The 57,671-nt window shown below is 64.6% G+C and carries 55 protein-coding genes and 1 pseudogene (2 of these 56 cut by a window edge); 12 read left to right on the top strand and 44 right to left on the bottom strand.

Going from position 1 to position 57,671, the window contains the following annotated elements; genetic code table 11:
• The 5 genes from AUCHE_RS09010 to AUCHE_RS08990 all read right to left on the bottom strand — a co-directional run.
• Positions 1–1,632, bottom strand: the 5' portion of a protein-coding gene (locus AUCHE_RS09010; protein WP_006502986.1) for a VanW family protein. The gene continues 135 nt to the left of window position 1, outside the view; the window shows 1,632 of its 1,767 coding nt (coding positions 1–1,632); the start codon lies at positions 1,630–1,632; the stop codon falls past the left edge of the window.
• Positions 1,629–2,192 carry a flavin reductase family protein gene (locus tag AUCHE_RS09005; protein WP_245706789.1) on the bottom strand — a complete coding sequence of 188 codons (564 nt, stop codon included), beginning with the start codon at positions 2,190–2,192 and terminating at the stop codon, positions 1,629–1,631. The genes AUCHE_RS09010 and AUCHE_RS09005 overlap by 4 nt, the downstream gene beginning before the upstream one ends.
• Positions 2,189–3,082 (bottom strand): N-acetyl-1-D-myo-inositol-2-amino-2-deoxy-alpha-D-glucopyranoside deacetylase, encoded by an 894-nt coding sequence (gene mshB / locus AUCHE_RS09000; RefSeq protein WP_006502984.1) that lies wholly within the window; start codon positions 3,080–3,082, stop codon positions 2,189–2,191. Before mshB ends, AUCHE_RS09005 begins: the two co-directional genes overlap by 4 nt.
• Positions 3,083–3,218: 136 nt before the next feature.
• Complete coding sequence (locus AUCHE_RS08995) at positions 3,219–5,687, bottom strand: sodium-translocating pyrophosphatase (protein WP_245706788.1); 2,469 nt, start codon at positions 5,685–5,687, stop codon at positions 3,219–3,221.
• Between the two features lie 230 nt (positions 5,688–5,917).
• On the bottom strand, positions 5,918–7,183 hold the full coding sequence (locus AUCHE_RS08990; RefSeq protein ID WP_006502982.1) for an aminotransferase class I/II-fold pyridoxal phosphate-dependent enzyme: 1,266 nt from the start codon (positions 7,181–7,183) through the stop codon (positions 5,918–5,920).
• Between the two features lie 148 nt (positions 7,184–7,331).
• Between AUCHE_RS08990 and AUCHE_RS08985 the strand changes: the two genes are divergently transcribed.
• The gene (locus AUCHE_RS08985; RefSeq protein WP_006502981.1) at positions 7,332–8,741 is read left to right on the top strand and encodes an amidase family protein; all 1,410 of its coding nucleotides are present in this window, start codon (positions 7,332–7,334) and stop codon (positions 8,739–8,741) included.
• Positions 8,742–8,794: 53 nt separating this feature from the next.
• On the opposite strand, the gene AUCHE_RS08980 is transcribed toward AUCHE_RS08985, so the two are convergent.
• The 5 genes and pseudogenes from AUCHE_RS08980 to AUCHE_RS16215 form a co-directional block, all read right to left on the bottom strand.
• Positions 8,795–10,147, bottom strand: a complete 1,353-nt coding sequence (locus tag AUCHE_RS08980; protein WP_006502980.1) for a pyroglutamyl-peptidase I — start codon at positions 10,145–10,147, stop codon at positions 8,795–8,797.
• Positions 10,148–10,289: 142 nt separating this feature from the next.
• Positions 10,290–10,961 carry a methionine ABC transporter permease gene (locus tag AUCHE_RS08975; RefSeq protein ID WP_006502979.1) on the bottom strand — a complete coding sequence of 224 codons (672 nt, stop codon included), beginning with the start codon at positions 10,959–10,961 and terminating at the stop codon, positions 10,290–10,292.
• Complete coding sequence (locus AUCHE_RS08970; RefSeq protein ID WP_006502978.1) at positions 10,958–11,938, bottom strand: methionine ABC transporter ATP-binding protein; 981 nt, start codon at positions 11,936–11,938, stop codon at positions 10,958–10,960. Before AUCHE_RS08970 ends, AUCHE_RS08975 begins: the two co-directional genes overlap by 4 nt.
• A 3-nt stretch (positions 11,939–11,941) precedes the next feature.
• Positions 11,942–12,790: a MetQ/NlpA family ABC transporter substrate-binding protein gene (locus AUCHE_RS08965; RefSeq protein WP_006502977.1), complete on the bottom strand. Its 849-nt coding sequence runs from the start codon at positions 12,788–12,790 to the stop codon at positions 11,942–11,944.
• Positions 12,791–13,139: 349 nt separating this feature from the next.
• Positions 13,140–14,223 (bottom strand): annotated as a pseudogene (locus AUCHE_RS16215) (IS30 family transposase).
• Between the two features lie 825 nt (positions 14,224–15,048).
• Here AUCHE_RS16215 and AUCHE_RS16610 point away from each other — a divergent pair.
• From AUCHE_RS16610 to AUCHE_RS08925, 8 genes are all read left to right on the top strand, one after another.
• Positions 15,049–15,648: a hypothetical protein gene (locus tag AUCHE_RS16610; RefSeq protein ID WP_143114807.1), complete on the top strand. Its 600-nt coding sequence runs from the start codon at positions 15,049–15,051 to the stop codon at positions 15,646–15,648.
• Positions 15,645–16,799: an efflux RND transporter periplasmic adaptor subunit gene (locus AUCHE_RS08955; protein ID WP_006502974.1), complete on the top strand. Its 1,155-nt coding sequence runs from the start codon at positions 15,645–15,647 to the stop codon at positions 16,797–16,799. The genes AUCHE_RS16610 and AUCHE_RS08955 overlap by 4 nt, the downstream gene beginning before the upstream one ends.
• On the top strand, positions 16,796–17,494 hold the full coding sequence (locus tag AUCHE_RS08950) for an ABC transporter ATP-binding protein (RefSeq protein ID WP_006502973.1): 699 nt from the start codon (positions 16,796–16,798) through the stop codon (positions 17,492–17,494). The genes AUCHE_RS08955 and AUCHE_RS08950 overlap by 4 nt, the downstream gene beginning before the upstream one ends.
• A complete protein-coding gene (locus AUCHE_RS08945) occupies positions 17,491–18,711 on the top strand; it encodes an FtsX-like permease family protein (protein ID WP_006502972.1) in 1,221 nt (406 codons plus the stop codon). The genes AUCHE_RS08950 and AUCHE_RS08945 overlap by 4 nt, the downstream gene beginning before the upstream one ends.
• Positions 18,712–18,975: 264 nt before the next feature.
• Positions 18,976–19,383 (top strand): IS30 family transposase, encoded by a 408-nt coding sequence (locus AUCHE_RS08940; protein WP_456061836.1) that lies wholly within the window; start codon positions 18,976–18,978, stop codon positions 19,381–19,383.
• Between the two features lie 324 nt (positions 19,384–19,707).
• The gene (locus tag AUCHE_RS08935; protein ID WP_006502970.1) at positions 19,708–20,874 is read left to right on the top strand and encodes a PucR family transcriptional regulator; all 1,167 of its coding nucleotides are present in this window, start codon (positions 19,708–19,710) and stop codon (positions 20,872–20,874) included.
• 193 nt (positions 20,875–21,067) lie between these two features.
• Positions 21,068–21,829, top strand: a complete 762-nt coding sequence (locus AUCHE_RS08930) for a 3-hydroxybutyrate dehydrogenase (protein ID WP_006502969.1) — start codon at positions 21,068–21,070, stop codon at positions 21,827–21,829.
• On the top strand, positions 21,810–23,015 hold the full coding sequence (locus AUCHE_RS08925; protein WP_245706787.1) for a thiolase family protein: 1,206 nt from the start codon (positions 21,810–21,812) through the stop codon (positions 23,013–23,015). The genes AUCHE_RS08930 and AUCHE_RS08925 overlap by 20 nt, the downstream gene beginning before the upstream one ends.
• A 66-nt stretch (positions 23,016–23,081) precedes the next feature.
• Here the strand turns inward: AUCHE_RS08925 and AUCHE_RS08920 are convergent, their stop codons facing one another.
• The 5 genes from AUCHE_RS08920 to AUCHE_RS08900 form a co-directional block, all read right to left on the bottom strand.
• Entirely contained in the window at positions 23,082–23,705 is a 624-nt protein-coding gene (locus AUCHE_RS08920; RefSeq protein ID WP_162137237.1) for a TetR/AcrR family transcriptional regulator, read from the bottom strand.
• Positions 23,706–23,834: 129 nt separating this feature from the next.
• Positions 23,835–25,244: a GntP family permease gene (locus tag AUCHE_RS08915; protein WP_006502966.1), complete on the bottom strand. Its 1,410-nt coding sequence runs from the start codon at positions 25,242–25,244 to the stop codon at positions 23,835–23,837.
• 65 nt (positions 25,245–25,309) lie between these two features.
• The gene (locus AUCHE_RS08910) at positions 25,310–26,503 is read right to left on the bottom strand and encodes a thiolase family protein (protein WP_006502965.1); all 1,194 of its coding nucleotides are present in this window, start codon (positions 26,501–26,503) and stop codon (positions 25,310–25,312) included.
• A 95-nt stretch (positions 26,504–26,598) separates the two neighbouring features.
• Positions 26,599–27,258: a 3-oxoacid CoA-transferase subunit B gene (locus tag AUCHE_RS08905; protein WP_006502964.1), complete on the bottom strand. Its 660-nt coding sequence runs from the start codon at positions 27,256–27,258 to the stop codon at positions 26,599–26,601.
• A 2-nt stretch (positions 27,259–27,260) separates the two neighbouring features.
• Entirely contained in the window at positions 27,261–27,914 is a 654-nt protein-coding gene (locus AUCHE_RS08900) for a CoA transferase subunit A (RefSeq protein WP_006502963.1), read from the bottom strand.
• A 152-nt stretch (positions 27,915–28,066) separates the two neighbouring features.
• On the opposite strand from AUCHE_RS08900, the gene AUCHE_RS17895 reads away from it, so the two are divergent.
• Positions 28,067–28,699 carry a GNAT family N-acetyltransferase gene (locus AUCHE_RS17895; RefSeq protein ID WP_407639822.1) on the top strand — a complete coding sequence of 211 codons (633 nt, stop codon included), beginning with the start codon at positions 28,067–28,069 and terminating at the stop codon, positions 28,697–28,699.
• A 107-nt stretch (positions 28,700–28,806) separates the two neighbouring features.
• Here the strand turns inward: AUCHE_RS17895 and AUCHE_RS08890 are convergent, their stop codons facing one another.
• The 13 genes from AUCHE_RS08890 to AUCHE_RS16950 form a co-directional block, all read right to left on the bottom strand.
• Entirely contained in the window at positions 28,807–29,121 is a 315-nt protein-coding gene (locus AUCHE_RS08890) for a hypothetical protein (protein WP_006502961.1), read from the bottom strand.
• Positions 29,122–29,699: 578 nt separating this feature from the next.
• Positions 29,700–29,930: a hypothetical protein gene (locus tag AUCHE_RS08885; RefSeq protein WP_006502959.1), complete on the bottom strand. Its 231-nt coding sequence runs from the start codon at positions 29,928–29,930 to the stop codon at positions 29,700–29,702.
• A 570-nt stretch (positions 29,931–30,500) separates the two neighbouring features.
• Positions 30,501–31,727, bottom strand: coding sequence for an MFS transporter (locus AUCHE_RS08880; RefSeq protein ID WP_006502958.1), 1,227 nt, complete (start codon positions 31,725–31,727; stop codon positions 30,501–30,503).
• A 765-nt stretch (positions 31,728–32,492) separates the two neighbouring features.
• Positions 32,493–32,837: a hypothetical protein gene (locus AUCHE_RS08875; RefSeq protein WP_006502957.1), complete on the bottom strand. Its 345-nt coding sequence runs from the start codon at positions 32,835–32,837 to the stop codon at positions 32,493–32,495.
• Positions 32,838–33,723: 886 nt separating this feature from the next.
• On the bottom strand, positions 33,724–34,710 hold the full coding sequence (locus AUCHE_RS08870) for an IS481 family transposase (RefSeq protein WP_040321859.1): 987 nt from the start codon (positions 34,708–34,710) through the stop codon (positions 33,724–33,726).
• Positions 34,707–35,951 carry an MFS transporter gene (locus tag AUCHE_RS08865; protein WP_006502954.1) on the bottom strand — a complete coding sequence of 415 codons (1,245 nt, stop codon included), beginning with the start codon at positions 35,949–35,951 and terminating at the stop codon, positions 34,707–34,709. Before AUCHE_RS08865 ends, AUCHE_RS08870 begins: the two co-directional genes overlap by 4 nt.
• Positions 35,948–37,600, bottom strand: a complete 1,653-nt coding sequence (locus AUCHE_RS08860) for an ABC-F family ATP-binding cassette domain-containing protein (protein ID WP_040321858.1) — start codon at positions 37,598–37,600, stop codon at positions 35,948–35,950. The genes AUCHE_RS08865 and AUCHE_RS08860 overlap by 4 nt, the downstream gene beginning before the upstream one ends.
• A gap of 182 nt (positions 37,601–37,782) precedes the next feature.
• Positions 37,783–37,929, bottom strand: a complete 147-nt coding sequence (locus AUCHE_RS16955; RefSeq protein WP_162137236.1) for a hypothetical protein — start codon at positions 37,927–37,929, stop codon at positions 37,783–37,785.
• Between the two features lie 29 nt (positions 37,930–37,958).
• Positions 37,959–39,320: an ABC transporter permease gene (locus AUCHE_RS08855; RefSeq protein ID WP_006502951.1), complete on the bottom strand. Its 1,362-nt coding sequence runs from the start codon at positions 39,318–39,320 to the stop codon at positions 37,959–37,961.
• 16 nt (positions 39,321–39,336) lie between these two features.
• Entirely contained in the window at positions 39,337–40,611 is a 1,275-nt protein-coding gene (locus tag AUCHE_RS08850) for an ABC transporter permease (protein ID WP_006502950.1), read from the bottom strand.
• Positions 40,608–41,360 (bottom strand): ABC transporter ATP-binding protein, encoded by a 753-nt coding sequence (locus AUCHE_RS08845; protein ID WP_006502949.1) that lies wholly within the window; start codon positions 41,358–41,360, stop codon positions 40,608–40,610. The genes AUCHE_RS08850 and AUCHE_RS08845 overlap by 4 nt, the downstream gene beginning before the upstream one ends.
• A 70-nt stretch (positions 41,361–41,430) precedes the next feature.
• Positions 41,431–41,556, bottom strand: a complete 126-nt coding sequence (locus AUCHE_RS17740) for a hypothetical protein (RefSeq protein WP_281242621.1) — start codon at positions 41,554–41,556, stop codon at positions 41,431–41,433.
• 1,393 nt (positions 41,557–42,949) lie between these two features.
• On the bottom strand, positions 42,950–43,240 hold the full coding sequence (locus AUCHE_RS16950) for a hypothetical protein (RefSeq protein WP_006502945.1): 291 nt from the start codon (positions 43,238–43,240) through the stop codon (positions 42,950–42,952).
• A 492-nt stretch (positions 43,241–43,732) separates the two neighbouring features.
• Between AUCHE_RS16950 and AUCHE_RS08830 the strand changes: the two genes are divergently transcribed.
• A complete protein-coding gene (locus AUCHE_RS08830; protein ID WP_006502944.1) occupies positions 43,733–43,966 on the top strand; it encodes a hypothetical protein in 234 nt (77 codons plus the stop codon).
• 297 nt (positions 43,967–44,263) lie between these two features.
• On the opposite strand, the gene AUCHE_RS08825 is transcribed toward AUCHE_RS08830, so the two are convergent.
• The 3 genes from AUCHE_RS08825 to AUCHE_RS08815 form a co-directional block, all read right to left on the bottom strand.
• Positions 44,264–44,806 (bottom strand): GNAT family N-acetyltransferase, encoded by a 543-nt coding sequence (locus AUCHE_RS08825; RefSeq protein ID WP_040321857.1) that lies wholly within the window; start codon positions 44,804–44,806, stop codon positions 44,264–44,266.
• Between the two features lie 586 nt (positions 44,807–45,392).
• Positions 45,393–45,800 (bottom strand): DUF7878 domain-containing protein, encoded by a 408-nt coding sequence (locus AUCHE_RS08820; protein WP_006502942.1) that lies wholly within the window; start codon positions 45,798–45,800, stop codon positions 45,393–45,395.
• A 5-nt stretch (positions 45,801–45,805) separates the two neighbouring features.
• A complete protein-coding gene (locus tag AUCHE_RS08815; protein WP_040321855.1) occupies positions 45,806–46,078 on the bottom strand; it encodes a hypothetical protein in 273 nt (90 codons plus the stop codon).
• Between the two features lie 189 nt (positions 46,079–46,267).
• On the opposite strand from AUCHE_RS08815, the gene AUCHE_RS16945 reads away from it, so the two are divergent.
• The gene (locus AUCHE_RS16945) at positions 46,268–46,600 is read left to right on the top strand and encodes a hypothetical protein (protein WP_143114801.1); all 333 of its coding nucleotides are present in this window, start codon (positions 46,268–46,270) and stop codon (positions 46,598–46,600) included.
• 264 nt (positions 46,601–46,864) lie between these two features.
• Here the strand turns inward: AUCHE_RS16945 and AUCHE_RS17510 are convergent, their stop codons facing one another.
• From AUCHE_RS17510 to AUCHE_RS17265, 13 genes are all read right to left on the bottom strand, one after another.
• Positions 46,865–47,434, bottom strand: a complete 570-nt coding sequence (locus AUCHE_RS17510) for a hypothetical protein (RefSeq protein WP_006502939.1) — start codon at positions 47,432–47,434, stop codon at positions 46,865–46,867.
• Between the two features lie 217 nt (positions 47,435–47,651).
• Complete coding sequence (locus tag AUCHE_RS08800) at positions 47,652–47,948, bottom strand: tyrosine-type recombinase/integrase (RefSeq protein ID WP_162137235.1); 297 nt, start codon at positions 47,946–47,948, stop codon at positions 47,652–47,654.
• 76 nt (positions 47,949–48,024) lie between these two features.
• Positions 48,025–48,261: a hypothetical protein gene (locus AUCHE_RS08795; RefSeq protein WP_006502937.1), complete on the bottom strand. Its 237-nt coding sequence runs from the start codon at positions 48,259–48,261 to the stop codon at positions 48,025–48,027.
• A gap of 86 nt (positions 48,262–48,347) precedes the next feature.
• A complete protein-coding gene (locus AUCHE_RS17270; protein WP_040321851.1) occupies positions 48,348–48,866 on the bottom strand; it encodes an RHS repeat-associated core domain-containing protein in 519 nt (172 codons plus the stop codon).
• 126 nt (positions 48,867–48,992) lie between these two features.
• Positions 48,993–49,619 (bottom strand): hypothetical protein, encoded by a 627-nt coding sequence (locus AUCHE_RS08785; RefSeq protein WP_006502935.1) that lies wholly within the window; start codon positions 49,617–49,619, stop codon positions 48,993–48,995.
• On the bottom strand, positions 49,616–50,455 hold the full coding sequence (locus AUCHE_RS17735; protein WP_074788426.1) for an RHS repeat-associated core domain-containing protein: 840 nt from the start codon (positions 50,453–50,455) through the stop codon (positions 49,616–49,618). The genes AUCHE_RS08785 and AUCHE_RS17735 overlap by 4 nt, the downstream gene beginning before the upstream one ends.
• Before the next feature lie 5 nt (positions 50,456–50,460).
• Positions 50,461–50,877 (bottom strand): hypothetical protein, encoded by a 417-nt coding sequence (locus AUCHE_RS08775; RefSeq protein WP_006502933.1) that lies wholly within the window; start codon positions 50,875–50,877, stop codon positions 50,461–50,463.
• Between the two features lie 101 nt (positions 50,878–50,978).
• On the bottom strand, positions 50,979–51,704 hold the full coding sequence (locus AUCHE_RS08770) for a hypothetical protein (RefSeq protein ID WP_040321850.1): 726 nt from the start codon (positions 51,702–51,704) through the stop codon (positions 50,979–50,981).
• A 1,165-nt stretch (positions 51,705–52,869) separates the two neighbouring features.
• On the bottom strand, positions 52,870–53,379 hold the full coding sequence (locus AUCHE_RS08755; RefSeq protein ID WP_006502929.1) for a hypothetical protein: 510 nt from the start codon (positions 53,377–53,379) through the stop codon (positions 52,870–52,872).
• Between the two features lie 273 nt (positions 53,380–53,652).
• Positions 53,653–53,973 carry an RHS repeat-associated core domain-containing protein gene (locus AUCHE_RS16210; protein ID WP_281242620.1) on the bottom strand — a complete coding sequence of 107 codons (321 nt, stop codon included), beginning with the start codon at positions 53,971–53,973 and terminating at the stop codon, positions 53,653–53,655.
• 254 nt (positions 53,974–54,227) lie between these two features.
• A complete protein-coding gene (locus AUCHE_RS16600) occupies positions 54,228–54,383 on the bottom strand; it encodes a hypothetical protein (RefSeq protein WP_155889047.1) in 156 nt (51 codons plus the stop codon).
• A 960-nt stretch (positions 54,384–55,343) separates the two neighbouring features.
• Positions 55,344–55,751, bottom strand: coding sequence for a hypothetical protein (locus AUCHE_RS16940; RefSeq protein WP_217994360.1), 408 nt, complete (start codon positions 55,749–55,751; stop codon positions 55,344–55,346).
• Positions 55,752–55,762: 11 nt separating this feature from the next.
• Positions 55,763–57,671 carry the final stretch of a putative T7SS-secreted protein gene (locus tag AUCHE_RS17265; protein WP_006502926.1) on the bottom strand. Its footprint extends 2,885 nt past the window's final position, so only the last 1,909 of its 4,794 coding nucleotides appear in the window; its start codon lies beyond the right edge, outside the window; the stop codon is at positions 55,763–55,765.

The raw sequence follows: 57,671 nt of genomic DNA, 5'->3' as shown, positions 1-57,671 counted from the left end.
CGCCGACCGGTCACGCACCGCAGCCGGACGCGTCACCTTCGTCGGACGCAGCGCCGTCACCGTCGTCCCCGTGTCCGGCGGACCCCACAGGACAACGTCCACCGAAGTCCCGGTCGTCCGCGCCGTCACCAACACCCCGCCCGCAGCATCCGCCGAGAAGGAGACGTCCGGCCCCTCCGGACCCACCCTGGCGTCCAGGCCCGCCGACAACCCCGGCACATAGGAGGAGAACGCCGTCCTCGGGCCCATCACCAGCCCCGCCCGGAAAGCCGCCTCGTAGACCGCCGACGCCACCTGGCCCACCCCGCCGTCGTCCTGCCTGCCGACCCCAGGCAGAACACCCGACGTCGCCACGAAACCCCGATCTGCCGTCCGCGCCCCCACCGTCGCATTGAACGAGAACGACTTCCCCGGCCCCACCAACACCCCGTCCAACGACTTCACCGCCTGAGCGGCATTGGCCAACTTCCCGCTCTCCGTATCCGCCGAGAAACGCACCGACGCCCGGCCGACCTCCGAGGAAATCCGATAACCGGAGACCTCCGCCGCAGTCAGGGTCGGCGCCACCGGCACCGACTTCACCTCGGCCCGACGCGGAGTACCCGTCAACGCCTTCGTCACCTCCGTCACCGCAGAAGCACCCTCGAGCTGCGAACCCGCCCGCTCCTGCACGACCACCGGGCGCAGGCCCTCCACCCGGACCGTCGCATTCACCGGAGCACGCTCCACGGCAGGCCCCACCGTGCGCAGCACATCCAGGATCTCCCGCTCCCCCACCTTCAAGGACAACACACCCCCCTCCTCGACCATGCTCAACGCCGGAGCGAACTGCGCCGGCTGCACCGTGACCGCGCCCCCCGCCGCCACCACCTCCACCGGACCGGCCACCGCCTTACGGGCGACCGACTCCACCGCCTGGTCGAACACCTGCGCCGACACCCGCGGCGACAACTCCTGCACCACCCCACGCACCGCAGGGGACTCCGGCCACCGCTCCTCCACCGCGCGCGCCGTGGCCGCGACATCGACCGTCCGTCCCGTCACCGGACGGTCCGCGACGACCACCCCGGCGGGGAAGGTCACCGTTCCCTCCTTGACCGGACGTTCCACCTGGGCGACGACCGGTGCCAGAGCCGTGCGCAGGACCGCCTGGTCGACGACGGAACGCACGGGGACATCGAAATCTCCCCGTAGGCGCTGCCACACGGTCGCCGGGTTCAGATGCAGGCCGGTGACCTGGGCGACCGTGGCCGTGCTGTCGACCCGGACGCCCGAAGGACGGGGTGCGAGCATCGCGGTCCGGTCCTCCAGGCGCACGCTCAACGGCCTACGTTCCCACCGGGCGGATGCTGCCTCGATCCGTTGACGTGCGCTCTGCGGATCCAATCCGCCGATCTCGACGCCACCGGCGGACACGTGGTCGGGGACATCACGCCCGGCGTACCAGGCGAGCAGGACGTACGCGGCACCCAGGGCTGCGGCGGCGATGGAGACCCAGGCCACCACCCTCATCCACGGACCGACCGGTTCCTCCTGGCCGTCGCCTCGGGGGCGGAGCCGTCGTTCGGTGAAGAAGGCGACCGGGCCCCGGGCGGTGGCGCGGGAGGGGAACCTCAGTCGACGTCCGCTCATCCGAGGCTCCGGTATTCCCCACGGTAGAAGACGAGCGGTCCGTCCGGGTCGTCCGGAGCCGACAGGCCGACCACTTCACCGACCACGATGGTGTGGTCGCCCGCCGGGTGAGCGGCGGTGGTGCGGCATTCCAGCCGGGCCAGTGCCTGCGTCAGCAAAGGCACCCCGGTGATCTCTCCTGGATGGTGGGCTACCCGGTCGAGCTGTCCCGTCAACGGGCGTCCGGGGGTGGCCAGCCAGTCGGCCACCGCGCGCGAACGTTCGGAAAGGACGCTGACCCCCCACGCCCCGGAGTCGAGGAGTGCGTCGTGGAAACGAGCGTCCTGATGGATGCACACCAAGATCTGCAGAGGTTCCAAGGAGACCGAGGTCACCGAGTTCGCCGTCATCGCGTGTTCGTGGCCCTCGCACCGGGTGGTGATCACGGTGACGCCGGTGGCGAAACGTCCGAAGACGCGACGGAAGAGCCCGGGGTCGATCCCGGCAGGGCCCGTCGTGCCCTCGATCGGGGGCTGTGCGCCTCTCCCTGGACCGGCCATCAGCTCGACACCGGCGTTCATGGCGCCGTCCGCGGGTCGACGTCCTCGTCCAGCCCGGCCCTGGCCAGGAAGGCGCCGGTGGCGGCGTCCAGCGGGGTGAACGACTCGATATCGCTCAACCGGGCAGCGATGTCATTCGACAGGGCGTACCAGCCCTGGCCGACGCGGATCTGTGTCTCGTGGCAGCGCAGGGCCTCGTTGCGTCGGCGCAGCGCCTCGGTGCTGCCGCGTACGTCCCAGGCCACCAGTCCATCGTCCACCACTCCGGGCGGAAATGCTTCCCGAGCCCCGGGGACGACCAGGCCGGCGTCCGTCGGGGTGTGCTTCGCCACCCATGCGCGGTCCGCGCTGGCCTGGCTGCGCCGGACCACGACCGCCCACAAGGCCGGGCGTTCCTTCGGTGGCAGGGTGGTCACGGCGGCGCAGGTCGCCTCGTAGACCCGGACGTGGTCGGGGTGGGAATATCCTCCGTGCGGGTCATAGGTCACCACCACCTGGGGCCGCAGGGCCCGTAGATGATCGGCGACGGCCGCGGACACCTCGGGCAGGGGGGCCCGGCACAAGGCCCGAGGGTGTTCCATCGACGCGCTTCCGGCCATCCCCGAATCCCGGTACTTGGCCCGGCCCGGCCCCAGCACCGACTCGCCCAGGACGTGTTCGATGACCCCCAGTTTGTCCATTGCGGCCCGTAGCTCGACCCTCCGACGGGCTTCGAGTCCTCCCTCCTTGTCGGCGGCAAGATGTGCCAGGTCGGGGGGGATCACCTCGCCCTCGTCACCCAGGGTGCAGGTGAGGACATGGACGTCGTCGCCGTCGATCACACGTTGGGCCAGGGTGACGCCGGTGGCGAGAGTCTCGTCGTCGGGGTGGGCGTGCACGAAGAGGAGCGTGCGCCGGGTCTGTTCGCTCATGATCTCACCACGGTAGCGGGATCGTGCCCGATCCGCCCGTACCCTCGTCCCAACGTCCGTTCATGAGGCATTCGCCCGGTCCGGGCAGGCCCGGGGAGGGGCAGCTCGCCGAGCGAGTCAACCCCTCCCTGTCCTGTCATTCCGGCCCGGTGGGGCCTGCCGGTCGTTCGTGCGGCGGTGCCGGGAAGTCGGTGGGCCCGGACGGGCCGTCGATCACGGTGTGTGACTTCGACGACACCCCTGCCGGGACCGTGCTGACGCCCCGCTGACCGTGTCCGTGTCTGCCGTGCGGGAGATGAGGCACCCGAGGTTGCAGCATCGGACGGTCGTGCACCGGATGCATCGGGGGGACATTGGGTCCGATCTCGTCGACGGCGCTCTCCACCTGCGGCAGGTTGTGGGTCGCTCGGAAGCGCGAGCGGTCGACGGCCAGCACCACCACGAAGGCCGCTGCTGCTGCGATCCCGAAACGCCACCAGGGGTGGATGTCCGGGTCGGTGGACAGCTGCACCACGGCAGGTGCGATGAGGACCGCCACCAGGTTCATCACCTTGAGCAGCGGGTTGATCGCCGGGCCTGCGGTGTCCTTGAAGGGGTCGCCCACGGTGTCCCCGATCACCGTGGCCGCGTGGGCGTCCGACCCTTTGCCGCCGTGTGCTCCGTCCTCCACGATCTTCTTGGCGTTGTCCCATGCCCCGCCCGCATTCGCCAGGAAGACCGCCATCAGCACTCCTGCGCCGATCGCCCCGGCCAGGAAACCGGCCAAGGCCCCGAAGCCCAGGGAGAAACCGATCACCACCGGTGACAGAGCCGCCAGCATCCCAGGAGTAGCTAGCTCCCGCAATGAATCCCGGGTGCAGATGTCTACGACGCGCCCGTATTCCGGTTTCTCCGTGCCCGCCATGATCCCCGGATGCTCCCGGAACTGACGACGCACCTCCAGGACGATCGCCCCGGCCGCCCGGGTCACAGCGTCGATCGCCAGACCGGAGAACAGGAAGACCACTGCGGCGCCGGCCATCAGACCGACCAGGGTCGGCGGTTCCACCACCGAATAGGCCGCCACCGTCCCGGCCGTCTCGACCCCGGCGGTCCGCAATGCCGTGATCACCGCATCGTTGTAGGAACCGAAGAGCGCGGTCGCAGCCAGGACCGCCGTGGCGATGGCGATGCCCTTGGTGATGGCCTTCGTCGTATTCCCCACCGCATCGAGATCGGTCAGGACCTGGGCACCGGCCTCGTCGACATCCCCGGACATCTCCGCGATGCCCTGGGCGTTGTCGCTGACCGGACCGAAGGTGTCCATCGCCACGATCACACCGACCGTGGTCAGCAGCCCACACCCGGCCAAGGCGATCAGGAAGAGGGAGACCACGATCGATCCGCCGCCGAGCAGATAGGCCGCGTAGACGGCGATCCCGATGATGGCCGCGGTATACACCGCGGACTCCAGGCCCACGCCGATCCCGGCGAGCACCACCGTCGCCGGACCGGTCACCGAGGTACGGGCGACATTCCGGGTCGGCTCGCTCTGCGTCCCCGTGAAATGACCGGTGATCGCCAGGATCACCGCGGCCAGGACGATCCCCAGCAGCACTGCCAGGAAGGACAACAGCCGGGGGTCCCGTCCCAGCCCGGCGATCTCGGCGGAGACCCCGGACAACTCGCCGAAGCTTCCCGGCAGGTAGACGTAGGCAGCCGTCCCGCAGGTCACCGCAGACACCGAGGCCGCGACCAGGAATCCACGATTGATGGCGGTCAGCCCGTTCTCCCCCGGGCGGGAACGGGTCGCCACTACCCCCAGGACCGCGGTCAACGCCCCGATCGCCGGAACCATCAGCGGAAAGACGAGCCCCTGCTCACCGAAGGCGGCCCGCCCGAGGATCAGCGCAGCCACCAGGGTCACCGCGTAGCTCTCGAAGAGATCGGCGGCCATGCCTGCACAGTCACCCACGTTGTCGCCCACGTTGTCGGCGATGGTCGCCGCATTGCGGGGATCGTCCTCCGGGATACCCTGCTCGACCTTGCCGACCAGGTCGGCCCCGACGTCGGCGGCTTTGGTGAAGATCCCTCCCCCGACGCGCATGAACATCGCGAGCAGGGCCGCGCCGAAGCCGAATCCCTCCAGAACTGCAGGGGCCTGCGTCCGGTAGAGCAGCACCACCAGTGCCGCGCCGAACAGCCCCAGACCCACCGTGGCCATTCCGACGGCACCGCCGGTGCGCACCGCGATCCGGAAACCCGGAGCCTGCTCACCGTCGCGAGCCGCCGCTGCGACCCGGACGTTGGCCTGGACCGCCAAGGTCATGCCCAGATATCCGATGGCGGCGGAGAAACCCGCACCGACGATGAAGAAGATGCTGCGCCCGGCCCGGATCGACCAGTCGTCGGCGGGAAGCAGGAGCAGCAGACCGAAGACCAGGACGACGAAACCTGCCAAGGTCCGCATCTGACGGTTCAGATAGGCAGAAGCCCCCTCCTGGACGGCGCGGGCGATCTCCCCCATGCGTTCCGTGCCGGTGTCGCAGCGCAGGACCTGTTCTCGAAAGACCGCGCCCACCATCAACGACGCCAGAGCCGTTACTGCCACGGCACCGATGATCATCGAGCTTTCCGCCCCGAAAGAAATGGCCGACGCCGTTGTCGCCTGGAACATCATGCCCCCTCTGCATCATGTGAATTTCTGCACGATACCCGGCCTGATCCCACCGAGCCGTCATTGAAAGTCACACGGCGATCTCATGCAGAGGAATGGCACAGAAAAAGAGCCCACTGTCGGGTCGGACCGAGAATTCCTGGGCACCGACCCGACAGGCCGGGCTCTTCAGCGTGTCGTCACAACAGTTTGTCGGCGGCGGCGACGATCACGCAGGTCGTCAGCACCTTCATCGCCGCGGTGAGGTCCTCGACGGTCGGGAAGCTCGGCGCGATCCGGATATTGGTGTCCTGGGGGTCGACCCCGCCGGGGAAGGTGGACCCGGCAGGGGTGAGTGCCACTCCTGCAGCCTTGGCCAGTTCGACGACCCTGGCCGCGGTCCCCGGCAGGACGTCGAGGCTGACGAAGTACCCGCCGCGGGGTTCGGTCCAGGTGGCCACACCCAATGCGGACAGGTCCTCGGTGAGCGCCGCGTCCACGATCGCGAATTTCGGCGCCAGGATCTCCTGGTGTTTCTTCATGTGAGCGACGACACCGTCGGCGTCCCGGAAGAAACGCAGGTGCCGGAGCTGATTGATCTTGTCCGGGCCGATCGCGCGCATTTCGTCGCGGGCGAGGAACCATTCGACATTCGACGGAGAAGCTCCGAAGAACGAAATGCCGGAGCCGGCGAAAGTCACCTTCGACGTCGAGCCGAAAACGAATACCCGGTCAGGGTTCCCGGCGTCTGCACAGGCTCGGAGGATCGACATCAGCGTGTCGTGCTCGTCGCCGAGGTGGTGGATCGCGTAGGCGTTGTCCCAGTAGATCCGGAAGTCGTCGGCCGCGGTCGGCATCGAGGCCAGCCGACGCACCGTCTCCTCCGAATAGGTGACGCCGGTCGGGTTGCTGTACTTCGGGACGCACCAGATGCCCTTGATCGTGGGGTCCGAGGCGACGAGCCGTTCGACTTCGTCCATGTCCGGGCCGTGATCGGTCATCTCGACGGTGTGCAGCTTCACTCCGAGTTCGTCGCAGACCGCGAAATGGCGGTCGTAGCCCGGCGACGGTGCGAGGAAGGTCATCTCGCCGGAGCGCCACGGTTCGTTCCCACCAGGCAGGGCGTGGAAGAAGGAGGAGGAGATGCACTGGTACATCAGCGCCAAGGAGGCATTGTCCCGCACGACCATCTGATCGGCGGGGATGTCGAGCAGCGGGCCGAAGATCTCGCGCAGCTCGGCCAGGCCTCGCGGGACGCCTCCGTAGTTGCGCAGGTCGCCCTCGACCGAGGTGGAGTAGTCCCCCGCACCTGGCAGGGAGAGCAGCGCCTCGGAGAGATCGAGCTGGTCTGTGCAGGGCTTGCCCCTGGTGATGTCGAGTTTGAGCCCGGCCGTCGCATATTCCTCGTAGCGACGGCGCGCGTCCGGCGCGACCGCAGCCAGAGCTGCTACGTCAACCTGTGACATGGTCTTCCTCCCAAGGGTTCGAATGCACTTACCGGTGCCAACGGTAGTCACCCGCGAGGCGTACCCCCAGCTGCCGTCCCCGTCCAGGTGCCGCGGCGACGGCCGGTGCGAGACTGTGCCCTACCCGGACCGGAGGAGGACCACCGAGATGCCCGACGCGCAGGACTGCCCGCAGGAGGCCGTGTCCATCGCCCGCGCGGTGCATTCGGGCCGGTGCACGGCCCGGGCGGTCACCGATGCGTCCTTGTCCCGGATCATGGCACGCGACCCGGCTCTCCACGCCGTCGAGCAGGTATTCACCGGTCGTGCCCGCGCCGAGGCCGACGCCGTGGACGCCCGGCCGGTCGCTGTGCGAGGCGCCCTGGCCGGGGTCCCGGTCGCGGTCAAGGCCGAGAACCGGATCGCCGGAGTGGTGACCACTCACGGTGGCCGCACCGGTTCGTCTCCGTCCGAAGTCGACTCGGAGGTGGTCGGTCGGCTGCGCACGGCCGGGGCCGTCCTCGTGGCAACCACCAGGATGCCGGAGCTCGGCCTCTTCCCGTTCACCGAGGGCGACTGGGGTGCCACCGTCAATCCTTGGCGGACGACCCACTCCCCCGGTGGGAGCAGCGGCGGGTCGGCGGTGGCAGTGGCTTCGGGGATGGTCCCGGTCGCGATCGGTAGCGACGGCGGTGGGTCGATCCGGATCCCGTCCTCCGCGTGCGGACTCGTCGGGTTGAAACCGGTCCGTGGCCGGGTGAGCACCGCACCGTCTCCGGACCTGTGGGGACCGTTGGGGACGATCGGTGTGATGTCCCGCACCGTTGCCGACAGCGCCTTGGTCTATGACGCCGTCCGAGGGTCGACCCGGGTCGATCGTTATGCGGCGCCGGAGCCCGGTGAGTCCTTCGGGCAGGCGGCAGCCAGGGAGCCGGGGTCGCTGCGTATCGGCTGGTTCACCCGCTCCCCGTGGCCTGGGGTCCGGGTGGATCCGCGGATCTGCCGGTTGCTGGCGGAGACCGTCGACGTCCTGGCCGCGGCAGGGCACCGCATGGTTCGGCTGGACGGACGGTGGCCGGACAGTTCCCGAAGCTTCACCACGCTCTACTACGCGGGGATGCGGGCAAGTCTGCGTCAGGTCGAGCATCCTGACCTGGCCGAGGCCCGCACCCGTGAGGTGGCCCGGTCAGGTTCGTGGGTACGCCCGCTGGTGCGTCTGTCCGCGATCAAGGCAGCCGGGCGCCTCGCAAAGCGGGTCCGTAGCGAATTCTCCGAGTACGACCTTCTCCTCACCCCGACATTGGCCGCGCTTCCGCCGCGGGTCGGGCAGCTGTCCGCAGTCGGCGCGGCCAGGTCGTGGCAGCGCTCGTTGCCTTTCGTCGCCTTCACCACTTTGGCGAATGTCACCGGGCATGCGGCGGTCTGTCTGCCCGCAGGGACGATCGAAGGGCTTCCGGTCGGGGTGCAGTTCTACGCCCCCGGTGGTGACGAGACCCGGTTGTTCCCGATCGCCAGCCAGTGGGAACGGCTACGGCCGTGGCCGAGAACGGCTTCCGCTGGCGGTGGTCTGTTGCTGTGACCGTGCCGAAGCGACCCGGATCGCGGTGGACAACGGGTGGTTGTGAACGCAGGTCATTCCTTCGGACTCCGGGAAGGCCGTTGCGCGGTCGTGTCGGCGGCGACCAGGAGCAGCGCCCGGATCTGGTCGTTGATCATCTTCCGATTGGCCTCGAAGGTGGGATTGCTCAGTTCGTCCCGGTCGGTGTCGCTCAGCCCGCCCAGGACCGGAGTGTGCAGGTGCCCGCCGGGCAGGTCGGCTCCCAATGCGTCCCGGAGCAGGGTCGCCCGGTAGGCGATCTCGTTGGACAGGTAGTTCCCCCCTCCCCCGGAGCGGGCCTTCGATCCGCGGGTGGGCCCGTCCGGCCTGGTGGTACCGGTACTGGGCGGTGCAGGGCAGGTCGTGGTGACAGGTTCGGCCGGTGTGTGACCGGGGAGTTCTTCGACCTCGGTGTTGTCGTACACCGGGAAGGGGCCGGTCTGTGCTGCGATCATCCGGGCAATCGGGAGAGTGGACCGCGTCCATTGCGGTGCGGGGGTCAGAGTCGGTAGCCCGGCGGGGATGGGAGCCTGGCCGCGGTAGCAGGCGTCCTCGTTGTCGGGGAAGCCACCGCGCCAGATCCCGTTGTGTCGTTCCAGGTCGATGCGTCCGTCACGCCCTTGGCTGGTGGTGATCCACAGGTCGACCTGATTGCGGTCCGCTTTCAGGTGCGGGAGCAGCGCTTTTTCCACCATGCCGTCGCCGAAGTCACGCCAGCGCACGGGGAAGAGGGCCGCTTCGACCCGCACCGGCCCGGTGGAGGTCTGGAAGGTCTGCCCGTCGAGGGCCAGTGCGCTCGCCCCGGAGGGATTGGCCTGTCGTATCTCGTCGGAGAGCATGAACGGGTCGAAGCCGGTGATCAGGACTTTCCTGATTCCTGGCGCGGCGGGGAAGGACAGGTCGAGCTGTCCTCGACTGATGCGGTCGACGTCGGCGATCAACCCGGCCCTGCTCGTGTCTCCCAGCGGATACGGTGGTGTCCATCTGCGCAGGTGAGCGGTCATCGTCAGCCTGGCCCAGTAGAGCGGACGGTCATCTCCTGCACTGAGGGCTCCGGTGGTGGCGCGGCCTTGGGCCCGGTCGACGGCCCGACGCCACAGGTCCTGGGATGCGGCGGTGGTGGTCCGGGTGGCGTCGGCCAGGTTCGGTGCCCGGCAGATGTCCGAGGTGAACTTGGCGAGCAGGTCGTCGAAGCCGCCGCCGCTGATGAAGCGGGTGGCTTCGGGCCGGGCCAGGAGGTTTTCCTCGGCGGTGAGCGTCCTGGCCTGGTCGATGCACGTCGCGCGGCCCGGGCGTATGTCGGCGCTGTGCGCGGCGGCGGAAGGGTGTATTCCGGTGAGCCCGACCACTCCGGCGATCAGAATGGGCAGGGCGGCGCGCGCTGGCATGACCGAACTCCTCGTCGAGTTGGATTCTGTTCTGTGACAGAACTTTCCCGAACTCTAAGAAGTCGGACCCCGGCCAGCAAGCGATATGCGTTCTTTATGCTTTTTCTTTCCTGCTCGTCCAGGATGGACGGCCGGATCCGGTTCAGCCGCGTTTGTGGTTCATGGATCGCACGACCGCGTCGCCGATCATCTGGACGGCCTGCACGATCACGATGAGCACGACCACGGAGGCGAGCAGCACCGGGCCGTTGAACCGCTGGTAGCCGTAGCGGATCGCGAAGTCGCCGACGCCGCCTCCGCCGATGGCTCCGGCCATCGTCGAATAGCCGATGAGGGTGACCAGGGTGAGGGTCGCTCCGGCGACGAGGCCCGGCATCGCTTCGGGGATCAGTACTTTGCGGACGATCTGCCAGGTGCTGGCGCCCATCGACTGGGCTGCTTCGATTTTCCCTTGGGCGACTTCCCGGACGGCGGATTCCACGACTCGTGCGTAGAACGGGATCGCACCCACGGCCAGGGGGACGATTGCAGCGGTGGGGCCGTAGGCCGTCCCGACCACGAAGCGGGTGAAGGGGATCAGCACGATCAGCAGGATCAGGAAGGGCAGGCTCCGGGTGAGGTTCACGACGGCCCCGAAGAGTTGGTGGAAGGCCCGGCGGGGAGTCATGCCGTCGGGCGCGGTCAGTCGCAGTCCGATCCCGGCGATCATGCCGAGGACGAGGGTGATCAGGAAGGCCCAGATCGACATCCAGGCGGTCTCACCCAGCGCGATCATCAGTTCGGGCAGGGCATCGGTCAACGAGGTCGTCTTCATGCCGCTTTCACCGTGACTCCCCGGTCACGAAGGTAGGAGGTGACGGTCTCGTCGGGGACCGCGCCCGGGAGGTAGGTGACCCGGAGGCGGCCCACCTGGCGACCGGCGACCCGTTCGAGGGTCCCGCCGAGGACGGAGAGTTCGACGCCCAGGTCGGCGGACAGCCGGGACAGGGTGGGTTCGACGGCTCGTTCGTCGGCGAAGGACAGGGTGAGATGTCTTCCCGGGATGGTCAGGTCGTGATCGCCGGTGGGTAGCAGGATCTCCGCGAGTCGTGAGTCGGGGTCGGCGACGAGGTCCAGCAGCGGGCCTTGTTCCACGAAGCGTCCGGCTTCCATCAGCGCCGCCGAGTCGCAGATCCGCCGGACGACCTCGGCTTCGTGGGTGATCAGGACGACGGTGACGCCGGTGGCCTGGTTGACGGCTTTGAACAGGTCGAGGATCTGTTCGGTGGTCGCCGGGTCGAGTGCGCTGGTGGCTTCGTCGGAGAGCAGCACCGAGGGGCGTGCGGCGAGCGCACGGGCGATGCCGACCCGTTGTTTCTGACCGCCGGACAGTTCGGAGGGGTATTTGTCGCCGCGATCGGCGAGTCCGACCAGGTCGAGCAGTTCTGCGACGCGGTCGGCGCGGTCGTTCTTGTCGGTCCCGGTGACTTCGAGGGGGAAGGCGATGTTCTGTGCGGCGGTGCGGTTGGACATCAGGTTGAAGTGTTGGAAGACGGTGCCGATGCGTTGTCGGGCGGCGCGTAGGTCGCGGTTGTTCGTGGAGGTGAGGTCGAGCCCGTCGACGGTGATGCTGCCGGAGGTGGGTCGTTCGAGCAGGTTCAGGCAGCGGAGGAGGGTGGTCTTGCCGGCGCCGCTGCGTCCGAGGATGCCGAAGATCTGGCCGGGTTGGATGGTGAGGGAGATGTCGTCGACGGCGGTGACGGCGGTGCCTCGGTCGGAGTAGATCTTGGTGACGTGGTCGAGGGTGATCATCGTTCAGCCTTGTGCGGGCAGGACGGAGCCTTTGTAGGTGTCCTGGATGAAGGTCTTGGTCTTGGGGTCGCGCAGGGCTTGGGCGAGTTTGACGACCCGGGGGTCTTTCTGCAGGGCGGGGCGGGTGGCCAGGATGTTGACGTAGGGGTTGTCGGCTGCTTTTTCGAGGACGAGTGCGTCCTTGCCGGGGTTGAGCCCGCCTTCCAGGGCGTAGTTGCCGTTGACCACGGAGAGGGTGATCTTCGGGTCGCTGAGGGAGGCGAAGAGCTGGGGGCGGTCGATCTTGGTGAAGGTGACCTGCTTGGGGTTGGCGGTGATGTTCTTCTCGGTGATCTTGGCGTAGTCGACGTTCGGGTCGGTGGCTTTGACGTCCATGGTGAACAGGCCGGCGTCGGCGAGCAGGAAGAGCGCGCGGGCCTGGTTGGTGGCGTCGGCGGGGAGCGCGATGTTCGCGTTCTGGGGGATGTCGTCGACCTTGTTGATCTTCTTGCTGTAGAGGCCGAGCGGTTCGATGTGCACGGCGCCGGCGTCGATCAGGTCTGACTTGTGTTCGGCGTTCCAGTTCTTCAGGTACGGGGTGTGTTGGAAGAAGTTGACGTCGACGTCACCGGAGGCCACCAGCTGGTTGGGGTCGACGCCGCCGGAGATCTCTCGGATCTGGAGTTTCACGTCGCCGAGCAGGCCGTCCTTCTGGATCTGTTTGAGCAGGGTGCTGTGCGGTTCGGCGTCGGCGACGACGGTCAGGGGCGCGCCGGGGTCGGAGGCGCCGTTGTTGCTCTGGAATGCTCCGCAGGCGGACATGCTCAGTGCGGCGAGGGCAGTCAGGGAGATGGCGGCGCGTCGGCTCAGCATGGCGGTCCTTCGGTAGGTGGGCGGTCCGCCGGTTGCTCGGCTATACCGAGTGAAATTTTAGCATTCAACTGAATGAAGCCAAACTTTTAGTTATGAAAACCTGCTGCTCAACCCGCATCACCAACCCCAAGGCACATCGCACCCCCAATCCCCTTACGCACCAAAGGCCCCCAAGTCACCCCAGTCGGCCGAACCCCAGCCCAACCTCACCCCCACCTCCGAACCCACAAGTCCTAGGCTGCGCTATGCCATCAACCACGCCAGCACCCCACCGAGGCCCCCAGAATCAACCGACTCAGCGAACCCCAGCCGTTATTGGCAAAGTAGCAACCAGGGAAAAAGACCGGGCTTAACCGGTCGCTGCAACACCGGCTTGTTGGAACAACAACAGTTGCTCGTTGAATGCTTCGGCGGGGGTCTTCCAGCCGAGCATTTTCCGTGGCCAGGTGTTCAGCGCGTGAGCGACCCCCTCGATGTCCTCGGCGGACCAGCGGAAGAGGTCCTTGCCCTTCGGGAAGTACTACCGGAGAAGTCCGTTGGTGTTTTCGTTCGTTCGTCGCTGCCAGGGTTATTGGGAGTCGGCGAAGAACACCGGCATACCCGTCTCGACGCGGAACTGGGCGTGCGCGGACATCTCCTTCCCGCGGCCCCAGGTCAGCGACCGCGCCAGCTGGGTTGGCAGCGTCGACATCGTGCTCGCGAGGGCCGTTCTTCATCGTGATCGCGCCATAGCCAGCCAACGCGGGCCCGTTCTTCGGTGTCCCCTTGTGTCGGCAGCCCTCCTCCCGCGGCAGGTACACGAGCAGCGTGTAGCGCGTCTTACGTTCGACGACCGTTCCGACCGCGGAGCATTCCATCCGATCAGTAAGTCGCCTTCCCAGCGTCCGGGGACGGCGCGGTCTTCGGCCTCGGCGGGCCCTTACTCCAGGCCCACAACCACGCCCTGTCCTTGCGAGGAGGATTGTTCCGCCCGGTGAACCGCGGAGGTTCGGGACCTTCGATCCGGATCTCGTCGACGCGAGTGATGCGCCCCGCAAGTCGCTCCTCGACATAGGCATGAAGCCGAAGGTTCGCGACCAGCTTCGCGTTTTTCAAGCGCTTCGCGGCCGCAGCTGCCTTCCTCTGAGCGCCCGACGCCCGATACCCGCTGCCGCCATGGCGCACTGCGGCGTTACGGCGCAACTCGCGAGAGATCGTCCCCGGATCCCGGCCGATCTCTCGCGCGATCTCACAAACGTCCTTCCCCTCCGCTCGCAGCAGCGCGCTCCGACTGCCTGCGCGACACCGACAGCCCCCGCGGCTTCTTCGGCGAGCAGCCCTTTCGCGATCTTTTCCCAGAACGCGACCTCGACCTGGCGCGGGAACTTCAGGCACCCCGGCGACCACAGCTTCGGCCGGATCGCCCGATCGAGTGCTTGCTGTCGTCGAACCATCACACACCTCCGGATCGAGGTGTCGCGACGACCAGTTGAATCCGCCAAGCCGCCGAGAATCACAACGCAATCGCCACTCATAAAGCTGACCCAAAATCCAGGACCAACTCTCATGAAAAACATAAATTTACAGACTTTCGCCCAAAAGAATTAGGCCATCAGCCTCCCAGATCGGCCAACATCAGAACCTAAATTTATCCTTACCCAAAGCAAGCTTCTTTAATGCAGTAACTTACTTACATTATAAATGTGATTAATTTCTGTCTTCTGATGCAATCTAGTCACCACATGTGACCCACACAACCCTCCACCTTCCACGGGAAAGGCTCATCGCGATGTATTCTACGAGAAAAACTTCTCGGGGAAATTTCCCCCAACAACAGGAGTCATAAAATGCGAAAACTTCTTCGTGGAACAGCAGTAACATCTTGCGCAATCAGCTGTTGCCTTCTCCTTTCAACATCCCCCGCAAGCGTATAGCCCGGCGGCGAGACAATAAAGCTAAAAATCAGGGTTTCTTGCGATTATGGAGTCTGGTCTGATATGCATCAATTCACCTCAGGTGGGACAATAAGACTTACCCAACACACTAGCGACCCGTATCCAACCAAGGTTGCCAGACTGAAGTCCATATCCTCCGTGAGAACCACCGATGAGATCACTACATTTAATGTAGACAGAAGACAGTGGACCGGAGTTCGCAACGCAACATATATCCTTCAAGGAATTAGAGATAATGTTGCAAATTGCAAAGGATGGCATGGGGCAGGCAAAAATAAGTTCACCGGAACCTATGACCTTGACATCTGACTGACCGTCAGCCTGGTGGCGACGAGCAACTCTCTCGCCACCAGGCGAAATATAATTCGCCAGGACTGGGTAGCTAAAATGGGATCGGATAAAAAGAAATACGCGACAGCATCAGCAACACTGATATTAATCTGCTCTTCCTTGACCGGATGCGCTGAAACCACAGAACGACAACTCACCAGGGAGCATCCAATATTTTCAGGACTCCCGATCGAAGTTATCGATGAAACAATCTCCACCCCAGGGATATCTGACCAGTACAAAAATACTCAAGATGAGACCATTGCTGAACAAATGACACAGGCGCGGGCCTATGACATCATCGCCTGTCGATCCGCATACCAAACATATATGACCTGGCGCGCGACTGGAAGGCCAGGGAAACTGGAGAAACTGCCTGTTCCTCAAAAAAGAAAAACCCAAGGTTTCATAACCATTGATGACGAAAACAACAAGCGCATAGAGATGGCCAATTCACATGACATCGAGGGTTTCAAAGAAAGCATGATCGGCCAACTCAAATGCGGAAAAGAGATACCGGTCAACCCTAAGGACCATCAAGGGAAGACCATCGAAAAGGCGCTCATGGAAACCACCTCCCAGGAAGCCCGATGACATACAGCGGTCGCTGCCGTGTTGTCATCCCCTTGGCCGCAGTGGTCCTCCTGGGAACAGTGGCCTGCGGAGGACCACCACCCACTCCCCCGACGACCAGCGCCCCTCAATCCGCAGCCGCCACGACCGCCACCACCACCTACGAGGTGACCGCGCCGACGGCCCTGTCCTTCTCCGCGACGTTAGAGGCGAACACCGCCAAGCTCGACGAGCTGGTCATTCCCCTTCCCGAGGGCATCGAGTTCACTCCGGCACCGAGATTCACCAAGGCTCGAGCCTGTGACGACTCCGGCGGAGCTGTCATCCCCTGCCCCGGCGACGAGAAGAACACCCCGGACGTCGCGGCCCCGACAGCCCCCCGAGGCGCTTCCCGGGTGCGGACGGTGGCCTTCCCTGCGGGGGATCCGCCCCCCTCCCCCACGCCGACCGCACCATCCAAGAACCCCTCAGGAAAACCGGGGGCGCCACCGTCGGATCAGGGACGGGCCGTTCCACCGAGCCGCACGGAGGCTCCCTCCACCACGCAGATCCCCTCCGTCCCGGTCGCCGCAAACACCGAACTGGGCAGGTTCTCCCTGGCGAAGGCGATCAGCAGCAAGAAAGCCGGCACCGTGGCGAAATCCCAGCTCGCCCAAATCAGCAAGTCGACAGGACCTGCTTTCGCAGCTGTCGGTGGCGCTTTCACCTTTACCCCCACCAAACTTCTGATCCGTGGCTGGCTGACGGTGCTCTCCGCGCCACTCACCGCCACTCAAGCGATCCGTTTCAGCCACGCCGAGATCACCGGCAAAGCGACCTTTCCCAGCACCCTGGGAAAGCGCACCGCAGACTGTCAAGCACTCGTCCTAGCTCCGCCCGGTTCGTCCACCACTGAACCACGGGCGTTGTGCGTGCTCCCCGAGTTCTCCGGAACGATGCCTAATCTGAAGGCCACGCTGAAGATCAGTCACGCCTCTGGACAGGCACACCCCGTCGTCCCCGAGATCTACATCCGTACCGACGAGACCGGGAAAGATCTCATCGTGACGACACTCACCGGGGACGGCGGTACCCAGGAGGTTCCCGTCGTCGTCGGGCCTGGGGACGGAGTGCGCAGGACGGTCTTGTCCGGTGTGGCGCCTGGCGACAAGATTGTCGGCGCCACGCCATGAGCCGCCCCCCTGATCTGGAGATCAGAAACGCAGGCGTCGTCTACCCCACTCGTCATGGCCCGGTATCGGCCCTCGACGACATCAGCTGCTCCTTCGAGGCAGGGGGCAGCACCACTGCGATCGTCGGACGTTCCGGTGCGGGCAAATCGACTCTTGTCTCCGTGCTCGCGTTGATGCGCACCCCCACCACCGGGCAGGTGTTCGTGAATGGGGTGGCCGTTCCTACCGGTGAACGGGCCCGCACCAGGATCAGGGCAGCCACCATCGGGATGGTCTTCCAGTCCTTCCATCTCGATCCTGCCGCCACTGCTCTGCAGAATGTCCTGCTCCCGTGGCACTTCAATCCCCGTCTGAGTCGACGGGCTGCCCGTGCCCAAGCAGTGGAGGTCTTCGATCGGTTGGGCGTCGCCGAGTTGTTGCACCGCCCGGTGAGCGCCATGTCAGGTGGACAACGTCAACGTGTGGCGATCGCCCGCGCCATGGCATCGCAGCCTCGGGTTCTCGTTGCCGACGAGCCCACCGGAAATCTGGACGAGGAGACAGGTAACGCGGTCGCCGCAGATCTTTACGCGTTGAAGGAGATCGGCACGACCGTGATCGTGGTCAGTCATGATGCCGCTGTTGCGGCGATGGCCGACCGTATGCTTCATCTGTCCCGCGGACGGCTGACCGTGGCGGCAGGAGGTCTCCGGTGAGTCGGCTCTGGCGGGTGACCATGTTGGCGTTAGCTCTGGCTCGCCGCAGCATCGGGCGGACGGTCACGATGATGACGATGTTGGCCCTGGCTCTAGTTCTTTTCCTCGTGACCTCGGCCCTGGCGGATGCTTCCTCCTCCGATCTGCGCAGTGCGGTCCGGGAGGTGAACGGCCCGCCGGGTCTGATGTATATCGACGTACCTCGGATCCCTTCACTGTCCCGCAGCGAGACAGCCTCGGCTCTGGCCGAGGCATTGAGCCGGGAGGCAGGTCTGCATCATCTGGTGGTGGAGCCGCTGCCGGACCTTCGCGTCTCCTGCACCGGGCAGAGCGGCGATCAGCGCTCCCCCGGAGACGGGCGCGGCCCGTCGAAGCGCACCTATGTTGGTGTCGTGGCTACCCGTGCTGCCTCAGCTACGGCCGGGGTGTCGTTGACGGGCGCGGAAGGTTCGTCCATGGCGGTGAGTTCCGCGGAAGGCGTCTCCGTCGGCGGTTGTGTCGATGGAGTGTCCGTTCCTGCAGAGGCTTTCCAACCGGCTCCGGCAGCGTTGGCTTTCCTGCAGCCGGATGCGGTCGTCATCTCTCCTGCTTATCTGCCGTTGGCCCGAACCGGGGTGTCGGCTGAGTCGCACCGGTCGGCGTCATGGCGGGTGCTGGCTTGGTCGGACGCTCCGGGGGTTTCCCCGAAAGAGGATGTGGCGCGTGCCTGCCGTGAGGCTACCGACCTGGCCCGGGTCATGGATGGTCTGTCCGATGACATCTGTGTCGTGCAGCAGCCACCCGATCACGCCGGTCTGCGCCGTGCTGGCGCCGGAGTCGAACTGGTGTACCGGGTCTTGGGTGCGGCGGTGTTGTGTCTGGGCGCGGTCGGAGTGCTGGTGGCGGAGAGCATCATCGTGCGCGACCGTCGGTGGCTGTTCGGCATGGCCAGGGCGTACGGAGCGCGGGGGACGGACATCGGTCTCCTCGTCGTCCTGGATGTCGTCGTCGTCCTATGTGGTGCCGGGCTGATCACGGCAGGCGCCGTTTCTGTGTGGCAACCTTTCGTGGAGGAATGGTCGCGGTCGACGTTGAGCACCCAGATCACTCTCTACCGACCTTCCGACCTGGGCTATCTGGCAGCAGGCTGCGCCGGGGTCCTCCTGGTGGCAGGTGTCGGACCTGCATTCAAGGCCGTACGAGGCGACCCACTCGATGTCCTGGAACGGCGCGACTGATCCTGGGGTTTTCTCCTTCCCCGATTTCTAGTCGGGGCTACACCAGGCGCCACGGCTATATGGCCATTTCTACTGAACAGCCAACGCAGATATTGACACAATCTATTTTGACGTGAAATCCAACAAAATCAGGAGGCGGTGTCATAGCGTCGTAACAACGGTGCTGGTGGTGGTGGGTGGTGCGCAGGATGTTGAACATTTGTGGATCGGGCGCAGATCGCTGTGGGGATCGCGCAGGGGCTTGATGATCGATAGATCGGGATGTTGATCGACCGGGATCACACGGTGGTGTGGCGAGAGCGACACCGGAACTCGACAAAAGCCGACCCGCTCGCGGACGTGCTCATCGATACCGTCAACGGCTTCGGCCGGCATGTGTTCGGTTCGCTGACCTGGGACCAGGAAAGCGAGATGGCCCGCCACGCGGCCCTGACCGTGGCCACCGATGTCCCGGTGTACTTCGCGCTCCCCCATTCCCCGTGGGAGCGGCCTTCCAGCGCGAACACCAACGGGCTGATCCGTGAGTACCTGACCAAGGGCACCACGATCCCGCAGCACCAGCCCTACCTCGACGCCATCGCTGACGAGCTCAATGACCGACCCCGAGCCACTCTGGGGTACTACACCCCACGCGAAGTCTTCACCCGCCAACTACTCAACACTTCTGTTTGAGCAGGGTGCTGTGCGGTTCGGCATCGGCGACGACGGTCAGGGGCGTGCCGACTCAGCGTGGCGTTCCTTCGATTCGGGGGTGTGGTCTGCCGGATTGGTCGGCTATACCGGGCAATAATTTTAGCATTCAACCGAATATGTCAAAACTTTTGGTTATAGAACCCTGTGGGAAGCCATTGGGTATTCCGGCTCGCCTCCACGCCCCGACCCAGATCCGTTGCCCACCAAAGATCCTCGAGCCGACAGCAGATACCAGGAGGTCACCGGGGCCAAAGATCGGAGAACAATTCCTGCGCGGCCGTCGATCCGACCTAAACTCCCCTTGTGACCTCCGACTCCGGCGCCACCTCCGAGTCCACCTTCTCGGACGTGCTGGATGCCCTGGCCGCCGAACTCGACCCCCTGCGCGACCAAGTGTGCCGCGACATCTGGAGCGAGCTGCGCACCTATGCCTCGGTCGGCCGCGACCCCCTGGACGCCTCCATCCAGCGAGATCTCGAGATCGCCCTGGCCGCCCTCCGGACAGGACGCCCACCCACCCCGGCCACCCTGGCCGGGGCAGCTCAGACCGCTACCGAACGTTTTCACGCACACGTGCCCGTCGAGGACATCGTCCGGGCCTACCGCATCTGCAATGCGGCGATCCTCGAACGGTTCATCCGGATGTGCACCGACCACGGCGTCCGCCCCGAACGCACCGTCCAGGGGATGCAGATCCTCTGGGACGTGGGGGACGCCTTCTCCTCACGCGTCGTCACCACTTACCACGCCCTCAAGCTGAATGCAGCGCTCCGCGACTCCCAACAGCGGGCCAGCGCGGCCCGCTCGTTGCTCGCCGGACGCGCCCGAGTCGTCGACATCGCCCACTACTGCCTCGACCCGGACGCCCCCTACGCCGCGGTCCGCGCCTCGGTCGCGCCCGGAGCCGATGCCGAACAGCTGCGCCGCCGCCTCGAAACATCAGGCAGCACAAGCAGATCCCGTGCATTTGTGGCGATCGACAACGGGTGGTGTCTCGGCATGGTCGCCCAGACACCGACCTCGGGTGACATCCCGGTCGGCATCGGACCTTTCGTCCCCCTGGACGAGCTCGACACCTCCGACGCAGTAGCCGTCGTCGCACTCAGGGTGGCCCAGCAGATCGGACGCCGCGGCGTCCAAGGCGTCGCCGAGCTGGGTTGGCGTATGGCCGCCAGCGAACATCCCGAGATCACCCAGCTCTACACCGACCGCTATCTCGCTCCGGTCCTGGCCCAGGGCGCCTACGGCGAGGAGATGCTGGCCGCGGTCCGCGCCCATCTGGCGAACGGGCTGAGCATCCGGAATACAGCTGAAGCCCTGCACGTCCACATCAACACGGCACGCTATCGGCTCAACCGATTCGAGGAATCGACCGGCGCCGACCTGTCCGACCCCCAGACCCTGGTCGAGCTGATCTGGGCCCTGGAATTGAGAGGCACCGCCTCCGCGCCGATCATCGATTCCCGCTGACCCCGGCAGCTCCCGCCTGCTTTTGTTCTTCCGTACAAGGAGGACGTCCAGGTGTTGTCGCCATGGACCTGGCATCTGGAGCCTCATGGCCGCACAGTGGGGCGGGGACCGTCACGGCCACATCCTGCGTGCCGGAGACAGCCCTGCCAAGACGGGCCGGAGCAGCCCCGTCGTCAACGCGAGAGGACCACCGATGAGCATCTACCCCCACTGCCACGACGGACGCCGAGCCATGGTGACCGGGGCCGCATCCGGGATCGGACGCGCAGCCGCCGTCAGCCTTGCGGCAACCGGAGCCCACGTGCTCGCGGTGGACATGAACCAGGAGGGCCTCGACGCCCTGGCCGCAGAGGTTCCCAACATCGAGGGAGTCCGCTGCGACCTGTCCAAGCTCGAGGAGATCCAGCAGCTCCCCACCGACATCGACATCCTGGTCAACAACGCAGGAATCCAGACCGTCAGCCCCATCGAGGAATTCCCGGTCGAGCGGTTCGAGCTCATCATGCGTGTCATGCTGCACGCCCCCTGGTACCTGATCCGCCAGTCCCTGCCCCACATGTACGAGAAGGGCTGGGGCCGTGTCATCAACGTCTCCAGCGCCCACGGGCTGCGCGCGAGCGAGTTCAAGTCCGCCTATGTGACTGCCAAGCACGGACTCGAGGGGCTCTCGAAGGTCGTCGCCCTCGAAGGAGGCCCCCGCGGCGTCACCAGCGTCACCATCAACCCCGCCTATGTGCGTACCGCGCTGGTCGAGAAGCAGATCGCCGAGCAGGCCAAGGCCCACGGCATGAGCGAGGACGAGGTCGTCGCGAAGATCATGCTCGATCGCGTCCACGTCAAGCGTCTGATCGAACCCGAAGAGGTCGGCGAACTGGTCGCCTTCCTGACCGGTCCGGCTTCGGCGTCCATGTCGGGAACCTCTTACCCGATCGACGGTGCCTGGTCCGCTTACTGATCCGGTGCCCACGACGATGGACGCAGACCGCGACCCGATCGTGGTCGTCGGCTACGCACGCACCCCTGTGTGCGAGTTCGGTGAATCCTTTGCCGGTGTTCCGGCAGAGAGCCTCGGCGCGGTCGCGGCCGAGGCCGCCCTCGAACGGGCTGGGCTGTCCCCGGTCGACGCCGACGAATGGATCATCGGAACCGTCGGCTCCTCGGCATCCGACCGGTGCATGTCGCGCCTGGTCGCCGCCGAGGCCGGCGGGTTGCCGTCCTCGACCGCCATCGACGTGAGTCGCCAGTGCGGCGCCTCCATGCACGCGGTGATGATCGCCGCCCACGAACTCCTCGGGGGCGGCGTCGACATCGTCGTGACTGGAGGCGTCGAGAACATGACCCGGGAGGCCCTGCGCGACCAGGCCTCACCGGGTCGGATCTCTCGGACCGGGCATCTTCCACCGGTTCTCGACCAGGCCTTCCAGAGCACCGCGATGGGTCTGTCCGCCGAGAGAATCGCCGGACGCTACCGCCTGTCGCGGCGGGATCAGGACGTCTATGCCGTCGAGTCACAACGCCGCGCGCAGGAAGCCCTGGACGACGGCGCGGTCGAGAAGGAGATCGTCCCCCTGCTGCTGCCCTTCGACGGCCAGGGAGATCTCCTGATCGACACCGACGAGCATCCTCGGGCCGATGTGACAGTGGAAACGCTCTCCTGCCTCGCGCCGATGTACACCACCGACGGAACCGTCACCGCAGGCAATGCCTGTGGGGTGAACGACGCCGGTAGCGCACTGGTGCTGATGCGTGCCTCGGTCGCACGACGACGCCGGCTGGATCCGCTGGCCGAACTGGTCGACTTCGTACGGATTTCGCACGACCCGGACCGGATGCCTTGGCTGTCCTCCCCGGCGATCGACGCCGTCCTGGGCCGCAACAGGATTCGCCCGCAAGACCTCCGGTGGGTCGAACTCCACGAGTCGTTCGCGGCATCAGCCCTCGCGACGATCCGGGAGTCCCGACTGGAAGACCAGACGGTCAACCCGCTGGGCGGCGCCATCGCCTGGGGCCACCCTGTCGGCGCCACCGGCGCGATCCTGACGGCACGGACCATCGCCAACCTCGACTCCGGTCAACTCGGCCTGGCCACCATGCCCTTGGACACCGGCACCGGTGTGGCCGGTCTGTGGCGCGGTCTCTGAAGGGATAGCGGTGGGGTGAGGGGGAGGCGCCGCGGCGCCTCCCCCTCACCCCACCGGCCCGTCATCTCAAGCAGGTTCAACAGCCAGCCAGGGTTCCACGAAATGCGCGATGACGCTCTGCGCCCAGCCGTCGAGTTCGCTCAAGACAGAAGACCGTTCGCTGACCGGCGTAGCGACAGCACGGGCGAGACAGACGCCGTCGAGCGCTTCCGCGATCGCCGATGTGGGAGCGCCCGCCACCAGTTCGCCCTTCTCCGACGCGGAGGTCAGCAGGGCCCGTGTCGTCTCCAGGCTCGCCCCGATGACAGTCCGCCAGGAAGCGTCGAATTGTTCGGGATCGGCCTCGTACTCGACCTGCAGGCGCATCAACGCCAAACCGACGGGGGTGAAGTAGACGGTCACCCGTTGCACGAGATGCGCAGCGACCGCCTCGCGCACAGAACAGACATCTGGAGAGGTCTCCTCGAACGGGCGGATCTCACGGAAAGCGTCCAGAAGGAGCTGTTCACGACTCCCCCAACGCAAATAGATGGCTGATTTACCGACCTTGGCGCGCTGGGCCACCGCGCCGATCGTGAAACCGAACCATCCTTTACGGCTGAAGATCTCCAGCGCTGTCTCCAAGGCGCGGCATTCGACGTCAGGATCGCGGGGGCGCCCTACAGCCGTCGTATTGTCGCCTTTAACCACCTTTGTCCCCCGCAATTCTCATCCGTCTTTTTCGCAAGGCTATCCCTTCACCTGTCACGCCGAAGACATTCTCTTCCGACGAACGAAGAGTGGCGCCATCCTGGAACGGCGCCACTCTTCCGCGACGGCTCAGTAGATTCCCGTGATGTAGTACACGGCGATGATGACGAACACTGCCAACGTCTTGAGCAGGGTCATCGCGAAGATGTCCTTGTAGGAGGACTTGTGGGTCAGCCCGGTCACCATGAGCAAAGTGATGACCGCACCGTTGTGCGGAAGCGTGTCCATACCACCCGAAGCCATCGAGGCCACCCGGTGCAGCACTTCCATCGGGATACCCGAGGCCATCGCCCCGCTGATGAACTGCTCCGACATCGCGCCGAGTGCGATCGACATACCGCCGGAGGCGCTACCGGTCACCCCGGCCAGCAGATTCACCGTCACCGCCTCGTTGATGAGCGGGTTCGGGATCACCGACAGGCCCTTGGCCACCACGGCGAATCCGGGCAGGGAGGCGATCACGCCACCGAAACCGTATTCCGACGCGGTGTTCAGCGATGCCAGCAGGGCACCGGCCACCGCTTCCTTGGAACCTGCGGTGAAGTGCTCCTTGACCGGCTTCCACGCGAAGATCAGCACACACAGGATGCCGGCGATGAGTGCACCCTCCACCGCCCAGATACCGAGGTTGTCCTTGGTGACGACGATCACCTCGTGCGGTTTGCCGACCACCGTGCCCGCGATGACCGTCTTCTCCCCCAGGATCCCCGGGAGGATGCGGGTGAACACGGCGTTGAGGACACCGACGAGGACCAGCGGAAGCAGCGCCAGCAGCGGGTGCGGCATCTTCTCGCCCTCGGCGTAGACGGTCGGCTCGTTGATGTGACCTTCGCCGTAGCCTTCGCCCTTGGCCGCGGCGGCGCGGCGGCGCCACTCCAGGTAGGCCATACCCGTCGTCAGGACGAAGAGTGCGCCGATGATGCCGAGGATCGGCGCGGCGTAGGCGGTGGTCTTGAAGAAGGTCGTCGGGATGATGTTCTGGATCTGCGGCGTGCCGGGCAGGGCGTCCATGGTGAACGTGAAGGCGCCCAGGGCGATCGTCGCCGGAATCAGTCGCTTGGGGATGTCCGCCTGACGGAACATCTCGGCCGCGAACGGGTAGACCGCGAACACCACGACGAACAGCGAGACACCGCCGTAGGTCAGCAGCGAGCACACCAGGACGATGGCGAGCATCGCACGTTTGGCGCCGACGAAACCGATCACGGTCTTCACGATCGACCGGGCGAAGCCCGACATCTCGATCACCTTGCCGAACAAGGCGCCCAGCAGGAAGACCATGAAGTAGTTCTTGATGAACCCGACGGCTTTGTCCATGAACAGCCCGGTGAAGACCGGTGCAACGTCCTGCGGGGTCGTCAGCAGAACCGCACCCATGGCGGCGATCGGTGCGAACAGGATGACGCTGTGGCCTTTGTAGGCCATATACATGAGGAAGGCCAAGGCGGCGAGTACCACCGCGAGGGCATAGAAGTCCACTGAAGCTCTCTTCTGTTTCGGGGCAACAGATCAGCTGCCTGAGCTGGCCAGTCGAAGTGCGAAGCTCAGGCCGCGCAACGCCGTAGGAGAATGGCTACGGCCTGGCCGCCGCCGATGCACATGGACGCCACACCCAGGTTCAGCTCGTGGCGCTGGAGGTTGTGCGCCACCCGGGCGGTGATGATCGCACCGGTCGCGCCGATCGGGTGGCCCCAGGCGATCGCGCCACCGAGCGGGTTCACCTTGGCCATGTCGAGCCCCAGGTCGCGTGCGCAGGCGACGGCCTGAGCCGCGAAGGCTTCGTTGAGTTCGTACCAGTCGACGTCGTCGGCCGCGAGGGAGTTGCGGGCCAGGATCTTCTGGACGGCCGGCACCGGGCCGTAGCCCATGATGTCCGGGTCCACGCCCACCTTCGTGAAGTCCACGATCTCGGCCAGCGGAGTGAGTCCGCGCTCCTCGGCGACCGAACGGCGTGTGAGGACGAGGGCCGATCCGGCGTCGTTGATCCCGGAGGCATTGCCCGCGGTGACGGTGCCGTCCTTGGCGAAGACTGTCCGCATGCCGGCCAGTTTCTCCAGGGTGAGTCCGGCCCGGGGGTGCTCGTCGGTGTCCACCACGACCTCGCCACGGCGGGTGGCGACCGTCACCGGGGTGATCTCGTCGGCCATCGCACCTGCGGCCAGGGCCTCCTGGGCGCGCCGCTGGGATTCCAGGGCGAAGGCGTCCTGCTGCTCACGAGTCACCTCGAAGCGGGTGGCGACGTTCTCGGCGGTGACGCCCATGGGCACCTGGGAGAAGGGGTCGGTCACGAGGATGCTCGTGCCGTCGACGAGGGTGCGGGCGCCCAGCGTGTACCCGTCCTTGGCCTGGAAGTCGAGGTAGGGCTGTGCGGACATGTTCTCGCAACCGGCTGCCACGACGATGTCGGCCTCCCCGACCATCAGTTCGTAGGCCGCCGATCCGACCGCCTGCATGGAGGAGCCGCACAGCCGGTTGATCGTCAGTGCCGTGGACTCCTGGCTGGCGCCGGCCTCGATCGCCACGCGGCGGGAGACGTAGGCGTCGCTGCCGACGGTACCGACGCAACCGACGATCCACTCGTCGACGTCCTTCGCTGCCACTCCGGCGCGTTCGAGGGCTGCTTTCGCCGCGGTCGCGCCCAGGACGTGTGCGGGCACCTTCGACAGGGATTTGCCGAAACCGCCCACGGGGGTACGTGCGTAGCCCACTACCACGATCGGGTCGTCGGTCTTCTTCATGGTTACTCCTTTGTAAAAAAAGTCAGGGGTGGGCCCGGCGACGGCCGGTGAGGGCCGCCGTCAGGAAACAGGGGGTGCGGACGCCGAAGCGTCGTTCAGGCGATCGGCACCAGGTCGGGACTGATGATCAGTTCGGCCTCGGTCGCTTCCTGGATCTGTTCGATCGTGAACTCGGGGTTGTACTCGGTGAGGACCAGGCCCTCGGCGGTGACCTTGATCACGGCCATCTCGGTGATGATCAGGTCGACGCAGCAGGCCGCGGTGAGCGGGAGGGTGCAGCGCTTCTTGATCTTCGGCGCGCCCTTCTGGGTGTGCTCCATGGCGACGATCACGCGTTTGGCACCGACGACGAGGTCCATCGCGCCGCCCATGCCGGGGACCATCTTGCCGGGGATGATCCAGTTGGCCAGGTTGCCTTCGGCGTCCACTTCGAGCGCGCCCAGGACGGTCGCGTCCATGTGCCCGCCACGGATCAGCGCGAAGGACATGACCGATGAGATGAACGAGCCGCCGGGGACGCAGGTGGCCGGGCTACCGCCGGCGTCCACCAGGTATCGGGGGTCTTCCTCGCCGGCCGGCGGGCGAGGGCCGGCTCCGACGATGCCGTCCTCGGCCTCGATCGTCACGTGGACGTCCGGTGACAGGTAGCCCGGGATCAGCGTGGGGACGCCGATGCCCAAGTTGACGAAGTCGCCGTCCGAGAACTCACGGGCCGCCCGACGTGCGATGTAGTGCTTGATCTCGTTGCGGTCCATGCTCAGTTCTTGCCTTCCACCACGTAGTCGACGAGGACGTTGGGGGTCACGACGTTCTCGGGTTCGATCGCGCCGATCTCGACCACGTGGTCCGCTTCCACGACGACGGTGGTCGCGGCGAGCGCCATGACGTCGTTGAAGTTGCGGGCGGTGCCCTTGTACCAGATGTTCCCGGAGCGGTCGACGGTGTGCCCGCTGATCAGTGCGAGGTCTGCCTTGAGCGGGGTTTCGAGCAGATAGTCGATGTCGTCCACCGTGACGACCGGTTTGCCGTCGGCGACGAGTGTGCCCAGGCCGGTCCTGGTCAGGACACCGCCCAGCCCGGATCCGGCGGCGCGGATGCGTTCTGCGAGCGTGCCCTGGGGGACGAGTTCCACGTCGAGGGTTCCGGCGTTCATCTGGGCTGCTACTTCGGGGTTCATCCCGATGTGGCTGGCGATGACCTTGCGGACCTGCCGGTTGGCGACCAGTTGGCCGAGGCCCACTGTGGGGCGCGCCATGTCGTTGGCGATCAGGGTGAGGTCTTTCGTGCCCTTGGCGACGAGAGCGTCCATGAGCATGTTGGGCCCGCCGCACGCGAGGAACCCACCCACCATGACGGTCATTCCGTCTTCGACGAGCTCGACGAATCTGTCGAGCCCGATGACCTTGTCCATCTCAACTGCCTCCTTGCAGATGTGTTCCCAGCGTCCTTGCGACTCCCCGAGGAGCATGTCGCATGTTAAATCGGACTTTATCGGTCCGATTCTGACATGCCTGGTGAGGAAGTTGAACATCGGAGCCAAAAAATCGGACCGGATGGGTCCGAATGCGGGAGGGAGGTCTCTGGGAGGGGGCTGTACCGGACCGGGTCGCCCTCGCCAGAACACACGCCGTTCCCACGACACGTGCCGCCATCTCGTCCACGGAAGGCACCGCCCGGGGAGCGACGTCCCGGCCGTGGTCGCCATCCACCAGCACCCCGGCCTCGCGCGTTTCATCCCCTCTGCCATCTGCCGCGACGAAGGCGAAGCCGCCGCGCTGCTGGCGCGGTTCGCTGCGTACGACGACGGCCTCCGTGGGATCCCCGCGATCGAGCTCGTCGACGGCCCCGAGGCGGGCACCGTGGTGGGGCTCGTCATGCTCAAGTACATCCCCGCGTCCGGCAGCGCCGCAGCGGCCGCCGTCGCCACCGCTTCGCGCCCGGTGGCTGCCCTCCCCGGACCAGGCGAGCGCTGGCTGGCGCGTGCACCCCGACCACGAGGGCTGCGGCTACGTCGCGGAGGCGGCTCGCGCGGTCCTGGCGGCTGCCTTCGACGGCGGTCTCGACAGGGTCGTTGCGGTCACCCATCCGGACAATGCCACGTCGCAGCGGGTCGCCGAGCGGATCGGCATGCGTCGGCTGGGCGCGACCCGTGCCTATTACGACGAGGAGTGTGAGCTCTTCGAGGCCCGGCGGTGACGCCTGCCGCTGCCGGAGCTGCACCCGCTGTGTTGCCTCCTGTTGGCGGCAGGGCGCATCGGTTGTGTCCTTCGTGGGGGTGCGATGGGGCAGCTGGACGGCGCTGGTCAGAGTGCAGCGACGGCAGCCCCGGACGCGAACACCAGGATCATGAATCCGACGGCGTGGGCGGTGTCGCTCACCTGAGGCGGGCGGCGCCGCAGCACGAGCACGACCGGGATCGCGCCGATCATGAGGGCCCCCGCTGCCCACAGGTCGATCGAGCCGGCCGTGCCTGCCCCGGCACGCAGCGGCCCGAGTATCGGCGTCATCGCCCCGGTGAATGCCGCGGCCGGGGTGACGACGGCCAAGGTCAGCGGGTTCGCGAGCGCGGTGTCCTGGTCCATCGAGATTCCGGTGCGGCGTAGGGCGGGTACGGTCATGGCGTTTCCTCCGACGCCCAGCACGGTGGCGATGCTGCCGATCTCGACGTCGTACCCTGACGGCCATCATCTTCCGACTCATGTGCGTCGCCGTGCCCAGCTGCTGCATGCGGAGAGCGGGACGATGCATGTGCAGGTGACGGAGGCGATGTGGGTGGTGTGTCGCGCAGGCGGTGCTGATCCCGGCGGGTGCGGTGCACGAGGTGTGGTTCGAGGGTGTCCGTACGTTGAGTCTGTACGTGGAGCCGGTGGCGGTGACCTACGAAACGGGCCCGACGGGGTTCGTGCTGTACCGCGGCGAGGTGCCGCGGCGACCAGGGCAACCGGCGTCTGCACGCCCGGATAGACCGGGCCCTTCTGATCTGCTTCGTGAGCCCGTCCACCATGGGTGGGGTGGCAGCGCGTGGAACGACCCGTGGAACACCTATGAGCAGCCGAACCGCACCGCGGCCCGGCCACGCTCGCCACACCCGGGCACCCCCACGAAGTACAAGACCCCCAGCCCCATGGAACAGGGCTGGTCATCTCACCCTCCTACCTGACAGAACTGCACCACATTTCAGATGTTGCACAGCTCGTCATTCAATATGTTTCACCTGCAAATGAAACCCTCTACGCTCACTACTGAAAAGGGGGTCTTCCATGACAACGCGATCCAACGTCCACTGGCGACGGCTGGGCAGAACAACCGGGCACGGCGTGTCTTCGATAATCGAGTAGCCGGCCAGCCAGCTCTCTTCAGTGAGGCATCCGGTCAGCCGCAGTCGATCCCGGCTGAGTTCACACGGGGGCTGGATGCTGTCCTCCATACCCTTATGGCTGGAGGCTCCTTCACGATCGAGACCATGCCGGAATTCCTTACCACGACCCAGGCAGCAAAGCTCTTCGGAGAATCGCGTCCGACTTTCTTGAGGATGAGCTCGTTCTCTGAACCCTTGATTCGGGGGTGGAGGTGGCGACTCAGGCTGCCACCGACGGCCGGGCGCCCACCAGCAGGGCATCGCTCAGCGCTTCAGGACGCTGAGGTCAGTAGGTCCTGAACGCGACGGCAAATCGGTTATCGGTGTGCCTATGTCACTTCGAAAGCGTGCCAGGTAGGCGTCTGCAGCCGACCCTCAATCCCTGCCTTCGCAGCGGCGGTCGAACAACGAACAGCCATAGCCGACCAGCAGTTCTTTCTGCTACCTGACACGCGAGCAGCGCCGACGCGTTACCTGGAGATAGGCCAACAGCATCAACATCAGCCGCACCGGAAAACAAATCCCCACTCACGAAACTAGCTCTCGTCCAGATAGGCGAGAACTGCGAGAACGCGGTGATTCTCGTGCCCCGCTCGCGAGGCGCGAAGAGTTGCTCATATCGCACTCTGACGGCGTCGATTATCGGGCGGGCAGTTGTGCCTCGGCCACCGTTTTCTGGTTCGCGACCACATTGCGGAGTCGTCGGGAGCCCATGAGTGCGACGAACAATGCGGTGGTGGCCGCGGCCGGCTGCAGCCAGAAACCGGTGTGAGCGCTCATGTGTTCAACGGTCCAACCACCGACCGCGCCGCCCAGCGATATGCCGCCGAGCAGGGCGGTGACGGCGAGGGTCATGCCCTCGTTGAGCTGGGAGCGTGGCACCAGTTCCTGCACCAGCGTCATGCTGGTGATCATCGTCGGGGAAGTCGCCGCGCCGGCCACGAACATGAGCAGGCACAACGTGACCAGGTTGCCCACGAGGTTCAACGGCAGCATGAACAGAGCCATCGCGCCGACTCCGAGGAGGAACCGGGTCGTGCTGCTGCCTCGCGGTGTGATGAGACCGAACGACATCCCGGCCAGCGCCGACCCCACCGCCTGCAGCGCCAACACGAATCCGGCCAGTGACTGGTGACCGAGTGAGGCGACGTAGGCAACGGTCACGACCTCGAGGGATCCGAAGATGACCCCGGTGAACAGGAATGTTCCCAGCATCACCTGCAGGCCCTCGTGACGCAGTGGCGAACCCGCGCCCTTCGGGTCCTGGGGACGAGCTGGGGGCTCGGTGTCGCGTTGGGCTGCGAAAAGCAGGGTGCCGACCAGTGTCAATACGGTCGCGGCCACACGGCCTGCCTCGGGGAAGAAGGCCGTGCTCAATCCCACCGCGAGAATCGGCCCCAGAATGAAACAGACTTCGTCGAGGACCTGCTCGAAGGAATTCGCGACGTGCATGGACTTCTCGTCGTCGCGGTAGATCTCATCCCATCGGGCACGGACCATTCCGCCCGCGTTCGGCGCTGTGGCGGACAGCATCGCCGTCGCGAACAAGGTCCATGTCGGGGCGTCGAAATGCGTGCACAGGATCAGGGCCAGCGACATCAGCGACGCCATCACGGCGGCGGGCACCGCGACTTTAGCCTGGCCGCGCCGGTCGATCTGCCTGCTGATCCACGGCACCGTCACGAGAGTGGTGGCCAGCGACGCCGCAGGTACGGCACCGGCCAACGCATACGAGTCGCGCGTCTGCGCGATCATCACCACCGTCGCGACGCCGTACATGGACAGTGGGAGCCGCGAGAGAAAGCCGGTCGCGCTGAATGCAAGGCTCCCCTTCGCCGAGAAAATCCGGCGGTACGGCGAAAACAATACTTCTCCTCATGGTGGTGCGATCCACCGGACGCAGTCGTCTCGAGTCGGGTGGAACAGCCTGAGCTGGATAGCTCAGCCGGGGGAACATGCGGCAGAAGGTCACCGCCGCTGGCGTCGAGCAGCTTATCGACTGTTGGGCCGGGTTTTGCACCGAATTTTCTGAGACCGGAATGGCCAACTGCTCCGGCGGGTCTTAGCGGACCGTCGCTGTCACGTACGGCTACTGATCTGCTGCAGCACGTCGCTGGGGCGTGACGGACCCGACGACCCTTCGAGGGGTCACACCCACAAAGAGCTGCGGCTCTCATGGCTGGCAGACCCACCGAAGTTTGCGCGAATTAAATTCGCGGCGCCGTGACGTAAGAAACCATCGCAGCGCCGACAATCAATGAATTTTAGGGCTGCCTAGACCCCTTGAAGTAGGCCATGGCTCCCTGCGCCCCGGTGAACAATAGTGCGCATCCCATCAGTCCTCCGATGGGGCGGTGCCAAAACACGGCGAGACACAGTATCGATGCCAAGAGGATCCTCAGGAGTGCTCCCCCTGCCGCATCCCGTCGAGAGTCAGGATTCCAAGCACCAGGAGGCATTAGATAATTTCTGGCCGCTACGGCAAATAGGAGTGCGATGAGAAAGTTGGCAAAAAGCCATACTTTTGACCCGGAGGAGATGGAAACCATGAAGCATGGAGATGCTGACCAGCCCTTGCGCTGATAAGTTCAGTATCGTCACAGGCTGCAGGCCGTTGTCCTTAACCACAGATTAACCCCACAGTGCACAGGCGGCAGCAAAGCCAGCGATTGTAGCCGCGAACCCTATCGGAGTAATCTTCGCCACTTCCTTGAAGTCGTACTTTGCGGCGCACCTTCCAACATGTGCACCAATTGCCTTGTATGCCTTCTGGGAAGCCATAGAGGCGACCTCTATCCCAGCCCAGAAGCGTGAGAGACCGAAGAGGAGGACGCTCTTGAGGGTGCACTTGGCGAAGTTCTTCCAGCCACCCTTGGGTCCAATGCCAAACAATGTTGCCCTATAAGGAGATTCGCCCTTCGTGAAGGTCGACGACACGTCGGTAATCGTAGATGAGGCGGGGAAGGAGATGAACATATTGATACCCTTAGGGTCACTTCTTAAACGAAGAGGGTCCATGTGCATTCATGGCTGATGACTCACCCTTGTTCGCGACCCACTATCCATCGGGTTCCTGCTCCACAATCTGCGCCAGGAGAATCTCAAATACTTCCGATATGTTCTTCTCGATCTGAGCCCGCTGGCCACCCGTAAGTGATTCCCCTTCGGCGGCGATACGAGAGTTACTCACAGCGCCAGCCACTGCTGGCGCAGCAGAGAACCCTGCGCCGATGAAAACTGGGCAACCGATGGCAGGGCAGGCAGTTCGAATGAAAGCACGATTCATTTTAAGCCTTGCTTATTTAGATGCGGTCACACAAGTGCAAACAAGTCATTGATCGCAGAAGGAGAAATATTTGCAGTAGAGATCCAGGAATCGTCCACCACGCACTGGACGATACAGTAGCGTTGGGTTTTTGTAAGGCTCTTTAGGAAGAGTCTAGGCCAGGGCCTCAGCGAAGACAGAGGATCGGGTTTCTGACCTGGGAAATTTTCCAAGACGGTGCCGAAACGGAGCCCATGACACACCGTCATCGATGTCTTCGGCGAAGCTGAGGGGAACACGCTGACTACGACCTCCCGCGAGGCACAGCCGTAGATCCATGCACTTGCCTGAATCCCTTGCCTGGCCGGCTGTCACGGCCGCGGAGGCCACCGCTGAGCCCACGTGAACCGTAACCGCCCAGGTCTTCGCGTTCATGGAGCGTCGGCCCAGCGTTTAGCGGGACTCGCGTCGAGCCAGAAAGCGGCACCAGCGGGTTGGTCCAGCCGTAGAACTTGGTGGTGGTCCGGCGGTGCTCCTAGCAGCGGTCTCTGCGTCAAAATTAGAGATTCATGGGGTAAATCTTAAGGTCATCGACGACTAGGTGTACTGATCAGAGACGTTGATCAAACGTGAGAAGGGTGACTGGTTGTCGCACGCCATGTGCGGACGATGCTGGTTGTACTCGTGCAGCCAGCCGGCGAGGGCGTCGCGGCGTTCTTGTTCGCTGGTGTAGCAGCGGGCATAGGCCCAGCCGTCGGTCATGGTTCGGTGGAAGCGCTCCACCTTCCCGTTGGTCTGCGGCCGGTACGGGCGCGTCCGCCTCGGCGTGATCGACAGGGCTTCACAGGTGTCGCGCCACAGGTGCGACCTGTACGCGCCACCGTTGTCCGACAACACCCGCTCGATGGCGTCCCCGCGGTCGGCGAACCACTCGACCGCGCGGTGCAGGACAGCGACGGCGGTGACGGCAGTCTCGTCGTCATGGACCTCCGTGTACGCAACACGAGAGTAGTCGTCGATGACGGTGTGCACGAACGCGTACCCGAGCTTCGGGTTGCGCCACCTGCTCCTCGGCTTGCCCGGCGTGGCAGCCCGGTTGCGGTCGCCTTGGAGTCGGCCGACGTATCGCCAGCCGCCGCCGTCGGGGATGTTCCCGAGCTTCTTCACGTCCACGTGCACCAGCGACCCCGGGTGGGGGCGCTCGTACCTGCGGGTCGGCTCGCCAGTGGCACGGTCGACGTACGACAGCCGGTTGAGGCGCGCGGTGGTGAGGATGCGGTGGACCGTGAACGGGGCGATGCCGAGCCGAGAGGCGAGCTGAACCGGTCCTTTTCGCAGTCGGATTCGTAGGATGACGCATCGCTTCGTCACCGCCTTCGGGGTCTTGTTCGGCGACGTTTTCGGGCGCGACGAGCGGTCGTGCATCGGCGCGTCCTCGAGGTAGCGGTCGACCCATCGCTTCACCGTGGGCCAGGACACCTGGAAGCGGGCGGCGATCTCACTGACGGGCCAACCGTCGTCGACGACGAGGCGGGCGACCTTGAGGCGGTGGCGGGGTGTGAGGGCGGCGTTGGCGTGCATCACGCTTGTTCCGCTTCGGCAAGCGTCTTCCGCGACATTCTGAGTTGGCCCAGTGCTGCGAGGAGGGCTGCGGTGGCCAGTGGTACGAGGCCGGCGGTGACGAAGAGAGTGTGGGTGTCGATGTGGCGGCTGAGGAGCCCGGTGAGGGCGATGGACAGGGGCATGAAGGCGATGGAGATGAAGAAGTCGAGGCTGGCGACCCGGCCGAGCATGTCCAGGGGGACGTGTTCCTGGAGCACGGTGCCCCAGACGACCATCCCGATCCCGATCAGCGCTCCGTAGACCGCGAGCCCCGCACCGATGGCCCAGGGGTTGCTGGTGAACGCGGGGATGGCGAGGGGCACGCAGCCGAGCGCCCAGGCGCCGACCATCGCGGGCAGGAAGCGTGCCGGCGTGCGCCATGACCCCGCCAGCAGGGAGCCCACCAGCCCGCCCGCACCGAGGGCCGCGAGAACGGCCCCGTACAGGGCCGGCCCGTTCTCGTGCGAGGAGCGGATGAGGGCGGGCAGGAGCACTTCGAGCGGGCCGGTCACGACCAGGCCCATGACGGCCGCGAACAGAACACTGGAGCGGACCCAGCGTGTGCGGGCGACGTAGCGGAAGCCCTCGAGCAGGTCGGTCAGCGGTGAGGTGGCCGAGGCGTCGTCCCGGACTTCGGTCGGGGTGGGGGCGGGCAGCCGCAAGGCGGCCAGCAGGGCGAGTCCGAGGGCTGCGGCGATGAGGTACCCGCCGGCGGCGGGCATGGTCGCACCGATGACTACTCCGACGGCGGCGGGCGCGAGTGTCTGTCCGATCACGGGGCGGGTGGCGCCTTCGAGGCCGTTGACGGCCATCAGGTCGTCGCTGGCCACCAGCACCGGCACCAGCGCGGTGTACGCGGGGAAGAAGAAGGCGGTGGAGACACCGATGATGAACGCGGAGGCCGCGAGCATCCAGAAGGTGACCATGCCGAGGATGGCTGCGGTGGAGGTCGCCGTCGCGATGGTGAGGTTCAGTGTGAGCACGCCCACGATGACGGTCTTGTTGGGGACCCGGTCGGCGAGTACGCCGGCGGGCAGGGACCCGGCGAGCAGCCCGATGCCGCTCCACGCCACGACGCCCGACAGGGTGGCTGGTGTGGCACCGAGGGCGAGGGTCTGCATGGCGAGGTAGAGGGCCCAGGCGCCCTGGGCGAAGATGATCAGCACCATCGCCGCGAACAGCCGACGGTAGGTGGAGATCGTCAAGGGGCGAAACGGGGTCATGGCAGGTCCTTCGGGTCAAGGTTCAGGCGCGGACAGTCGGCCAGATCGGCGAGCATCTGCCGGTCATGCGTGGCGACGACCACGGCGCAGGAGGTCTGCAGGAGCTCGGTGGTGATGTCATCGACGAGGCTCGAGGAAAGATGGTTCGTGGGTTCGTCCAGGAGCAGCAGGTCCGGGTCCTGGACCAGGCACATGGCCAGGTGGAGACGCCGCTGCTGCCCTTGCGACAGCCGTCCCACAGGGGTTCGGGTTGTCGAGGGCTCGAGCAGCCCGAGCGATCCGAGAGACGGCGCCTGGGATCGGTGGCCTAGTTTCGCCAGGTACGTCTCGTAGGCCACGTGGGCGGGGCTGGAGTGGTCCCAGTCGAGGACTTCCTGGGACAGCAGGGCGATGCGTGCTCCTTGGTTCACCCGCAGCTGGCCCTTGGTCGGGTCCAGTCGCCGACCGAGGACCGCCAGCAGGGTCGATTTCCCCGCGCCGTTCGGCCCGGTGACCACCAACCGGTCGCCAGCGCTCACGTCGAGGGAGATGGGGGTGTTCAACCGGTGTTCCACGGTGATCGCGGAGGCGTCCACGATGCTTTGCCCGGCGCGCGAGGAGGACCCCGGCCACGCGAGGCGTAGTGGTGGCTCCGGCACGTCGATCTCGTGACGTTCCAGGTCTTCGACACGTCGATTGAATGACTGGACCACCCCTGCAGCCCGGGTGGCGCGTTGGTGCTTGCCCGTGCCCTTGTCAGGTCGCCATCCCCCCTGGGACAGGCGGGAGCGTGCCTCGGCTGCAGCGCGTGTCAGTTCTGCGTGCTGGGCGACCTGGGCGGCGTGGTCTTGCTCCCACGCGACTCGCTCTCGTCGTCGGCCGTCGACCCAGCCCTGGTACCCGCCCGCGTAGGTCCGCGGCAGGCCGTCGCGGGTCGGGTCGAGGTCGAGGAAAGTGGTCGCCACGTCATGAAGCAGAGCGCGGTCGTGGCTGACCAGGGCCAGGCCACCGGGATGTTCCTGGAGGCGCTCGGTCAGGAAGGACAGCCCTGCAGCGTCCAGGTGATTGGTGGGCTCGTCCAGCAGGAGCAGGTCTGGGGTCGATCCGAGTGCCACGGCCAGCCGAACCCGGTACCGCTGGCCGACGGACAAGGTCGACAGGACGCGATCGCGATCGCAGCAGGCATCCAGACCGGCCAGTGCGATGTCAACGCGTCGTTCGGCGTCCCACGCGTCCAGCAGTGTTGCTGTATCGAGTGCGACCGAGTAAGCGTCGGCCGCGTCGTCACCCGCGGCCAGAGCAGCGCTGGTCACGTCCAGCTCTCGGAGCGCGGCTCTGGAGGGGGCAGTCGCCTCGGCGATGAGGTCGCCGACCGTGCGCTGGCCCTCGATGGCCATGTCCTGCTTGACCAGGACCAGGGAGCCCACCCGGGCCACGGCTCCTGAGTCGGGCGGCAGGATCCCAGCCAAAACGTGGAGCAGAGTGGTCTTGCCCCGGCCGTTGTCCCCGACGATCGCCAGGCGCGAAACAGCGGAGACCGTGACGTCCACCCCGTTCAGGACATGCCTGTCCCCCAGAGTGATGTGCAGTGATTTAGCGCGGATGTGTGCAGCAGGCCCGTGAGGTATACCGGTCCACACACACGACCGCAAGGCTGGTGTGATTGGCATTGCGTACTCTCAGCTCGTCATGGAGCCGGGCACCACGAAACAGCCGCCCGGCAGATGGCCAGGACGGCGAGCGAGATATCAGAAAGGGTCCCGCCGCCGTCAGCGGGCGGAACGCAGCTTCATCGAGGCGATGCCTGAGTACATGCGGTTGAGGTTACCCACTCGGGCTGGCCCCCGGCGAATCAATCAACGTTCTCGGTCAGTACAGCTAGCAGACAGGTGGCAAAGCCCAGGGCCACCTGGATGAGAAGCAGCGACGTGTACCGATCCGAGGAAGGGACGAAGAGGATAGTCGCAGCCGACCAGACGAGGAGGGCAGAGGCGAGCATGGTCACGAGACTCCGAGACCATAGGCGTGTCACGAGGCACCTCCCGATGCGGCAGGCTCATGCGCGGGTAGGCGGTCAAGCGCCCGACGCTGGCCGCGCGTCCGAGTGCGGCGGGCCAGCATGTCGATGATGCACTGTCGGGAGATCTGCGCTCCTGGGGCGATGGCGGATGCCAGCGCGAAAAGGACGATGATCGCCAGCACGATGAAGATCTGCCAGACCATCACCTCGGGGTAAAAGTACTGGCCGCCGAAGATGGCGGATGCGGCCGGGCCCACGAATACGCCCCGCGATCCGAAGACCAGGCTATAAATGAGCGCCACGACCAGGCTCGGCACGAATGCGAACAGCGCGAGGGCCAAGGTTTCGAAGAAGACCATCAGGAAAATGAGTCTGCCGGAGTAGCCGATCGCACGCAGCGAGCCGATCTCCTTGAGCCGCTGGAACAGCGTTATCCGTATGGTCGACTGCATCCCGAGCGCGATGATGAGCAGGACGAAAGCAATGAAGATGGAGAAGGCCACCTGGATCATCTGCGGCGTCGTGTTGAAAAAAGTATTGGCCTCGAGGTATGACTCGGCGTGCAGCGGTCCGCCCTGCGGCAGGGCTGTCTTAAGGGAGTCAGCCATGACCTGTGCTGCGCCCTGGTCGCGCAGGAAGATGAGCATGCTGTCGAACAGCGTGTCGTCCCTGACGCCGAACATCGTCCGAGCCTGCGCGACGTCGACGAAGCCGTAGAAATTCTCGTAGAAGGCACCATCCTTATAGAAGCCCGTCACCGTGATGGGAGTCTCCACGTAGTCACCGGCGTCGGTCTGCGTCTTAATTGTGACCTTGCCGCCGATGCCGATTTTGAGGGCCTTCGCCTTGTCCTCGCTGATGACGGCGGCGGCCTCTCCCGGTCGCGCCAGTCGACCGGCTACCAGCTGCAGACTCTTCCGATCCTTGAGGAATCCGAACTGGTCCGGGGCCATGCTGTACAGCACAAACGTGTTGTCGACTACGTCGCCGGCCTCGATGCTCGCATTTCGGCGCAGGATGGGGAAGTTGACTTCGATCTGATCTCGGTGCTGGTCCATCCATTTCGTCATGGCTGCAATGGCCGCGCTGTTGTCTGCCTCATCCTTGGCGTGATAGGTGAGCGGTTCGAAGACGTTGATGAAGCGCTGGGGCGAGGTCTTGCCCGACTCCGCCAAGTCGGTCCAGACGGCCGCGACGTGCCCGCTTTGAACATTGAGGTAATTCCTCATCGTTTGACGCTGTACGCCATTGAAGGAAAAGAGTGCGATCAACAACAGCGTGGAGCACAGGAAGATCGCTCCGACCAGCAACAGCGTCTTTCTAAGATTCTTCCGGGCATTGCGGAAACCGATGCGCAGGACGGCCAACATGACGCGCCATCCCCTCCTAGTCTTGACTCAGGGCTTCGGCGGGCGGCCTGGCGGAGGCCCGGACGGATGGGTGGACAGCGGCGAGTGCGACCAGCAGCAGGATGGCGATGACACCTGGCAGACCGCTGAGCCAGGAGAAGCTCAGTCTGAATGTCGACCCGACAATTGCGTCGAGCGGTGGGCCGACCGAGAATGTCCGCGCTGATAGCAGCGAGCCGACAACAGCCGCCAGCGCGATCGCTGCAAGTGCGCCGACGAGGGCGGCGGCGATGACCTCCGCGACGAAGAGGAGGACCACGCGCCGGCGGCTGAAGCCGATGGCGCGCAATGCCGCAGTCTCTTGCCGGCGCTCCAACGAAACCACCGCAACCATGTTCACCACAAGAATGCAGACGATGAGCAGGATGACGGTGAGAAAAACGTAGAAGATGCCGGTGTAGGCGAAGTTGATTCCTGTGACGTAGCCGCCTTGATCGCTCCAATCAGTCACGCGGAACCGCCCGGAAAGATCCGCGAAGGTTGCATCCCGAACCTGTGGCGATCGGGCCAGATCCGTGGTGTAGCCCAGGACATCGGTGGCCGCGCCCTGCTCGAAACCTTTAAGTGCGACCGCCGCGTCATAATCCAGATACGTCAGGCGACTCTCGAAGCCGGCCAGGCTCTGCCCGTCACCGACGCCGACCACCTTCGCGTCGACGTGGCGCCACGATCGGTCGCGTCCCTGGCTCATGAGGACCACGGCGTCACCTGCTGTGACGTCGAGTTGCTTGGCAATGCTGGCGCTCAGGACCGTTTGCTCCTCCGACCCGGACGACAGCGCGGTGCCGGACTTCATATCGAGGTTGCCGGCGTACGTCGTCATTCCCTTGGGCACACCCATCGAAACCGCAGGCACCGTCGCGCCCCGGCTGGGTACCTTCCTCCCGAAGCTGGTCGGGTCGAATCCGGCCCGGGCAATGAGCACATTGCCGCGCACAACAGGGTAGGCGTCAGCGCCCTGCTTGTTCAGTGCCGTCACGGCCTCCTGGACCTGGGCTGAGGTCAGCTTGTCCGCTGCCTCCCAATCGGCGCTCATGTCGATGATGGGCGTCGGCTTCTCTACCGTCGGGCGCACCTGCACGGTGCCCAGCAGAGAGGACACGATCGCGTGGTCGGCCTTCTCCTGGGCAGTGTGGACAAAGGAGTTCAGCATCAAGAAGCTGAAGGCGGAGACCAAGACGAAGAGACCGATCGTCGCCGCCTGTCGGACGTTGTGTTGAAGGTTGCGCCAGGCCAGCCGAAGGTAATTCATTTTGCAGTCACCGCGGCCGCGCCCCTATCCACCCCTGACATGGCGCGCGCACGTTCGGCGATCTTCATCACATCGTCAATCTCTTCGACGATTCTTCCATCCTCCAGCTGGATCAACCGGTCCGCCCGCGACATGACCTTGGCGTCATGTGTCGAGAAAAGGAAGGACGTTCCCTCTTCGCGCGACATGGCGTGCATCAGATTGATGATCTCGAGCCCGGTATGAGTGTCCAGGTTGGCGGTTGGTTCGTCCGCCAGGACGATACCCGGCCGGGTCACCAGCGCGCGAGCAATCGCGACGCGCTGACGCTGGCCACCGGAGAGCTCGTCGGCCCTGTTTTTCGCCCGATCAGACAGCCCGACCTTCTCAATGAAGAAGTTCACTCGCTGCCGACGTTCCGCAGACGACACGCCCCGGTGGATCAGCAACGGTAGCTCGATGTTCTCGTACACGTTTAACGCGGAGATCAGATTGAACCCCTGGAAGATGAACCCGATCTTGTGCAGGCGCAACTCGTCGAGTTCTCGCTCTGACATCTGGTCGGTCAATCTGCCGTCGATCTCCACCTGACCACTGGTTGGCCTGTCGATACATCCAATGATATTGAGCAATGTTGATTTTCCGCTGCCCGATGGGCCACCGATTGCGACGAACTGTCCCTCGTCAATGTCGACAGACACGCCCGCCAGCGCGGCGATCGTCGTCTTGCCTAGCGCATAGCTCTTGGTGACGTCTCGGACGGAGACCACGTGTTGTCCTTTGCAGGATTCGTAGGGTGAGTCGCCTTCTCACGACGCAGCGGAACGGTTTTAGTCTGGATCAGTGAGCCACCAGGTTGGGGACGTCACTGAGCAGGTCTGCCGCTGCAGTGAGCAGGCGAGTGTTGGTCGTCGCCACTGGTCGAGATCGCCACGCCTCGAGATCGGTGCCCTTCACCCATTCCATACTTACACCTTCAGTCCCCGGCACGGACAGGCCGAATGAATGGCCCACTCACCTGCTGAGGCGAGCACCTCTCCCGCAGCCAGGACAACGCTACCCAGCAGCACTGTGACAGCAACTACCCATAACTCCTGAAAACAAGAAACCAGCGCCTATGGTACTCATTCCCGCCGCCAGGAGCCAGGTTTCGCGCGAATAGGAAGCTACCCCTTCTTGCACCGTTTTCGCACCATTGGATAGCGGAATCTGCAGCAGAATGACGACGACGGCGTTGACAATGATTTCCCCACTCACAACCCAGGAGGGATCTGCATCCCGCCCGACTAGCTGCATTGGTATCGCTCCTTCTAAGACCCAGCACTAGAGATACATAAAGTTAACGCACATGGACGATGCTATGAACTTTGGGGCCGGAATATATGAGGCCAGCCTTGCCGGGTACCCGACATTCGGGCAGGGGAGCTGTCAACCCAGTTGCGACAACGAGCAGTGAAAGGAGGGCAGTGGCGAGAACGGCTAGAAGGCGCGACCCGTCAGAAGCCCAATCCCTATTCATCGAGCTCCATTCCATCTAGTCGCTGTCGGACCAACGTCCGCGCTGCATCTATGTTCTCCCAGGCGGCTTCGCCTGGCACGTGCGCCAGCAGTACGGCGATGTTTCCGGTGGCCGTGAACGCAACAAGCAAATTTTCCTTCAAGCGGCCGGGGCCGCGCCAGAACTCAACCGTTTCGCTGGCCCCATTAGCCGTATGCGTCATAACCAGATCTTCACCAAGTACTCGCACAGCCTTCATCGCAGGCCCACAAAGGTCCGTCCGCCGTAAAGGCGGCTCCCTGACCGCTTGGAAGGCGGTAAACGGAAAGGTCCTGCCGCATCACAGGCGTCCCGGCTCGCCCGCTCTCGATAACTGGCAACCTCTTGGACTCCGCCGACTCCTTCAAAAACTGTTTACCCCTTGCGTTGTAGCTAGCGGCAACACAGCAGCCCCGAAGCAGTGAGAGCTCCCCATCGATACGCAGCGCTAGCTCGGTGTTCGCACCCAAAGCCGCAATGTCCTGCTCGAGGCGGGCGGGGCCGTCGTAGTTGTAGGCGGTCGAGGCTGCGGTCAACCGGGAGCACGCCGAAACACCGCTCGGCCAGCGATCAGCTGCGGCGTAGGTGTCCGTGTCGGCGCATGCTGGTGGACCGTGTTCGCTCGCCCCATGCGTCATAGATCGGAGCGTCGTAGATGTGCGAAGTCACGTACTCATTGAGCGCCGACCCGACCTCGTCCACATGCCTCGCCAATCCATCCGATGACGCCGGTGACCAACGCAGCGAGCAGCCGCGTCCACACCCTCATGAGATGCGAACGCTTTCCATCGAGGGCCAGGCGGTGGGCGGGTCATCAGTGAATCAGGCCTGCTCAAGAAGCGTCGTTCGACCCGACGAGACCCAAACGGGGACTTCACCCACAGGTTCGCCGTCTTTGTCCGTCACCAGCGGCTTAATGTCGAGGGGTCCGTCCTCCCAAGTCCCTAACTCGCAGCACTCGGGAACGTCTAGATCAATGTACGTAAGTGAATATCGGGCCATTCTCGCGTAGCGCGCCTGTATCGTGAGGGACTGCCCGGCGTCTCCTATATGCGCCGCAATGGCCAACAGCAGGTCCGTGACCTGAGTGGGAAAGGTGGTCTCCTGGTTCATGGCTTGATGTACGCCGTTCCAATGCGAGGGATCCCGTTGACCACTCGACCATCAATCGTCACGGCTTGGCCACCTATTGTTCGGGTGACTGAGAACAGGCCATCGCGCGGGGTGACGCCAGCGAGGCCTCTGTACATCTGCTCGGCGACGGTCTCTTGACTGCCATACCGCTTGACGAGTCCATCCAGACCGTCGGCGAGCTTAGTCGACGGGCCGAAGCGCTGCTCGTGTCAACACCCTGCGAGCCACCGTCGTACACGACGGTCGCGGAGTCGTAGGTTAACGTAGGCTGGGCCGACTCGGGCGATGGCGCTGCATGCGATGCAGCCGCTGCGCCGAACAGCCGGAAACACAATGCGACGACCACGCCGACCAGCATCCGACGGATCATGATGTCCCCGTCACAACCCTTAGGAACCGGTTAAGGAGCATTTGGAGTTCGTCTGGCGACGCCAGTTCAACGTGCTCAAAGACTGAGCTAGCGAAGGAACTATGGTTGAACTCGGCCTCTCCCGATTCCCAAACAAGGAGTTCGACGTCCTCGTCGTGCGACACCACGACCAGAAGGTGAGCCGATGGGTTGGCCGTGCCTGGTGGCCCGAAGATGAAGAACAATTTGCCATGGCGTTCAAGGTCCGTGCGGTTCGCATCGATCCAAGAAGCCAGATCTTACAGATGCGTCATCGGCGACACACCACCGAAATGCACGTGGCCAGCGGCATCTGACTCGGAGGTGGCCCGAATCGTGTGGTACCGACATTGGGGCCGGGTATGACGAACCACTCTGGCTTGCCCGCGGGAAAGAGCGACTTTATCGGTACGTCGAACTCAGCGAAGACGCCCTTGCCCGCCGGGTAAGCAGCGGCGACCCGCCTTCTCGGGCATGGGAAACACAACGACGTCACCTCTAGATACCTGCAAATGCGACTCAAGCACAGTCCCTCCTTCCAGTTCCGCCCCACAGCGAACCAGCGCAGTCACCCTTGTCAAAGCACCGATCCATCCCCTCGGACCATCCACCGACTAAGCCCCCCCATCATCCTGAAAGCCCAACTGCTTATATAGCTTTTCACCTGCCATTGTTGCCTGCAAAAGCACCTCCCGGCACTCGCATTCAGCCGCCCATCGGCACAGCTCTTGAACGACCTGACCACCAAAACCGTGACCTCTAACGCGCCTCAAGGTGTAGATCCAAAAGAGGCACGCCATTTGCCCTTCGATCCACATATTTCCCGACGCCACAGGTATGCCGTCGGAGAACACCACTACCGCACGCTGTCTTCCTGATCTGAATAGCTCCTGTTCAAGAACATAGGCGCGCTCCGCCACGCCAAGCTCCCCTAGGCCAAAATTCTCACATTGAACATCATGCAGCGCCCTATAGGCGCCGGGGTTGACCTTATTCCCCAGGCGATACACGGATCCCCTCCCCCGTGCAGCGTACTGCTGGTTATACGCCCTCGGCGTAAGGTGCATTAGGCGCACATTCTGGAGCGCCTCAACCTGCACCCGCGCGTCACAGAACCCAAACTCCTCGGCGCCAACTTCGTCGAAGTCCCAGATCACCCCGTTGGCCTGTCGGCAGGCTAGATGCTCCGCTGCCTCCCGAGTGAATCGTGCGCACGGCCCCCCTTCACTGGGCAGGCAAAAGCTAAACAGGGCGCGAGGTGACGGAACGCATGCGCGAACAAATACGCCGCAGTCAAAGTCCTCCAATGAACACGACGGATGCACACTGGCAAGCGATTCCGCAAACGACAACATAAATCGACTATGACTGCTGCGCATTGTTACAACCACTCACTCTCCGACTGCTGATGGCAGGCCGCAAAGGAGAAGCACGGCTAGACCGAATGAAACGGCCCGTTCACCTACTGAGGCGAGCACCTCTCCCACAGCTAGGACAACGCCACCTAGCAGCACTGTGACAGCAACTACCCCTAACTCCTGAAAACAAGAAACCAGCGCCTATGGTATTCAGTCCCGCCGCCAGGTTCTGCGCGAATAGTCCGCGGATCGAGAAAATGCCTGACGGTGTCACCGCCATAGGTCTGGACGCGCGGACTGTTGACCGGCGTCGCTGCCGCGGTCGACGGCGCCACAACACCGAGCCAGGCGGTGGGCAGCCCCAGTAGGACATCCAGGGTTCGCTTCACTGCCTGAACACCTTGTCAGGATCAACGCCGAGTTCCCAAAGGTCCGCCTCGACCCTTGAGACGAAACTTCGGCAGCACCGCTCCACCTCGTTGCGATCGATTGGAGCCGTGACTGCGTCCGGTGCGAACACCGACGTGAACGTCCAGCCCAAAGCATCTTGACGGATGATGACGGAGCCCACCTCCTCGTAGGACATAGAGTCGAAGATGAAGTCGCGGTTGTCCGGGTTCCGAAGCCACAGCACCATGCTCCTTGCGAGTTCTACAACTGGGAATCCAGGCTCGTCATAGATGGTCGTGTCATCCTCAATAAGCATGAAGTGAGCGTCGAGAGCGACCAAATAGTCGGTCTGCGTTGTACCTGTCAACTCATGGCTGTTCAGACGGTCGTAGGCGATCTCCATCATGGTCACCTCACGTTGACGGGGAAGGCATTAATGACCCGACCGTCGCCAGTCACGATGACGCAAATGAACTCCTGCCCGCGGGTGCCGATGACACCGCCGCCGGGAACGATTGCCCGGAAGGTGTCATCAACTTCGTTCGGGAGGAACTGCACGGCGTCGAATTGCAGGCCACGCGAGATCCACCCCTGAATCTGGGCGATATCGTCCGTCGCGAACTTGGTCCCCTTGCCCCCCGCAGACGCAAGCGTCAGGGCGTTCCCGTCGCTGGTCAGCATAATAAGCCGTTTACCGAGGGGTGGGACCTGTGACACTGCGAATCACCCCGGTACCGCCATCGACTACCACATAGATATTTTCCCCCTACCCGCAGGTGTCGCGAGGTCGACACCTATGGGCCCCATGACTTCGAGATATCGCCATACGGCAACCTTGACTTCAGACAGGGCGCCGCCGCGCCCGGACCAATGGCTAGCCGCCTGATCCAGCGCGGGCTGAAGCGCGAGCGGCAACTGCATACCTTGGAGTCTCGCCACAAGGACCCGCATGAGCGCAGTCCACGCATCCAGCCCCTCAGCCGTCTCAAACTGCTTGGCAGCACGCAGATAGTCCACTCCCTTCATCGCCGCACTCCAAAGACATCCAGAACAGCTGAACAGCTGGTGCAGATCACCTTCGGCAACCCGTGGCTCGGATTCGACGTGCCGATCGCCACCGCGGCCGCCGCTCTCGCAGTGTTTGCGGCAACACCAGAGCCCGCCGTCGTTTCGGCCTGCGGTGGGGCTTTCACCCACTGTTGACCTGCGGTGATGCACTCATGCGGCCCGACAGAAACCTGGCGGGCGGGGGTTGAGGCCCCGACGCGAGTTTCCAGTTCGGGAAGGGTCGCAGCCGACGCTGAGCCGGCGCAGAGCAGGCCGATGAGGGCGGCGGCCAAGGCGGCTAGGAGAAGACGCCACCACACCGCCCTGCTCGGTGCCTGCGGGGTGTTCATGTGGTCCAAGATGGCAGCCCACAACGGTGGGCGCGGGTTTGTGACGCGACCCCACGCCCGCCACGTGCTGCTATCGGCGGCGGTGCAAGGCTTCGATGAGGCCGTTGACGGCGTCGGTGATCACCGGCAGGTCCCGCTGGTAGATGCGGCCCGCATCGACCCTTCCCGCCAGCGCGGCCAGGACGGCGGCGTACTCACCGGCGGTGCGTGGCTGCACCAGCACGGGCACCTCGACCCGTTCCCGCTGGACGACGGTGACGGTCTTGACGGTCTCGATGGTGCGGTCGATGACGTGGACGGCGGATCGTCCGGACGCGGCCGCGCGCCGTTGTTCCCAGGCCCGGTGACGGCAGGTATCGGAGCACCATTTCGGCACCCTGCCCCGGGCTGGCACCGCTACCGACGCACCGCACCAGCCGCAGGCGGCCTGCTGGCCGGCCACCCGCGGCGGGCGTCGGGAACGAGTCGTGGGCGGGGCTGGCTGCTCCTTCCTAGCTGCTGTTGGTGGCTGCTCCACGGCCAACGCTTGCCGGATCGTGCGACGGTGCACGTTGTACTTGCGGGTCAGCTCCCGGATCGAGAGTTCCTCCACCCGCGCGTCGCGTCGGATATCGGCGTACAGCTGCACTCGTGACCCCATCCCGGTCCCTCACCATCAGCTCGTCCCAGCGCTACCGGGACAGACTCGCGAGGGTGGGGCCAAATCAGACCGTCATCACCCCGGCATGTCGCAAGTGGGGCCAGATCAGGCCGTCACCACGGGGCCAGGCCAAGCTGTCACAGCCACCCGAGAGCGCGGCCATCTCGTAGGCGTCGGCGGCGTGCACGGTCAATGGGGTGCCGAACGCGCCGGCGCGTCAGGCTTTGAGGAACTCGTGTTCGGCTCGGGCTGCGGTGGTCGCGGTATACCGCATGAGCATCTCGGGGGAGACGTGCCCGAAGTAGCGCTGGACGACGTGGATGGGTACGCCAGCGTCGATCATTTCGGTGGCCTTGGTGTGGCGTAGCCGGTGGGTGGAGGCGAACTTTAGCGGGCGTCCGGCGGAGTCGGTCAGTTGCGCGACGGCGTCGAGGCGGGCGAGGGCCTTGGCGTACGAGGGGTAGCTGCGTGGGCGGAGGCCTTTGTGATTGTGCCGAAGGACCCCGACGAACAAGCCGCCATCCGCACCCTCATCGAAGGAACCCTCCTCCGACACCAAGCCCGCAAACTCGCCGCCAGCTAACGTGGCGCTACTGAGGCCGGAAGGCACCCCGAAGAACCTCGCCGATCCGCTGTCGCAGCGCCCGAGCCTCCTCCGGCGTGATACCCAGCCGGGTCTGGAACTCCCAGCCCTCGACGGCCTCTAGCGCCTCGTTGAGCGCCCCCGCAAGCCCGGCCAGCTCCTCGCGAGTCGCCGAAAATACGACCTCGTCGTCGGCGATCTCTTGGTCACCGACCCAAGGCACCTCCGGCTCTAGCAACTTCATCGGATGCACACCCTCACGGCACGTTGAGAAAGTAGTCGTAGCCATCCCTAGGCCTGAAGGCCGTCCCGCCGTCAGCGTCCTTCGGATTACGGCACAATCGTCCCATCTCGCCAGTAGGCCGCCCGACCCCCGCTCAGGGGGCGCATCTCACTATTAGCGACCACATCCTCGATGTGAGATGCGAACTGCGATCGCGTAGTGATTCCAGGGAACTCCGCCTGATCGATCACGTGCTTCTGGAACGCATGACCTCCAGCGATCTCCTCGCCAGTCAGCTGCGCCCTCAGCCGCACTCCGTTGACGACATTGTCAGCACCAGATCCCACTTTTGCGGCGGTGTTGCCCAGCTTGTAGGGGGCGTTGATACCAGCCTGCTTGGACGGCGAATTCAGCGCCGACCTGAAACACCACGTCAAACCTAGCGGGTCAGCCCACGTCAGCGGGTTCGGCGCCCCGGCGTGCGGATTAACCCCACCCTCGACACCGATCGGGTCCGGGCTGACGAACCCACCCAACACCGGGTCGTAATACCGGTGGACGTTATACACCCACCCCGTGTCCTCGTCATACACCTGCCCCAACGACCCCAACGGACACAACCCCACCCCGGCACGGCCAGGCACACCCCACAACGACCCATCCCGACACCACGCCCCATCCCCCCTCAGGGGTCACCAACTCCGTCGGGACACCTGCCAGGTCAGCCACGAGCGCGGTCAGGAGCACGCGCATCAGAGCCCTGATCGAGGCCCACTCCCGTACTCTCGAATCCGCCGCGCAAACTCTTCGCGATCGGCGTCGCTCAGATTGGCTCCCCAGCCAGCCGGGGAACGAATCGAGTCGAGATCGACGTCGGCCCCAAACCAAGGGACTCCGGCGGCGAGCCACCCACCATGCGAGTCGGGGGCAAGAAGCAGGCCGATCTCCCAATCCCGCTGACCGAACACGGCCCATGCGCCTGACGAGCCGGCGACAGCGATGGCATTCAGTGAGTCACCCAGGGAGCCGGTTGGATCTCCCGCAGGCTCGAACCTCAACGCCGCGCCATACTCGCCGCGGACGCGATCACCCTTGACCTGGAAGGCGGGGAAGAGCCCGTACTCATCCCGGTAGTAGGCCGGCCGAGGATCGATCCCAACGGCGGTCACCTCGTCGTCGCCGTAAGTCTCCGCAAGCTCGGCCAGGACATTGCCGAACCTGCCGCCCAGGAGCCGGTCGTACTCGAAGATCAACGCGTATCCGCGCGCTTCTCGGAACGGCCAGCGGGGAAGGCGCACGTCGAGGTCGACCCGGGCTGCCACAGAGGCCTGCAGGGTTTGGAAGCCGAGCTCGGTTGTCTGGAAGATGCTCGAGGTCATGGCGTGTACCCCAAGCGGATCTTCAGTGTGACGTCCTGAGCGCCAGCCGGGGTGAAGTCCGCCGTCCATCCGCCGTAGCTTCCAGCGCGTTCGCGGAGCACATACTTGGCGCCGTCCCGTTGGAAGATCTGGACTGCTCCGTCCCTCGATGTGCGCGAGATCCGTCTCCCCGCTGTGAGGGTGTCAGCGAACTCGGTGTGGGTCGCGTTCGTTCCCACGTTCCTGATCGATCCACCCTTAGTCAGGTCGATGTACGTGCGGGATTCGGCGATGCCTTTAACGACCTCGTCTGCCGACTTTGCGGCGGTGTTGTCCAGCTTGTAAGGGGCGTTGATGCCAGCCTGCTTGGCATCTGAATTCAGCGCCGACTTGAAACACCACGTCAACCCTAGCGGGTCAGCCCACGTCAGCGGGTTCGGCGCCCCGGCGTGCGGGTTGACCCCACCCTCGACACCGATCGGGTCCGGGCTGACGAACCCACCCAACACCGGGTCGTCATACCGGCGGACGTTAGACACCCACCCCGTGTCCTCGTCCCACACCTGCCCCAACGACCCAAGAGGGCACAACCCCACCCCGGCACGGCCAGGCACACCCCACAACGACCCATTGTTTGCAGCAACACAGGAGCCCACCACCGCCGTGGCCTGTGGAGGGGCGTTCGTCCAACACAATTCCCTCTCGGCGATTGGGCACCTTGCCGAGGAAGTGAGCTGCTGGCTGTCGTAGACGTAGCGGGATGCAAGTTGAACCGGGGGTGCCTCGGCCGCGTTGCAGGAAATAGGAAAGAGCCATCCGAGCAGCGCAGATATGAGCGCAACCAGCAGAGGCCCCATGCGCTTCATCGGTCGACAACCCTGACAATCAGTTCTCCACCAACGACACGGACGCCAACCACTTGTTCCTCGAAGGCGACGCTGAGGCCCGTTAGTTCACCAAACTCGTTGAATTCCGGCGCTGCTGAGGTTACTGCTTGTCCGATGAGTCGGCTCATGGCGATCGGAATGAGTGCCGCCTCCCAGAGCCCAACCTCCTGCGCTAGCGCATTCCTCTCGAGTTCCGACGCGTCGGCGTAAGGATCAGCCCAGGGCTTGCTGGACAAATTGAGAGTCCAGTCGGCGTTGGCGTCCAGAGTCAGCCGGGTGCCATCGTCCCATGTGAATTCGATCGGTCCAGGCTCGCTGGGTGGATGATCTGCGAATCGGTGTTGGAAGCGGCGAATAGACGCGCAGCTACGACCGGGGAGTGCGTCGATCAATGCGGGTTCACCTCCGCGCCCTTGAACCATGCGTTGGAACTGCCTCTCGGGAACATGGTGACGAACTCGCCGCCTGGCTGCGTAATGAGGAGATCGTCGCCTCAGCGGAAGAAGAAGTAGTTCTCGCCACCCCCTCCCGCGGGGTTCCAAGCTCCGCGACGCACCTCATCGGGGTTGAGATGCACATCGCGCGCACGGTTCATGAACCAAGTCCGCGACGAGCTGCTCTCAGGGTCCAGCCCGTAGTCGGCTGCGTGCTTGTCCCACTTCGTGCCGAACTGCTTCGACCCGATTGACAGCGGCGGGCGAATGTCAATAGCGCCCTTTGCGGCAACGCTCAATCGCTCAACGTCGACGAGGTCGCCGGTCGGGTCGCTGATTCGCTTCTCGGCGCCCAGGCTACGGTGTGCGATCTGCGCGACCTGACCGAGGTCGTTGTCGTCGTGCGTCGCGTTTGCGGCAACACGACCACAACTGAACGTCCGAAAGCGCGCCGCAGACGTCCCTCGCAGCCGCTCAGGGAAGTTCGCCGCGCTGGCGCCCTGCGCTAGCGGTGCGGACTGGTCGTAGCGGGAGGTGACGGGGGCGGCACTGTTGTCAGCGCGCACCATGCTGCCCTTGGACCAACGATCGTCGTCGCCGATCGCTGCGGCAGGGATCGTCCGACCCGAAACACCACAATTGACGGAAACCTGGGTCACGGCCGTAGGACGGCGCACGCCTTCGCAGGCACATGCCGGCATCCACCCCGGCGCGTCGATCGCCGTGGCCATGGGAGAAGGACCACCGAACAGCACCAGTACGGCGGCGATCACGGTGGCGAGCATTGACCCAACTCGGTTAGGCGTCAGCGGCGTCGTCCCATGCATGGCCAAGTGCAGCTCCCGAGAGGGTGTAGCTCTGACTCGCGCAGCTGGGCTGGAGCGGCTCATCACTGCGGCTCTATACGGTCAACGAGGTCGCGGATCGCCGCTCGGGCTCGATCGTCGCCGCCAGCGGCAGCCGTCTGCAGGCACCGCATCCCCTTCCGTATTTCGTCGCGGCAGCGATCCCCGAGGCTTACATTCCCGGCGGCAACCTCAGAAGCATCCGCCTCGCCGTATGCAAACTCCACGAGAAGGTCGAGGGCCCTGGACAGTCCGGGTATCGAGGCCCCCCGAGCAGATGCGAGTGACCAGCTCGTGCGCAACGGCTTCCGCCGCCTCGAAAAGCTGCCCCTGAACGACAACACGGTTGTCGAGTTCCCAGTAGGCAGTACTTGCCTCATCATCCGTAGTTGCGGTCAGTAGACGGTCGATGACTGTCGGAACGAAATCCGCCGGGCCGATCAGTGTGCGCAAGGACCGCCAGTCCGGCACGCCTACGGGAAGCGAACCGTTCACCGTGCCCCCCACGGCCCAGCAGGGTCGAACAACGTGCCTGGCGGGAACTGCGACTGATCGAAGGTGGCCTGGCATCGCTGACAAATGGGGACCTGGTCACCAGTCCGCGGCCTGATCGCCTCCGTGAAAGTAATGTCTTTGGGATTTCCCCCAATCTGGCGTGCCACGTCATCCTCAGCACCCCCGATAGGACTGCTTGAACACCTAGCCCTCGGAACACCGTCTCGGCCATATCCACCTGTCACTGTGGCCTTGGAGCGTCCAACCTCGGCCGCTTTGGCGTCCCGAGCAACACGAGCGGCATCCAGCAGCTCATCGCCGCTCTTTGCGGCACCACCGGTAGCCACCACGAAATCCGGCTCGGCAACGTCGTTTCCTAGCCGCTGACCTGCGGCGATGCGTTCCGTCGCCCCGACGGGAACCTCGACCACAGCGGCCGAAGCCCGGACGCGAGTTTCAGCCGCTCCGGCCGCGGACGCGGATGCGGTGGTGAAGCCGAGGATCGCCGCCAAGACGGCGATCAGAGCACCGACAAGCACCGGTAGCCGGGCCGGTCTCTCCGGCGAGGGCACCCGCGCCAACATGACATCCTGGATCAACACTCGGCCCCCTACTCCGCCACGACAGCCAGCCCGGACGCCATGACTGCGACGAGCTCGCCCTCCATCGACACACCAACCTCAACGGGGCCAGCCTTCAGAACCTGAGCGACTGGCAAACTGGAGAACCAGACCGTCATCTGGTCCGATGCTGTCGTCAGCGACAAGGGACACTCCACGTCAATGTCGCGGCGGGCCGGTTCCCGATAGTCCGGGTTCTCTTTCCATGGCCAGATCTCCAAGTCGAGCACTGCAGTCTCGGACCTCTGTGGCGTCGATGCACCTCGCAACCGTCGCAAATGCTCGTCTGGACGAGGCAAGTCAATGATCACCGCGCCAACCAAGGCTCCCGACTCTGGATGAACCTTGAGCTCCACATACCCCTGGTCAGGGTCCCGAACGAAGAGATAGAGCGGACTGACATCGGGCTCGACATCCCAGACCACGGACAGTGGAATCCAGGGATCGACCGCCACCTTCGCCGCCGGACTGGGTGCCGATGCCAAGAGCCTGATCGCCATGTCAGCCGGCCCATCGGCCGTGAATCAAGGCAGGGAGCACGTCTCCTGCGCGCTGTCTGAACTCCAACTCCCAACCGCCAACTGTCATTCTCTGGTTTAGTGGAACCCCGCCACGAGTGGCGTCCCCAACAGCGGCCTGCAGACTCCGCAAGCGCTGCTGCGTTCCCAGTCCGACCATTTCCGGGCGCTGCCCACTCCTCGCGGCACTTCTCGCCGCGTCAGCCAAGTGGTCGGTCACATTGCCGTGCACCCACACGCGAGAGTTGCCAGCGGTCAGCTCAAAGGACTTCGGCAGCCCCCCGTCCCAGGGATAGCGCTGGCTGTCCCGACAACATCATCCCAAACCGTCCCTGTCTTTGCGGTTGGTGCGTTGCGGTTGAAAACAGATGTGGTTTTGTTCTGCGCCGTATCCAACGCGGCACGGAAACACCATGCTAAACCCAAAGGGTCAGCCCACGTCAGCGGGTTCGGTGCCCCGGCGTACGGATTGACCCCACCCTCAACACCGATCGGGTCCGGGCTGACGAACCCACCCAACACCCGGTCGTAGTACCGGTGGACGTTATACACCCACCCCGTGTCCTCGTCATACACCTGCCCCAACGACCCCAACGGATACAACCCCACCCCGGCACGGCCCACACACACAACGATTGAACTGCGGTAATGCACTCATGCGGCCCGACAAAATGCACCGGGACGGGCGTTGAGGCCCCGATGCGGTTTCCCGGCTCAGGAAGGGTTGCGGCCGATGTTGTTCCGGCGCCGATCAGGCCCGACCAGGGCGGCGGCTACGGCGGCTAGGAGAAGACGCCACCACCCCGCCTTCGTGGGCCGACTCACCGCGGTCATGGGTCGAGGATCGCAGCCGTACGCCGTTCCCTGCTGGCTCGACACGGAGCTGTCGCCACCGGGGAGCGGCCGGTGGTCTTCTCCCGCCGTGACAGTAGGCGTAGGCGCTCTACGTCGTCGTTGGCGTTGACCAGGTCATGAGACGCGAGCACGCCCCCTCGGTGCTGGTGTCATCGATCGTCCAAGGAACGCGGCTGCAGCCGCTGAAGAAAAGCGAGCATGGACGGGTTTTCGCAGCCATCGCGACGAACTCGCCGAGCAAGGTCGAGACGAGCCCGAACACGACAGCAATGATGCAGTGAGCGCCATCAGCGTGGTTTGCCTGGGTCACCTCATCATCCCCCACTCTGGTCGGCACCGGGGGCTCGTGACCGATGTCGCCGTCCGCAGTCTGCTCCCGACCCGAGTCCGGCCCGTGCCGGACACTCGTTCTTATCGGCACGCAACGGTGAATCGGGGTTTATCAGAAGCGTCGATCACGGGCAAGCAAGGCTATGTATCCAGATGGGCCTAAGTTTCTAGCTACCCGTGATCGGGGATCGCTTTCTCATCATTCAATTGGGCCGACACCGCAGATTGCATCATTCTGAACTATAACGATGTATCGCCCTTCAAACCCGCAACTTTCACTCTCATCTATCCAGCCATCGACGGCGACCCGACTTTCTCCGGGCCACCTCTGCGTTTACCCCAAATGAGACTCGATCCGAGTGCGCATCTGTGATGCCGAACATGACCATACCGAAGCTGAATCTCTCACTTCCTGACAGCACCACAAGAAGTCCGGACGCGGTTTCCCAGGTCAGGATGGGGTCCCGTCAGCGCGTTCCCGTCGCTGGTAAGCATAATAAGCGGTTTACCGAGGGGTGGGACCCGGGACACTGCGAATCACCCCGGTACCGCCATCGACTACCACATAGATATTTCCCCCCGGCAACTCGCTCTGGTGCGTATCGACCAGTCGCCGAAGTCGCGAAAGGCCCGGACCGGATCTGCCCAAGGTAAGCCGCGCGAAAGCACTTCATCCCGAGCCAGGCGGATGGTTCTGCACCGGGAGATGTGCCAGGTCGATGTAGGCAACACCGCGCGAAGGACGAAGGGGACGGCAAATTTCATGCCGAGTCCCCGTGCGTCAACCGCATCAACTCAAGTCGTCTCCGCTCAAACGTGGCGACAGCAGCAGCATCCCCGTCGACTAGTCGCTCATAAAACTGGTGATCGTGGGCCCACTCGGGGAACGAAAGGATCGGGTACTGGTCATCACGGCCGAAACGGAAATACCCCAGGCACCAAGTGGGAGATATCGATCCGTCCTCAACGTCGAATAGTGCCGCGGGCACCCACGTTGGCCAAGGATTTCCATCATCGTCCATCACGTAGTACCAGGTCGTGCCCAAGAAAACGGTCACAGCGAAGACCTCATACTCGTCTTCGAGCGTGAGCGCAAACTCAGTGTCGGCGCTGACGCCTTGCGCCGGGTCGCGAGCCGTTAGGGGTAAAGCTTCTCCAGTAGTAGCCACGCATCGAACGATCATTTGAACTTGAACTCCACATCCAGATTGCTAATCAGGTTTCTGAAGTAGTGAACAGTGACATTCGAATCAGTCCCGCGCAGCACGTACTGCATCTTGACCCATTCGCCCTCGCCGTAGTTGGCCACCAAGCGCGGCGTATCCACCAGGTTACGCATGATGACCGTTCCCTGACCATCGCGCGCGGCCCCTAGGGCAAGTTGCTCCGGCAGGTTCCGGGGAACTGCATCAGCGATCGGCCCTTTGAGAACCTTGGCGCCGTCGGCCATGGCTTCACCGCTCTTTGCGGCGGTGTTGCCCAGCTTGTAGGGGGCGTTGATGCCAGCCTGCTTGGCATCTGAATTCAACGCCGACCTGAAACACCACGTCAAACCTAGCGGGTCAGCCCACGTCAGCGGGTTCGGCGCCCCGGCGTGCGGGTTGACCCCACCCTCGACACCGATCGGGTCCGGGCTGACGAACCCACCCAACACCGGGTCGTAATACCGGTGGACGTTATACACCCACCCCGTGTCCTCGTCATACACCTGCCCCAACGACCCCAACGGACACAACCCCACCCCGGCACGGCCAGGCACACCCCACAACGACCCATCCCGACACCAGGCCACCTCCCCCTCAGGGGTCACCAACTCCGTCGGGGCACCTGCCAGGTCAGCCACGATCGCGAAGAACTCCGCATCGACCCGCTCCTGGGACCACCCCGCCGAACCACCACCCGCCCCATCGACATCAAGACCCTCACTGCCGCCCGACCTTGGCACGGGAGCACCACATTGGGTCAGCGGGACCCCGGTGAACGGATCGTGACCCCACGTCACCACCGACACCCCACCACCAGCACCACCCTGACCACGGCCCCCGTTCACGCCACCACCGACCAGGGCAGGTTCCCGCTCACACACCCGGATCGCCTGCTCAATCAGCAAACTCCCCGTCCAGGCATACGCGCGAGACTCATCCACCACCCCAGCCACCGACCGAGTCCGTCCCACCCTCCGCCCAAGCCCGTCATAGGAATACCGCCACACCCGACCCCCCGGACCCGCCGTCGACACCAACCGATCCTGGGCATCCCACCGGTAAGACCACTCCACCCGCCCCCCAGACAAGCCCCGCCGCCACCGCGACACCACCCGCCCCGCAGCGTCATAGTCGTAATGCCACCCCCCAGCAACCCGCGTCAACGACCCCGACTTCACAAACCCCCCACCACGCAAGGAGCCCCCACCAACACCAGCCCCAGATGCCCCCTCCACAGAAGCCACCGCCGAATACGCACCAGCCAAGGCACCCGTGGAGTCATAGGCATACCGCTCCCGGGCCTGCCCGTCCACCACCACGCCCAACACCCGGCCCGCCGGGTCCAACTCGAACTCCGAAACCCCCCGCACCGCGTCAGTGAAACCCGTCACCCGGCCCGCACCGTCATACCGATACTCCCGGCCCGCAACCAACCCCCCACCGCCAGTGCTGCCACCACCAGTGACACCATGCACCAACAGCTGCCCCGCAGGGCTCCACCGCGACACCAACTCCGCCCCGGCATCAACCACCCTGGCAGACTCCCGCCCCGCACCATCGACCTCGAAAACGATCCGGTGCGCACCAGCCTGCACCGCGGACAGCGCCCCACCCGCGTCATAGGCGTACTCCAGCTCACGCCCCGACGGAGCCACCCGCCTCGTCAACCGCCCCACCGCGTCGAAGCCCGACCGCACCACCTGACCGGAAGGTCCCTCAGCGACCACACGACCCAACACATCCCAGGCAAAACCGACCGACACCCGGCCGCCCCCAGCCAGGTCACCACCCACCGCACACGACAACAGCCGCCCCGCCAGGTCATAGGAAAAACTCGTCACCACCGCAGCAGCATCATCATCCAGGGCAGTATCACGAGCAGAC

The organism is Austwickia chelonae NBRC 105200 (assembly GCF_000298175.1).
GTDB classification, from domain to species: Bacteria; Actinomycetota; Actinomycetes; order Actinomycetales; family Dermatophilaceae; genus Austwickia; species Austwickia chelonae.
Note: the sequence above shows the minus strand (reverse complement) of the source record. Positions and strands in the feature narration are given on the sequence as shown.

Coding starts and splice junctions, on each gene's coding strand:
- AUCHE_RS09005 (WP_245706789.1), bottom strand. CDS start 2,192: ATGAACGCCGGTGTCGAGCTGATGGCCGGTCCAGGGAGAGGCGCACAG.
- mshB (WP_006502984.1), bottom strand. CDS start 3,082: ATGAGCGAACAGACCCGGCGCACGCTCCTCTTCGTGCACGCCCACCCC.
- AUCHE_RS08995 (WP_245706788.1), bottom strand. CDS start 5,687: ATGATCATCGGTGCCGTGGCAGTAACGGCTCTGGCGTCGTTGATGGTG.
- AUCHE_RS08990 (WP_006502982.1), bottom strand. CDS start 7,183: ATGTCACAGGTTGACGTAGCAGCTCTGGCTGCGGTCGCGCCGGACGCG.
- AUCHE_RS08985 (WP_006502981.1), top strand. CDS start 7,332: ATGCCCGACGCGCAGGACTGCCCGCAGGAGGCCGTGTCCATCGCCCGC.
- AUCHE_RS08980 (WP_006502980.1), bottom strand. CDS start 10,147: ATGCCAGCGCGCGCCGCCCTGCCCATTCTGATCGCCGGAGTGGTCGGG.
- AUCHE_RS08975 (WP_006502979.1), bottom strand. CDS start 10,961: ATGAAGACGACCTCGTTGACCGATGCCCTGCCCGAACTGATGATCGCG.
- AUCHE_RS08970 (WP_006502978.1), bottom strand. CDS start 11,938: ATGATCACCCTCGACCACGTCACCAAGATCTACTCCGACCGAGGCACC.
- AUCHE_RS08965 (WP_006502977.1), bottom strand. CDS start 12,790: ATGCTGAGCCGACGCGCCGCCATCTCCCTGACTGCCCTCGCCGCACTG.
- AUCHE_RS08955 (WP_006502974.1), top strand. CDS start 15,645: ATGACATACAGCGGTCGCTGCCGTGTTGTCATCCCCTTGGCCGCAGTG.
- AUCHE_RS08950 (WP_006502973.1), top strand. CDS start 16,796: ATGAGCCGCCCCCCTGATCTGGAGATCAGAAACGCAGGCGTCGTCTAC.
- AUCHE_RS08930 (WP_006502969.1), top strand. CDS start 21,068: ATGAGCATCTACCCCCACTGCCACGACGGACGCCGAGCCATGGTGACC.
- AUCHE_RS08910 (WP_006502965.1), bottom strand. CDS start 26,503: ATGAAGAAGACCGACGACCCGATCGTGGTAGTGGGCTACGCACGTACC.
- AUCHE_RS08905 (WP_006502964.1), bottom strand. CDS start 27,258: ATGGACCGCAACGAGATCAAGCACTACATCGCACGTCGGGCGGCCCGT.
- AUCHE_RS08900 (WP_006502963.1), bottom strand. CDS start 27,914: ATGGACAAGGTCATCGGGCTCGACAGATTCGTCGAGCTCGTCGAAGAC.
- AUCHE_RS17895 (WP_407639822.1), top strand. CDS start 28,067: ATGCGGGAGGGAGGTCTCTGGGAGGGGGCTGTACCGGACCGGGTCGCC.
- AUCHE_RS08890 (WP_006502961.1), bottom strand. CDS start 29,121: ATGACCGTACCCGCCCTACGCCGCACCGGAATCTCGATGGACCAGGAC.
- AUCHE_RS08885 (WP_006502959.1), bottom strand. CDS start 29,930: ATGGAGGACAGCATCCAGCCCCCGTGTGAACTCAGCCGGGATCGACTG.
- AUCHE_RS08875 (WP_006502957.1), bottom strand. CDS start 32,837: ATGTTCATCTCCTTCCCCGCCTCATCTACGATTACCGACGTGTCGTCG.
- AUCHE_RS08865 (WP_006502954.1), bottom strand. CDS start 35,951: ATGACCCCGTTTCGCCCCTTGACGATCTCCACCTACCGTCGGCTGTTC.
- AUCHE_RS08860 (WP_040321858.1), bottom strand. CDS start 37,600: ATGCCAATCACACCAGCCTTGCGGTCGTGTGTGTGGACCGGTATACCT.
- AUCHE_RS16955 (WP_162137236.1), bottom strand. CDS start 37,929: ATGCTCGCCTCTGCCCTCCTCGTCTGGTCGGCTGCGACTATCCTCTTC.
- AUCHE_RS08855 (WP_006502951.1), bottom strand. CDS start 39,320: ATGTTGGCCGTCCTGCGCATCGGTTTCCGCAATGCCCGGAAGAATCTT.
- AUCHE_RS08850 (WP_006502950.1), bottom strand. CDS start 40,611: ATGAATTACCTTCGGCTGGCCTGGCGCAACCTTCAACACAACGTCCGA.
- AUCHE_RS17740 (WP_281242621.1), bottom strand. CDS start 41,556: ATGGAATGGGTGAAGGGCACCGATCTCGAGGCGTGGCGATCTCGACCA.
- AUCHE_RS16950 (WP_006502945.1), bottom strand. CDS start 43,240: ATGAACCAGGAGACCACCTTTCCCACTCAGGTCACGGACCTGCTGTTG.
- AUCHE_RS08830 (WP_006502944.1), top strand. CDS start 43,733: ATGGTTGAACTCGGCCTCTCCCGATTCCCAAACAAGGAGTTCGACGTC.
- AUCHE_RS08820 (WP_006502942.1), bottom strand. CDS start 45,800: ATGGAGATCGCCTACGACCGTCTGAACAGCCATGAGTTGACAGGTACA.
- AUCHE_RS08815 (WP_040321855.1), bottom strand. CDS start 46,078: ATGCTGACCAGCGACGGGAACGCCCTGACGCTTGCGTCTGCGGGGGGC.
- AUCHE_RS16945 (WP_143114801.1), top strand. CDS start 46,268: ATGGCTAGCCGCCTGATCCAGCGCGGGCTGAAGCGCGAGCGGCAACTG.
- AUCHE_RS17510 (WP_006502939.1), bottom strand. CDS start 47,434: ATGGGGTCACGAGTGCAGCTGTACGCCGATATCCGACGCGACGCGCGG.
- AUCHE_RS08795 (WP_006502937.1), bottom strand. CDS start 48,261: ATGAAGTTGCTAGAGCCGGAGGTGCCTTGGGTCGGTGACCAAGAGATC.
- AUCHE_RS08785 (WP_006502935.1), bottom strand. CDS start 49,619: ATGACCTCGAGCATCTTCCAGACAACCGAGCTCGGCTTCCAAACCCTG.
- AUCHE_RS17735 (WP_074788426.1), bottom strand. CDS start 50,455: ATGGGGCCTCTGCTGGTTGCGCTCATATCTGCGCTGCTCGGATGGCTC.
- AUCHE_RS08770 (WP_040321850.1), bottom strand. CDS start 51,704: ATGCTCGCCACCGTGATCGCCGCCGTACTGGTGCTGTTCGGTGGTCCT.
- AUCHE_RS08755 (WP_006502929.1), bottom strand. CDS start 53,379: ATGGCGATCAGGCTCTTGGCATCGGCACCCAGTCCGGCGGCGAAGGTG.